The sequence below is a fragment of the Streptomyces sp. NPDC097107 genome (assembly GCF_044762405.1).
Taxonomy (GTDB): Bacteria; Actinomycetota; Actinomycetes; order Streptomycetales; family Streptomycetaceae; genus Streptomyces; species Streptomyces thinghirensis.
In genome coordinates this window covers 254,750-312,420 of record NZ_JBIWEF010000008.1, presented here as the reverse complement: position 1 = coordinate 312,420, position 57,671 = coordinate 254,750, and the positions used below count along the sequence as shown (strand labels likewise).

45 protein-coding genes and 5 pseudogenes (2 of these 50 running past the window's edge) are annotated in these 57,671 nt (G+C 70.7%); 35 read left to right on the top strand and 15 right to left on the bottom strand.

Translation table 11 applies throughout. From position 1 onward, the window contains the following. From ACIQ1J_RS21245 to ACIQ1J_RS21235, 3 genes and pseudogenes are all read left to right on the top strand, one after another. Positions 1-428, top strand: the 3' end of a protein-coding gene (locus ACIQ1J_RS21245; protein WP_403558682.1) for a serine hydrolase domain-containing protein. Its footprint begins 814 nt before the window's first position; the window shows 428 of its 1,242 coding nt (coding positions 815-1,242); its start codon lies beyond the left edge, outside the window; the stop codon is at positions 426-428. A 349-nt stretch (positions 429-777) separates the two neighbouring features. Then, positions 778-1,368 (top strand): isochorismatase family protein, encoded by a 591-nt coding sequence (locus ACIQ1J_RS21240; protein WP_403558680.1) that lies wholly within the window; start codon positions 778-780, stop codon positions 1,366-1,368. Between the two features lie 155 nt (positions 1,369-1,523). Continuing rightward, a pseudogene (locus ACIQ1J_RS21235) lies at positions 1,524-1,640 on the top strand (serine hydrolase); the annotation flags it as partial. Positions 1,641-1,690: 50 nt separating this feature from the next. Here the strand turns inward: ACIQ1J_RS21235 and ACIQ1J_RS21230 are convergent. Next, positions 1,691-1,918, bottom strand: coding sequence for a hypothetical protein (locus ACIQ1J_RS21230; protein ID WP_403558678.1), 228 nt, complete (start codon positions 1,916-1,918; stop codon positions 1,691-1,693). 31 nt (positions 1,919-1,949) lie between these two features. On the opposite strand from ACIQ1J_RS21230, the pseudogene ACIQ1J_RS21225 reads away from it, so the two are divergent. Then, a pseudogene (locus tag ACIQ1J_RS21225) lies at positions 1,950-2,189 on the top strand (carboxylesterase/lipase family protein); the annotation flags it as partial. Between the two features lie 416 nt (positions 2,190-2,605). Further along, positions 2,606-4,768 carry a SpoIIE family protein phosphatase gene (locus tag ACIQ1J_RS21220; protein ID WP_403558676.1) on the top strand — a complete coding sequence of 721 codons (2,163 nt, stop codon included), beginning with the start codon at positions 2,606-2,608 and terminating at the stop codon, positions 4,766-4,768. 21 nt (positions 4,769-4,789) lie between these two features. Here ACIQ1J_RS21220 and ACIQ1J_RS21215 read toward each other — a convergent pair whose 3' ends face one another. Together ACIQ1J_RS21215 and ACIQ1J_RS21210 are read right to left on the bottom strand one after the other, a co-directional pair. Next, positions 4,790-5,974 carry a type III polyketide synthase gene (locus ACIQ1J_RS21215; protein ID WP_403558674.1) on the bottom strand — a complete coding sequence of 395 codons (1,185 nt, stop codon included), beginning with the start codon at positions 5,972-5,974 and terminating at the stop codon, positions 4,790-4,792. Between the two features lie 293 nt (positions 5,975-6,267). Continuing rightward, positions 6,268-6,562: pseudogene (locus tag ACIQ1J_RS21210) on the bottom strand (DUF664 domain-containing protein); the annotation flags it as partial. A 311-nt stretch (positions 6,563-6,873) separates the two neighbouring features. On the opposite strand from ACIQ1J_RS21210, the gene ACIQ1J_RS21205 reads away from it, so the two are divergent. The 8 genes from ACIQ1J_RS21205 (at position 6,874) to ACIQ1J_RS21170 (ending at position 16,614) form a co-directional block, all read left to right on the top strand. Next, the gene (locus ACIQ1J_RS21205) at positions 6,874-8,457 is read left to right on the top strand and encodes a S8 family peptidase (RefSeq protein WP_403558672.1); all 1,584 of its coding nucleotides are present in this window, start codon (positions 6,874-6,876) and stop codon (positions 8,455-8,457) included. Positions 8,458-8,715: 258 nt separating this feature from the next. Further along, entirely contained in the window at positions 8,716-9,891 is a 1,176-nt protein-coding gene (locus tag ACIQ1J_RS21200; RefSeq protein WP_403558670.1) for a DUF4190 domain-containing protein, read from the top strand. A gap of 147 nt (positions 9,892-10,038) precedes the next feature. Continuing rightward, complete coding sequence (locus ACIQ1J_RS21195) at positions 10,039-10,791, top strand: GntR family transcriptional regulator (RefSeq protein ID WP_386316384.1); 753 nt, start codon at positions 10,039-10,041, stop codon at positions 10,789-10,791. Between the two features lie 374 nt (positions 10,792-11,165). Further along, positions 11,166-11,357: an SPOR domain-containing protein gene (locus ACIQ1J_RS21190; protein WP_210963720.1), complete on the top strand. Its 192-nt coding sequence runs from the start codon at positions 11,166-11,168 to the stop codon at positions 11,355-11,357. A 34-nt stretch (positions 11,358-11,391) separates the two neighbouring features. After that, positions 11,392-11,814, top strand: coding sequence for a (deoxy)nucleoside triphosphate pyrophosphohydrolase (locus ACIQ1J_RS21185; protein WP_403558667.1), 423 nt, complete (start codon positions 11,392-11,394; stop codon positions 11,812-11,814). 135 nt (positions 11,815-11,949) lie between these two features. Next, positions 11,950-12,360, top strand: coding sequence for an ATP-binding protein (locus tag ACIQ1J_RS21180; RefSeq protein WP_403558665.1), 411 nt, complete (start codon positions 11,950-11,952; stop codon positions 12,358-12,360). Between the two features lie 291 nt (positions 12,361-12,651). After that, positions 12,652-15,237, top strand: a complete 2,586-nt coding sequence (locus ACIQ1J_RS21175) for a SpoIIE family protein phosphatase (RefSeq protein WP_403558663.1) — start codon at positions 12,652-12,654, stop codon at positions 15,235-15,237. Positions 15,238-15,477: 240 nt separating this feature from the next. After that, complete coding sequence (locus ACIQ1J_RS21170; protein ID WP_403558661.1) at positions 15,478-16,614, top strand: glycoside hydrolase family 18 protein; 1,137 nt, start codon at positions 15,478-15,480, stop codon at positions 16,612-16,614. On the opposite strand, the gene ACIQ1J_RS21165 is transcribed toward ACIQ1J_RS21170, so the two are convergent. Genes ACIQ1J_RS21165 through ACIQ1J_RS21150 form a run of 4 tightly spaced genes read right to left on the bottom strand, consistent with a single transcriptional unit; the run spans position 16,611 to position 20,473 of the window. Next, complete coding sequence (locus tag ACIQ1J_RS21165) at positions 16,611-17,378, bottom strand: succinate dehydrogenase/fumarate reductase iron-sulfur subunit (protein WP_403558659.1); 768 nt, start codon at positions 17,376-17,378, stop codon at positions 16,611-16,613. The two genes, ACIQ1J_RS21170 and ACIQ1J_RS21165, sit on opposite strands and share 4 nt — an antisense overlap. Continuing rightward, entirely contained in the window at positions 17,375-19,318 is a 1,944-nt protein-coding gene (locus ACIQ1J_RS21160) for a fumarate reductase/succinate dehydrogenase flavoprotein subunit (protein ID WP_403558657.1), read from the bottom strand. Before ACIQ1J_RS21160 ends, ACIQ1J_RS21165 begins: the two co-directional genes overlap by 4 nt. Further along, on the bottom strand, positions 19,318-20,154 hold the full coding sequence (locus tag ACIQ1J_RS21155) for a hypothetical protein (RefSeq protein WP_403558655.1): 837 nt from the start codon (positions 20,152-20,154) through the stop codon (positions 19,318-19,320). Before ACIQ1J_RS21155 ends, ACIQ1J_RS21160 begins: the two co-directional genes overlap by 1 nt. Before the next feature lie 28 nt (positions 20,155-20,182). Continuing rightward, positions 20,183-20,473, bottom strand: coding sequence for a hypothetical protein (locus ACIQ1J_RS21150; RefSeq protein WP_403558653.1), 291 nt, complete (start codon positions 20,471-20,473; stop codon positions 20,183-20,185). A 348-nt stretch (positions 20,474-20,821) separates the two neighbouring features. Between ACIQ1J_RS21150 and ACIQ1J_RS21145 the strand changes: the two genes are divergently transcribed. The 7 genes from ACIQ1J_RS21145 to ACIQ1J_RS21115 all read left to right on the top strand — a co-directional run bounded on the left by ACIQ1J_RS21145 (position 20,822) and on the right by ACIQ1J_RS21115 (position 32,578). Continuing rightward, complete coding sequence (locus ACIQ1J_RS21145) at positions 20,822-23,107, top strand: ABC transporter family substrate-binding protein (RefSeq protein ID WP_403558651.1); 2,286 nt, start codon at positions 20,822-20,824, stop codon at positions 23,105-23,107. A gap of 374 nt (positions 23,108-23,481) precedes the next feature. Beyond that, positions 23,482-25,389, top strand: a complete 1,908-nt coding sequence (gene typA / locus ACIQ1J_RS21140) for a translational GTPase TypA (RefSeq protein ID WP_210963729.1) — start codon at positions 23,482-23,484, stop codon at positions 25,387-25,389. 925 nt (positions 25,390-26,314) lie between these two features. Next, complete coding sequence (locus ACIQ1J_RS21135; RefSeq protein WP_403558649.1) at positions 26,315-27,346, top strand: ABC transporter permease; 1,032 nt, start codon at positions 26,315-26,317, stop codon at positions 27,344-27,346. A gap of 112 nt (positions 27,347-27,458) precedes the next feature. Continuing rightward, positions 27,459-29,261, top strand: a complete 1,803-nt coding sequence (locus tag ACIQ1J_RS21130) for an ABC transporter substrate-binding protein (RefSeq protein ID WP_403558647.1) — start codon at positions 27,459-27,461, stop codon at positions 29,259-29,261. Between the two features lie 112 nt (positions 29,262-29,373). Continuing rightward, positions 29,374-30,351 carry an ABC transporter permease gene (locus ACIQ1J_RS21125; protein WP_210963732.1) on the top strand — a complete coding sequence of 326 codons (978 nt, stop codon included), beginning with the start codon at positions 29,374-29,376 and terminating at the stop codon, positions 30,349-30,351. A 10-nt stretch (positions 30,352-30,361) separates the two neighbouring features. Further along, entirely contained in the window at positions 30,362-31,423 is a 1,062-nt protein-coding gene (locus ACIQ1J_RS21120) for an ABC transporter ATP-binding protein (RefSeq protein ID WP_403558644.1), read from the top strand. Between the two features lie 27 nt (positions 31,424-31,450). Next, the gene (locus ACIQ1J_RS21115; RefSeq protein WP_403558642.1) at positions 31,451-32,578 is read left to right on the top strand and encodes an ABC transporter ATP-binding protein; all 1,128 of its coding nucleotides are present in this window, start codon (positions 31,451-31,453) and stop codon (positions 32,576-32,578) included. A gap of 817 nt (positions 32,579-33,395) precedes the next feature. Here the strand turns inward: ACIQ1J_RS21115 and ACIQ1J_RS21110 are convergent. Then, positions 33,396-33,839, bottom strand: a complete 444-nt coding sequence (locus ACIQ1J_RS21110; RefSeq protein WP_403558641.1) for a hypothetical protein — start codon at positions 33,837-33,839, stop codon at positions 33,396-33,398. Between the two features lie 957 nt (positions 33,840-34,796). On the opposite strand from ACIQ1J_RS21110, the pseudogene ACIQ1J_RS21105 reads away from it, so the two are divergent. The 7 genes and pseudogenes from ACIQ1J_RS21105 (at position 34,797) to ACIQ1J_RS21075 (ending at position 42,472) form a co-directional block, all read left to right on the top strand. Continuing rightward, positions 34,797-36,243 (top strand): annotated as a pseudogene (locus ACIQ1J_RS21105) (IS1380 family transposase). A gap of 178 nt (positions 36,244-36,421) precedes the next feature. After that, positions 36,422-36,619 (top strand): annotated as a pseudogene (locus ACIQ1J_RS21100) (ISAzo13 family transposase); the annotation flags it as partial. A gap of 266 nt (positions 36,620-36,885) precedes the next feature. Next, entirely contained in the window at positions 36,886-38,511 is a 1,626-nt protein-coding gene (locus ACIQ1J_RS21095; RefSeq protein ID WP_403558639.1) for an ABC transporter substrate-binding protein, read from the top strand. A 9-nt stretch (positions 38,512-38,520) separates the two neighbouring features. Continuing rightward, on the top strand, positions 38,521-39,444 hold the full coding sequence (locus tag ACIQ1J_RS21090) for an ABC transporter permease (RefSeq protein WP_403558637.1): 924 nt from the start codon (positions 38,521-38,523) through the stop codon (positions 39,442-39,444). Further along, entirely contained in the window at positions 39,437-40,420 is a 984-nt protein-coding gene (locus ACIQ1J_RS21085; protein WP_403558635.1) for an ABC transporter permease, read from the top strand. Before ACIQ1J_RS21090 ends, ACIQ1J_RS21085 begins: the two co-directional genes overlap by 8 nt. An 8-nt stretch (positions 40,421-40,428) precedes the next feature. Next, positions 40,429-41,412: an ABC transporter ATP-binding protein gene (locus tag ACIQ1J_RS21080; protein ID WP_403558633.1), complete on the top strand. Its 984-nt coding sequence runs from the start codon at positions 40,429-40,431 to the stop codon at positions 41,410-41,412. Continuing rightward, complete coding sequence (locus ACIQ1J_RS21075) at positions 41,405-42,472, top strand: ABC transporter ATP-binding protein (RefSeq protein WP_403558631.1); 1,068 nt, start codon at positions 41,405-41,407, stop codon at positions 42,470-42,472. The genes ACIQ1J_RS21080 and ACIQ1J_RS21075 overlap by 8 nt, the downstream gene beginning before the upstream one ends. A 128-nt stretch (positions 42,473-42,600) precedes the next feature. Here the strand turns inward: ACIQ1J_RS21075 and ACIQ1J_RS21070 are convergent, their stop codons facing one another. Then, positions 42,601-44,715, bottom strand: coding sequence for a prolyl oligopeptidase family serine peptidase (locus tag ACIQ1J_RS21070; RefSeq protein ID WP_403558629.1), 2,115 nt, complete (start codon positions 44,713-44,715; stop codon positions 42,601-42,603). Between the two features lie 198 nt (positions 44,716-44,913). Between ACIQ1J_RS21070 and ACIQ1J_RS21065 the strand changes: the two genes are divergently transcribed. After that, positions 44,914-45,108 carry a hypothetical protein gene (locus tag ACIQ1J_RS21065; RefSeq protein WP_121749054.1) on the top strand — a complete coding sequence of 65 codons (195 nt, stop codon included), beginning with the start codon at positions 44,914-44,916 and terminating at the stop codon, positions 45,106-45,108. A 7-nt stretch (positions 45,109-45,115) separates the two neighbouring features. Here the strand turns inward: ACIQ1J_RS21065 and ACIQ1J_RS21060 are convergent, their stop codons facing one another. Together ACIQ1J_RS21060 and ACIQ1J_RS21055 are read right to left on the bottom strand one after the other, a co-directional pair. Next, positions 45,116-45,307: a DUF397 domain-containing protein gene (locus ACIQ1J_RS21060; protein ID WP_403558627.1), complete on the bottom strand. Its 192-nt coding sequence runs from the start codon at positions 45,305-45,307 to the stop codon at positions 45,116-45,118. Further along, positions 45,304-46,191 (bottom strand): helix-turn-helix domain-containing protein, encoded by an 888-nt coding sequence (locus tag ACIQ1J_RS21055; RefSeq protein WP_403558625.1) that lies wholly within the window; start codon positions 46,189-46,191, stop codon positions 45,304-45,306. The genes ACIQ1J_RS21060 and ACIQ1J_RS21055 overlap by 4 nt, the downstream gene beginning before the upstream one ends. Positions 46,192-46,301: 110 nt before the next feature. On the opposite strand from ACIQ1J_RS21055, the gene mshB reads away from it, so the two are divergent. From mshB to ACIQ1J_RS21040, 3 genes are all read left to right on the top strand, one after another. Continuing rightward, positions 46,302-47,225, top strand: a complete 924-nt coding sequence (gene mshB, locus ACIQ1J_RS21050) for an N-acetyl-1-D-myo-inositol-2-amino-2-deoxy-alpha-D-glucopyranoside deacetylase (protein WP_403558623.1) — start codon at positions 46,302-46,304, stop codon at positions 47,223-47,225. Continuing rightward, positions 47,222-47,644 (top strand): DUF6113 family protein, encoded by a 423-nt coding sequence (locus ACIQ1J_RS21045; protein ID WP_403558621.1) that lies wholly within the window; start codon positions 47,222-47,224, stop codon positions 47,642-47,644. Before mshB ends, ACIQ1J_RS21045 begins: the two co-directional genes overlap by 4 nt. Positions 47,645-47,800: 156 nt before the next feature. Next, a complete protein-coding gene (locus tag ACIQ1J_RS21040) occupies positions 47,801-50,335 on the top strand; it encodes a hypothetical protein (protein ID WP_403558619.1) in 2,535 nt (844 codons plus the stop codon). 54 nt (positions 50,336-50,389) lie between these two features. On the opposite strand, the gene ACIQ1J_RS21035 is transcribed toward ACIQ1J_RS21040, so the two are convergent. Continuing rightward, entirely contained in the window at positions 50,390-51,262 is an 873-nt protein-coding gene (locus ACIQ1J_RS21035; protein WP_403558617.1) for a transglutaminase-like domain-containing protein, read from the bottom strand. A 30-nt stretch (positions 51,263-51,292) separates the two neighbouring features. Next, complete coding sequence (locus tag ACIQ1J_RS21030) at positions 51,293-52,306, bottom strand: GNAT family N-acetyltransferase (RefSeq protein ID WP_403558615.1); 1,014 nt, start codon at positions 52,304-52,306, stop codon at positions 51,293-51,295. A 140-nt stretch (positions 52,307-52,446) separates the two neighbouring features. On the opposite strand from ACIQ1J_RS21030, the gene fdxA reads away from it, so the two are divergent. Both fdxA and ACIQ1J_RS21020 read left to right on the top strand, forming a co-directional pair. Continuing rightward, positions 52,447-52,767, top strand: a complete 321-nt coding sequence (gene fdxA, locus ACIQ1J_RS21025) for a ferredoxin (protein ID WP_003973842.1) — start codon at positions 52,447-52,449, stop codon at positions 52,765-52,767. Positions 52,768-52,899: 132 nt separating this feature from the next. Next, the gene (locus ACIQ1J_RS21020; protein WP_403558612.1) at positions 52,900-53,997 is read left to right on the top strand and encodes a bifunctional succinyldiaminopimelate transaminase/glutamate-prephenate aminotransferase; all 1,098 of its coding nucleotides are present in this window, start codon (positions 52,900-52,902) and stop codon (positions 53,995-53,997) included. A 90-nt stretch (positions 53,998-54,087) separates the two neighbouring features. Here the strand turns inward: ACIQ1J_RS21020 and ACIQ1J_RS21015 are convergent, their stop codons facing one another. Then, the gene (locus ACIQ1J_RS21015) at positions 54,088-54,537 is read right to left on the bottom strand and encodes an ATP-binding protein (protein ID WP_403558610.1); all 450 of its coding nucleotides are present in this window, start codon (positions 54,535-54,537) and stop codon (positions 54,088-54,090) included. Positions 54,538-54,858: 321 nt separating this feature from the next. Further along, positions 54,859-55,854 (bottom strand): heavy metal transporter, encoded by a 996-nt coding sequence (locus ACIQ1J_RS21010; RefSeq protein WP_403558608.1) that lies wholly within the window; start codon positions 55,852-55,854, stop codon positions 54,859-54,861. Positions 55,855-55,938: 84 nt separating this feature from the next. Here ACIQ1J_RS21010 and dapE point away from each other — a divergent pair, with 84 nt between their 5' ends. Both dapE and ACIQ1J_RS21000 read left to right on the top strand, forming a co-directional pair. Then, a complete protein-coding gene (gene dapE, locus ACIQ1J_RS21005; RefSeq protein ID WP_403558606.1) occupies positions 55,939-57,018 on the top strand; it encodes a succinyl-diaminopimelate desuccinylase in 1,080 nt (359 codons plus the stop codon). 108 nt (positions 57,019-57,126) lie between these two features. Continuing rightward, positions 57,127-57,671 carry the 5' portion of a TIGR00730 family Rossman fold protein gene (locus ACIQ1J_RS21000; protein ID WP_210963751.1) on the top strand. It continues 214 nt past the right edge of the window, so the window shows 545 of its 759 coding nt (coding positions 1-545); it begins with the start codon at positions 57,127-57,129; its stop codon lies off the right edge, out of view.

The window sequence follows — 57,671 nt, the reverse complement described above, 5'->3', positions numbered from 1 at the left end:
GAACCGGGGCGTTCGACGGCGGCATCTGCGCCACTCTTCGTGACCTGGCCCGCTTCGGGGCGATGATCTGCAAGGGCGGTGAATCGCTCAGCGGGCAGCGCGTGGTGTCGCAGACGTGGGTGGACGACGTATTCGTCGGCGGGTCCGACTCCGAGGACGCCTTCAAGAAGAGCCCCAAATACCGTGACATGCGGATGCCCGATGGCAAGTACCGCAGCATGTTCTGGTCCCCCACGGCCAATCGTGACGTCGTGCTTTGTATCGGTGTTTACGGCCAGATGGTCTACATCAACCGGGCCACCCAGACGGTCGGAGTGAAACTCTCCGGCCGTAATCAGCCCGTGGCACTGAACGACCTGGGTGGCACCTGGGGAAATGGCTTCCCCGCATTCTTGATGTTCGACAAGATCAGCGCCCGTCTGGGATGACTCAGCCCCACAGAATGCCACCGGGGTGACCCACTCCTGAGTCGGTCACCCCGGCGATCCGATCCATGCGGCCGGTGACCATATCCCGGTACACGCAGCAGCCGCGGGCCGCACCTGAGCCACCAGCCGTGCCGCGACCGAACCGTTCCGGACGCGAGCGGGATCTCCCAGTTCGCCCGAGTGGCCCCGCTCGGCGACGCTGGAGCCGTGTATGTCGGGCACGACCATCCCATCGCAGCGGCAAGCGCCATACAAACTACGCCGGGCAGGTGAACGACGGGCGAGTGGCACGCCTGCCCTCCGACGGAGGAACAAGGATCACGGGAAACACCAGTCGAAAGGATTTGTCATGCGTCGCGCACTGATCATCGTCGATGTGCAGAAGGACTTCTGCGAGGGCGGCAGCATCCCGGTGAAGGGCGGCGCGGGCAGGGCCGCCGCCATCGCCGAGCTCGTCGCGTCCGCCGGCGGGCGGTACGCCTTCACCGTCGCCACCCGTGACCACCACATCGACCCGGGCGCCCACTTCTCCGAGAACCCCGACTTCCAGGACTCGTTCCCCGTGCACTGCGTCGCCGGCAGCGAGGGAAGCGAGTTCCATGCGGACTTCGCACCCGCCGTCGACGCCGGGCACGTCGACGAAGTCGTCTTCAAGGGGGCCCACTCCGCCTCGAAGAGTGGTTTCGAGGGCTTCACCGAGGACGGCACGACTCTGTCCGACTGGCTGAAGGCCCGCGACGTCACCGGCATCGACGTGGTCGGCATCGCGACCGATCACTGTGTCAAGGCCACCGCGCTGGACGGAGTACACGCGGGCTTCACGGTGCGGGTCCTGCTCGACTACACCGCCGGCGTCGCCGCCGACACCACCCGCACCGCACTCGATGAGCTGCGCGGCGCCGGCGTCGCTCTGAGCGGCGAGCCCGTCGTAGCCACCTGAACGGGACGAGCCGCGCACGGCGATCCGGACCCGCCCCGCAGCACCCCTGCGCTGCCAGGACCGACCGTGAGCTGGGCCTGACCGTGGGACTTCGCGGCCAGCACATTGCCATCACCGTGCCGGCCGCGAACACCCAGTCGGCTTACCGGCACCGGGTTTCCCCGGAGCAAGGCCGCTGGGCCGTCCTGGTGACGAACAAGCTGTACAACACCCTCGACTGCCAGCCCCTGACGGACGTCCATGACAGCTTCCGGGGACTCGCCTTCGCGTGACCGGACGCTTCATCCGAGTCAGGCGCTGACGCCCGTCTCGGCTGGGGGAGTCACTCCAGCCAGGGGCCCGAAGCGGGCAGCGCGGCGATCCTGCGTTGCCCCTGTGAGGTGGTCTTCTTCTTGAGCTCGAGGTTCTCGTAGTAGAGGTTCGCGGTGACCGTGGCGAGCGCGTCGAGCTTGCCCTGCAGCTCGGACGCCCTGGCGGTGGTCTCCCGCAGACGCTTGCGCGGGTCGGTGATGGTTTCGTCGCGCTGGACCTCTCCCGGCGTACGGAGCACAGGCCGGGCGACCTTGGCGTCCCACTCGGCCCCCTTCGTCTTCGATCTCGCGGACCGGCCCGAGCTCAACGGCCCGGACGCCCTGCTCGGCCCCGACCAGGCTCCCGCGGACCTCGCCACCCGCGTCCACGAGACCTGGATCCGGTTCGCCCGGACCGGCGACCCCGGCTGGGACCGGTACGACACCGACCGCCGGGCCACCATGCGCATCGACGCCGAGTGGAGCCAGGCCGACGATCCCCGCAGCCAGGAACGCCGGGCCTGGAGCTGATCCTCCTCCACCATCGGCTTCCCCAGGGGTGCCGCGGACGGGAGGTCGGAGCTGTGCGGCGACCGACCGCCGCCGGCGTCGTCGAAGTCCTCCGGAAGCCGGCCCACGACGGCAAGTGCGTGATCGTCGTGACGCACTCCAGGGAGGTCGTCCCCGCCTGCGACGAGACGACTGATCCCGCAAGCGCGGGAAGCCGACCCGGCGGGCCGAACGCGGAGATGGCGGGTGAGACGAGGGGGCCGGTGAGCACCGCAATCCCGCATTGTCGTGGTTCGCCGCGCTTTCCGCTGGTGTGGGCGAAGCGGGTCCGGGTGTTATTGAATGAGGTGTGCGGTCAGGAAGCTCGGGGTCCCGTCGCACGGCTTCTGGTACGGCCCCGGCGCTGCCGGGGTCGGTGAGCGAGCTGAGAGAGCCGCATGGACTCCACACCCTCGTCCTCGTCCTCGTCGCCGTTCGACCTGGTCAGCGGTGCCTTGGGGAAGTACATTCCGCGCGGCGGAGCGGCAGCGGCCGCCGGTCCGGCCGACTCGCAGGGCGACGGCCCCGCCCGCCCACCCGTACCCGCCGACCCGGCGGCCCGCCGTCAGGAGCAGATCCTCGGCGTGGTCAACCTGGACCGGGATCTCCGGATCACCCGCAGCAATCTGGACGCCCCCGTCTTCGCGGGGCTGGACGCCGTGCCCGGGAGCCCGGTCGTCGATCTGCTGCCACCCGGGGACGTACCGACGGTCACGCGGCGGTTGCGGCAGGTGCTCGAGACCGGTGACGCGCACGTCGCCCGGGTCCAGCGCCTGCGGCGCGGCGACGGGTCGGAGCTGGTGGTCTCGATGAGCATCCTGTCCGCCGCGCAGCCCCATGAGGGGCTGACCGTTTCCCTGATCGCCATGGCCAGGAGGCTGCACCTGTACGCCGCCGAGACCGCGATCGGCACCTCGCTGGACATCGGGGAGACCGCGCAGTCGCTGGCGGAGTCCCTGCTGGCCTGGGGAGACGTGGCCGCCATCGACCTCGACTTCGCCGTGTGGACGGGCGAGGGGGTCACCGACCAGGCGCCGGGACGCATCCGGCTGCGGCGGGCCGCCCTGGTGCCGGACCGCGCGTGGCCCGAGGGATACCTGACGCCGGGCGACGATCTTCCCCGCGACGCGAGTCGCCTGCTGTCGCAAGCGATACGGCGTGACGATGCCGCCCAGGCCATCGTCATACCCGACCGGGAGGCGATCGAGCGGGTACTCGGCAGTCCGCGGCTGGTGCGCGCCCTGGTGCCCAGTGAGCGGTCTGCGGGTGTGGCGTGCATACCGCTGGTCCTGGAGGGCACGCCGCCCGTCGTACTGGGTGTGGCGGAGGTCTGGCGGCGGGCGGACCGTCCCTTTTACGACAGCGAGCTGTTCGACCTGCAGGAACTGGTGGCCAGGACCTCCCATCACGTCGACCTGGCCCGTCAGCACCAGCGTGAGCACACGCAGGTGCTGGCGTTGCAGCGCCGCCTGCTGCCGCGGGCCGGCGGCGACACCATCGAGACCGCCAGCGTCTACCAGCCCGCCACCCCCGACAGCGCGGGCGTCGGCGGTGACTGGGTGAACAGCTTTCCGCTGCCGGACGGCCGTACCGCGCTGGTGGTCGGTGACGTCGTCGGGCACGGTCTGGGAGCCGCGGCGACCATGGGCCAGCTGAGCATGGAGGCCCGCGCTCTGCTGTCCGCGGGGCTGGCGCCCGACGAGGTGCTGGAGCACCTGGACGAGACCGTGTCGCTGTTGGACGACGCGGAGTCCGGGCTGGCGGCCGGCTACAGCGCGCTCGGGTCGACCTGCTGCATCGCCGTCTACGATCCGGTCAGCCACCACGTGGCGCTGGCCAGTGCCGGCCACCTCCCCCCGGTACTGGTACCCCCGGACGGGCACTCCGGCCCGCTCCCGGTCCGCCCCCACCCCGGCCTGGGCGCCGAGTTCGCGCTGCGGGAACCGTTCGACGTGCACACGTTCGCCGTGCCCCCGGGCTCGCTGCTCGCCCTCTACACCGACGGCCTGGTGGAGGATCCCGCCCTGTCGATCGACGAGGGCATCGGCAGGCTGGCGGACGCCGTGGCCGCGGTGCACCCCTGGGACGGCCTGCAGGCAGCCGCTCGGCACGTGGTCTCCGGGCTGGCGCCCGTACGCCGGCGTGACGACGTGACCCTGCTGCTCGCGCGCATGATCGGCTACCGCAAGGGGGACACCGCGACCTGGCGGCTGCCCGCCCGCGACGACGCGGCCGCCCGGGCCCGCACGCTGGTCTCCGCGTTGCTGCGGCAATGGCGCAGCAGGGACGACACCCGGGACGGCGTGCTGCTCCTGGTCAGCGAGCTGGTCACCAACGCGGTCCGCTTCGCCGGCGGACCCATCACGGTGCGGCTGATCAGGGCCGGTCACGACCTGCTGTGCGAAGTGGGGGACACCGGCAACGGCAGGCCGAGGCTGGGCCCGTGCGGGCTCTTCGACGACGGTGGTCGCGGCTTGCACGTGGTGCACCGGCTCACCACCGGGTGGGGGGTGCGCTGGACGGACAACGGCAAGGTCGTCTGGGCCAAAGTCGCGAGGTGACACGACCGTGGGGCCGGCGGGCTACAGCCACTCGCCTTCCAGGGCGGTGGCCGTGAGGCCCGGGGCCGCCGCGTACAGCACGGCACGGTCGCCCGGCTTCTGCCCGGCGTCGTGCGCCCTTCGCATGATGTCGAACACGGCGGCGCCTCCGCGGTTGCCGCTGGTGTAGCTGTCCCGGCTGTAGTCCAGCAGCCCCGACGGCCACGTGTCGGGCATCGTCTGCTCCATGTACTCCAGCACCCGCGTCCCGCCGGGGTGCGCGAGCAGCACGTCGGGGTGCCAGGAGTCGGGGTCGTCCTGGTAGCGCAGGCGCAGCCACTCCCACATCGCGGTCACCGTCTCCTGTACGGCGCGCGGCCCGCGCCGGTCCATCACGAAGTGGGTGCCGTCCGACCGGGTGTCCAGGCGGTGCAGGTCCTGGGTGCCCGGCAGGGTGTGGTGCCAGGTGCTGTCCAGCCGCAGCACCGACTCGGGCCTCGGGCGGCCCGTGACCACCGTGGCGACCGCGGTGTCCGCGAACAGCAGCCGGACGATCAGGGACTCCAGGGTGTCGTCCGCGGGCTGGTAGGTCGTGCTGAGCGCCTCCGCGATCACGACCAGGACCACCCGGTCGGGGTCCGCTGCCACGAGATCGGCCGCCAACGCCAGGGAGCGGGTCCCGGCCACGCAGGCCCACTGCGTGGCCGGCAGCAGCATCACGTCGTTGCGGAGCGGAAGCCTGTTGGCCAGTGCGACGTCCAGACCCGGCAGCGCCGGGGTGGTGGAGTGACTGGTTATCAGACAGTCGACGTCCGAGGCGTCCAGCCCGGCGATCTGCAGGGCCCCGCGCGCCGCGCGCTCCCCGTAGGACTGCACGGCCTCCCAGGCCGGCGCGGTGCGCTCCTGGACGGTCTGCGGCGCGGGTATCGACTCCAGGGCGGCGACCGCGCGGTCCACGTCCCGCTCGGTGAACCCGTCGCGGGCCAGCGCCTCTCGGGCCGCCCCGACGCCGCCGGCCACCAGGCCGCTCCCGTCGCCGGGTGCGACGGCGGTCTCCAGCGGCAGCATCCACCCGCGGGTCTCGATGCCCGTACTGGCCGCGATGCCGTCGACCCGGGGCGCCCACGCCGCGTGTGGATGCCGGCCGCGTACTTCCGCCACGATCTGATCGGTCTCTACGGTGTGCTCGCCGTGTATCACGGCGGGAGGGCACAGGTGAGCGGCCACGGTTCGCGCCTTTCTGCGGGGAACGGGGGAGGACGTCAGGAGTGCCTGGGGACGGGGTACTTGGCACTTCGCACCCGGGAAGATCCGGGAACGTCCGGGAGAACGCCGTTGCGCTCTGCTTCGGGCGTCGGCATCCGTTCCGAGCATGGACGCTAAAGGGACATTTCCGCTGTGATGTAGGCAACTTGGGCGGCCTTTTGGTGCGTGACACGGCACACACTCGCGGAGAGGTGGTCCCGGCGCGCTTTGAGTGACCCGCCCTGACGCGTCGTCAACCGGGGGTCCGGGCGGGTTCAGCGCCCCGTCGTGCCGTCGATCAGCTCGCGGAGGATGTCCGCGTGACCGGCGTGGCGGCCGGCCTCCTCGATCATGTGGGTGAGGGCCCGGCGGACACTGGGCGCGGGACGGCCCGGCCGCGGCCGGGGGGACCGGCTCGCCGAGGTCCGTGCACTCGTCGGGAGCGGCGTTCGCACGCTCGGCGGTCTCCCGGTAGCGGGCGACGGCGTCGGCGGCGCGGTCCTCCGGCGCGGCATGGAAGGTCGCCTGCCAGTCGGTGACCTGCTCGCCCAGGAAGATCGCGTGCTCGACGAGGGGGGCGCGCGCACGTGCGCGCCGGCTCCCCGCCGGTCGCGTAGCGCACGTGCGGGGTCCGGCCCCAGGGGCGGACGGCTGAACGACCGTTCAGGAAGCGGATCCGGATGCGAGTCGCTCAAACGGCACGGGGGTCCGCACATCCGTGCGGCACTCTTGTGTAATTCCTCTGGAAGCCTCAATCTTTCGGCTGACGCACCAAAGTCGCCCTGGATTGGCATGACCATGACCCATGGTCCTCACCGAGGGCGGCCTGCTCGGCGTGCACGAACCCCACCACGCACCACCGACTGAGGAGGACCCCTCACATGGCAGTGCTGCGTCACCACCCCCACCGCACCACCCGGCGAAGACTGGCCGCCGTCAGTGCCGCGGCCACCGCGGCCCTCGCCGCGAGCCTCGTCTCCGCGCTCCCCGCCACCGCGGCGGAGGGCCACATCCAGTACGAGAACGCGGCGAACGCGGTCGCCGGCAGCTACATCGTGACCCTGGAGGCGGACGAGGTGAAGTCCGGCTCCGCCGAGGGCCGCGCTCTGGCGAAGAAGTACGGCGCCGACATCGAGCGCACGTACACCAAGGCCCTCAACGGCTACGCGGTCGAGGCGTCCGAGACCGAGGCGAAACGTCTCGCCGCCGACCCGGCCGTCGCCTCCGTCGTCCAGAACCGGACCTTCCACGCCACCGGCACCCAGCCCAACCCGCCGTCCTGGGGCCTGGACCGCATCGACCAGCAGAACCGCCCGCTGGACAGCTCGTACACCTATCCGGACAGCGCCGGACAGGGTGTGACGGCGTACGTCATCGACACCGGCGTCCGCATCACCCACAACGACTTCGGCGGCCGCGCCTCCTACGGCTACGACGCCATCGACAACGACAACACCGCCCAGGACGGCCACGGCCACGGCACCCACGTCGCCGGCACCGTCGGCGGCGGAGCCTACGGCGTCGCCAAGCAGTCGAAGATCGTCGGCGTCAGGGTGCTGAACAACTCCGGCTCCGGCACCACCGCACAGGTCGTCGCCGGCATCGACTGGGTCGCCCGCAACGCGGTCAAGCCCGCCGTCGCCAACATGTCCCTCGGCGGCGGTGCGGACAGCGCCCTGGACACGGCCGTGCGCAACGCCATCGCCTCCGGCGTCACCTTCGCCGTCGCGGCCGGCAACGAGTCCACCAACGCCTCCACCAAGTCCCCGGCCCGGGTGACGGAGGCGATCACGGTCGGCGCCACCACATCGAGCGACGCCCGCGCGAGCTACTCCAACTACGGCTCGGTCTTGGACCTGTTCGCGCCCGGCTCGTCCATCACCTCGGCCTGGAACAGCGGCGACTCGGCCACCAACACCATCTCCGGTACGTCCATGGCGAGCCCGCACGTCGCCGGGGCGGCCGCGCTCTACCTGGCCGACAACCCCACGGCCACCCCCTCCCAGGTCGCCTCCGCGCTGACGTCCACCGCCACCAGCGGCGTCGTCTCGAACCCGGGCAGCGGCTCGCCCAACCGCCTGCTGTACGTCGGCGACGGCGACACCACGCCCCCGCCGACCGGCGACCGCTTCGAGAACACCGGTGACTACACCATCCGGGACAACGCCACCGTCGAGTCCCCGGTGACCGTCACCGGCGTCTCGGGCAACGCGCCCTCGGCGCTCTCCGTCGACGTGAACATCGTCCACAGCTACATCGGTGACCTCCAGGTCCAGCTGGTCGCCCCGGACGGCACGGCGTACACGCTGAAGTCGTACGGCACCGGCGGCAGCGCGAACGACATCAACACCACGTACACCGTGAACGCCTCCTCGGAGACCGCGAACGGCACGTGGAAGCTGCGGGTCAGCGACAACGCGTCCTGGGACACCGGGCGGATCGACGCCTGGGCCCTGCAGTTCTGACGGTCCCCACAGCCTGACGGCACCTCAGTGAAGAACCTCGCCCTCGCGGTGCGGCTCCGGGTCGACGACCCGGCCCGCCGCGAGGGCGAGACGCGTGTGCCGCAAACCCCACGTCGTCCGTGAGCACCCACCTCGGTCAGGACCGTGCCGCCGCGCGCTTACCATGCGCTGAGTGATCGGCCGGCCGTCCGTCGGGACCGGCCGCCCCCAGTCCCGCGGCGCCTTCGCGTCACCGCCCGAAACAGGAGCACGGTACACGTGTCCATACCGCCGCCGCCCGGCCCTCAAGGGCCCTACGACCAGGGGCAGTACCCGCCGGGACCCTATCCGCCGCAGCAGCCGTACCCCGGCGGCTGGGGTCACCCCTACGGGGCGTACCCCCGGCAGCCTCCCGTCAACGGTGTGGCCATCGCCGCGTTCGTGCTCGGCGTCCTGTGCTTCGTGCCGGCGGTCGGGCTCGTGCTGGGGCTGATCGCGCTGGCCCGGATCAGGCGGCGGGGCGAGCGGGGCAAGGGGTTCGCCGTGGCCGGTTCCGTGCTGTCCTCCGTGGGGCTGGCACTGTGGGTGGTGTCGCTCTCCACGGGCGCGGCCGGGGACTTCTGGGAGGGCTTCCGGGACGCCGCGCGCGGCGAGGGCACCGCCTACTCGCTCGAGAAGGGCCAGTGCTTCACCACCCCCAGCGGTTCCCTGCAGGGGGTGACGTACGACGTCGACGAGGTGCCCTGCGGCAAGGAGCACGACGGCGAGGTGTTCGCCGCCTTCGAGCTGCCGGGCGGCACCTTCCCGGGCGACGGGGAGATCACCCGGGCCGCCGACGAGCGGTGCTACGCCCTCCAGGACACGTACGCCATGGACCGGTGGGCCCTGCCGGCCGACGTCGACGTGTACTACCTGACCCCGACCTCGCAGAGCTGGCGCACCGGCGACCGCGAGGTCACCTGCCTGTTCGGGAACACGGACGAGCGGGGCACGCTGACCGGCTCGCTGCGCAGGGACGGCACCGGGCTCGACCAGGGCCAGCACACCTACCTGGTGGCGGAGGGCTTCCTCAACCGGGCCATGGACGAGATGCCGGTGGCGGAGACCGTCGAGGAGGACCTCGCCGGGTACCGGGTGTGGGCGGGGCGGATGTCGCAGGCGCTCGTCCGGGAGACCGGGATGCTGCGCGGACACGGCTGGCCCGACGACGCCGAGCGGCCGGTCGCCGACCTGGTCGAGGACCTGGAGACGGCGCGGGAGGAGTGGGAACTGGCGGCCGAGGCGGCCGAGGCGGCCGACGTCGACACGTACTACCTGCACCTCGACAAGGGCTTCGCGCTCATCGAGGCCGACTCGACGGTCACCGCCCGCAAGGTTCTGGGGCTGGATACCACGCCCCCCGTGTACGAGGAGAGCGGTGGCGGCGGGGGAGAGAGCCCCGGCAAGGAGGTGTGACGGCGGCTATAGCGGGGAGAAAGTGCCTGCGTAAAGCCCTCCGACGCTACAAGTCATCACATCGAGTGATTCTCTGGCCTTTGCTTGCCTGGCACAACCTACGGTTGCCACGCTGTTGCTGTCTGTACAACCTGATGGGAGCGGCCAGTGACATTCGGTGAGCAGCCGGCGTATCTGCGTGTCGCGGGTGATCTCCGCAAGAAGATCGCCGACGGCCTGCTGCCGCCCCACACCCGCCTCCCGTCCCAGGCGCGGATCCGCGAGGAGTACGGCGTCTCGGACACCGTCGCCCTCGAGGCGCGCAAGGTGCTGATGGCCGAGGGGCTGGTCGAGGGCCGCTCCGGCTCCGGGACGTATGTGCGCGAGCGGCCCGTGCCCCGGCGCATCGCCCGTTCCGGGTACCGGCCGGCGGGCGGTGCCACGCCCTTCCGGCAGGAGCAGGCGGACGCCGGGGCACGCGGTACCTGGGAGTCGCGCAGCGAGCAGGCCGAGGCGAGCGGCGCCGTCGCCGAACGCCTCGGCATCAAGCCCGGGGACCGGGTGATGTGCACCCGGTACGTCTTCCGGGAGGGCGGCGAGGCCATGATGCTCTCCACCTCCTGGGAGCCGCTGGACCTCATCGGCCGGACGCCGGTGATGCTGCCCGAGGAGGGCCCGCTCGGCGGCATGGGTGTCGTGGAGCGGATGGCCGCCATCGACGTGGTCGTCGACAACGTCACCGAGGAGGTCGGCGCCCGCCCCGGCCTCGCCGAGGAACTGCTCGCCCTCGGGGGGGTTCCGGGGCACGTGGTCCTGGTCGTCCAGCGCACGTTCTACGCCTCGGGCCGGGCGGTGGAGACGGCCGACGTGGTCGTTCCGGCCGACCGCTACCGGGTGGCGTACCACCTGCCCGTCAAGTAGCGGCGGCGCCGGGGGAGTTCACGCGCCTGCCGGTGGTGTGAGATGGCGCACGCCTCTCGTGCGCCTCCCGCGCCCCTTTTCTTCGCCCGCACTGGTGTCCGTACCTCACGGCGCCGTCCGCGCGGTGCCGGAATCCGGTCGTTCTCGCAGGTCGTCCGCGAGGTTCCCGGTATGCCTCCGACCGGAGGCGTCGGCGCGCGCGGGCGGCGCGTTTCGTAACGCGCGCCCCCTGCGTTCTGGCTGGTTGCGTACCTCTTTGTGTAAAGCCGTATTCGCTGCGTGAAGGTTGGGCGTAGGCTCGGGCATATGCGGATTGCGGTTTCCTTGGCGGGCGGGGCGCGGCGCGGGCCGTGGACGGGAAGTGGAGGGGTGCGATGAACGACGGCACGGTCACTCTTACCTGGCTGGTCTTCCGGCAGGACGACAACGGCAACCGCTACCGCGTGGGCAGGTACGCGACCCGGGCCGAGGCCCAGAAGATCGCGGACACCCTCGACGGTCGCGGCCACCAGCAGCTCTACTGGGTCGAGAAGCTCGGCCCGAACGGAACGGGCACGGCGGGCTGACCGCGCCGCCAGGACAGGCCGTAGGCTCCGGCGCATGACGGAACGGATCGTGGTGGGCGCCGCCCTCGTCGACGGCGGACGACTGCTCGCCGCACGCCGCAGCGCACCGGCGGAGCTGGCCGGACGGTGGGAGCTGCCCGGCGGCAAGGTCGAGGCGGGCGAGACGCCCGAGGCGGCGCTCGTGCGCGAACTGCGCGAGGAACTGGGTGTGACGGCCGAGCCCGGTGAGCGGGTCCCGGGACAGTGGCCCCTGCGAGCGCCCTTCGTCCTGCACGTGTGGACCGCACGGCTGCTCCCCGGATCCGCCTCCCCCGAACCCCTTGAGGACCACGACGCGCTGCGCTGGCTCGCCCCCGCCGAGATCTGGGACGTGCCCTGGCTCGACCAGGACGTGCCGGCCGTCGAGCGGGCACTCGCCCACCTCGGTATGGCGGCGGCGGACGCGCGGGGCGTGTGAGCGCACCGGCCTGAGCGCCCCGCGCGCCGTCGGTGCCACAGTGCGCCCTCCCGGGCGGTACCGGGGTCCGGATATCGGGTATGTGCCCATTAACCCCACGAATCCGGGCATGGGTGGGGGCCGCCGGCCAGGGAAGTGATCGGCGTGATCGACAGCGAAGGCGGCTGTGCCGAATGGGTCTTTCCCGCGGCACCGGACGCCGTGCGGACCGCCCGCTCCCTCGTCCGCCGCACCCTGCACGGCTGGGACCTCGACAGCGTCGGCGACATCGCCGCCCTGCTGGTCAGCGAGCTGGTCACCAACGCCCTGCGGCACGCCACCGGCCCCATCGGCCTCCGCCTGGTACGCCACCCCGCCGGACCGGACGGCGTGCTGCTGGTGGAGGTCTCCGACCCGCTTCCGGACCCGCCCCGCGAGCGCGTCGCCCGCCCGGGGGACGAGGACGGCCGGGGCCTGCAGTTGGTCGCCTCCTCCGCACACCGCTGGGGAACCCGGCCCGGAGAGGTGGGCAAGACGGTGTGGTTCGAACTCACGGTGCCGGATTGACCGGGTGCCGCACCGTTTGACGTCGCCCAGAACCGGGCCGAAACGCCCCCGTGCCGGGCCCGGCCCCACGGGCCAACTGGTTCAGGCCAGTGGCAGTTGTGGCACTACGTGATTCGATGCCGTGTCCGCTGGTTAGAAGACTGGAAGTGTTGTCACGGTCCGGACCGAAAAGCATCGGGACCGTGCTGTGATCGTGAACACCGTGTTGTGCGGTGCCGTAGTGCTGGATACTGCGGGCAGCCGCCCCCGGTGACCGGTGCCGGACGCGGTGAGCTGGAGGGGACGGTTCGCGTGAGCGAGATACCAGCGAGGGCCACGGGGTCCGAGGGCCCGTCGGACGGCGCGCCGTTCGGTGACGCGGTGTGGCAGAGCAGCCCGCCCGGCTCCATCTACGACTACATCAAGGTCGCGTCCTTCTCCATCGGCGCCGACGGACTCGTCGACCAGTGGAGCCTGCGCGCGGAGCAACTGCTCGGCATTCCGGCCGAGCACGCCGTGGGCTCCGACCCCATCGAGGCCTTCATCGATCCCGACCTGCGGGAACGCGGCCAGCGCAAGATGGCCGAGATCCTCGACGGGCGGGAGTGGACCGGTGTGGTCCCCTTCCGGGCGCCGGACGCCGCGGCCGGCGGCGCACAGCGTGGAGGCGGGCAGCGCGGGCTCGCCGAGGTGTACGTCATGCCGACGCGCACGGAGGACGGGGAGAAGGCCGCCGTCTGCATCGTCGTCGACGTCCGCGTTCTGCGCAGCATCGAGACCGACCTCGCCGCCTCGCAGGCCATATTCGGCCAGTCCCCGTTCGGCTTCCTGCTGATCGACCCCGACCTACGGGTACGCCGCGCCAACCAGCGGTTCGCCTCGGTCTTCGGCGGCACGCCCGACGACCACCGCGGCAAGGGCGTCCACGACTACCTGCCGCGCGCCGAGGCCGACCGGGTCTCCGCGACCCTGCGCCGGGTGCTGGAGACCGGCGACTCCATCACCGACATGCACGTCACGGGCTTCGCGCCGGGCTCCGACGAGCGCCGCCACTGGTCCGTCAACCTGTACCGCGTGCACAGCGGTTCCGGCCGCCCCATCGGCATCTCCTGGCTCGGAACCGACATCACCGCCCGCCGCGAGGCCGCCCGCGAGGCCGCCGCCGCCCGCCGCAACCTCGCCCTGCTCAACGAGGCGGGCGCCCGCATCGGCAACTCCCTCGACCTGGAGACCACCGCCCGCGAACTCCTCGACGTCGTCGTCCCCGGCTTCTGCGACCTGGCCACCGTCGACCTCTACCAGGGGCTGCTGGCCGGCGACGAGACCCCGCCCGGCCTCGCCGACGGCAGCGCGGAACTGCGCCGCGTCGCCTTCTCCAGCGCGGTCTCCGAGGCGCCGGTCCTCGGCACCGGTGAGCAGGTCGAGCTGGGCGCCGTCCACCACTACCCGTTCAACTCGCCCTGCGCCGACGCCCTGCGCACCGCCCGCCCGCGCAGCGTCCCCGCCGAGGACGGCAGCCTCGTGCAGTCCACGCTCGCCGTGCCGATGGTCGCCCACGACACGGTCGTGGGACTCGCGCGGTTCGCCCGGACGAAGGGCAGCGAGCCCTTCGGCGACCGCGACCGCGCCCTCGCCGTGGAACTGGCCGCACGGGCCGCCGTCTGCATCGACAACGCCCGCCTCTACCGGCGCGAACACGAACGCGCGCTGATACTGCAACGCTCCCTGCTCCCGCCCGGCGACCCCGAGGCGTCCGGCCTCGACATCGCCTGCCGCTACCTGCCCGGCAACGCGGCCACCGGCCGGCCCAGCGAGGTCGGCGGCGACTGGTTCGACGTGATCGAACTTCCCGGTCACCGCACCGCGTTGGTGGTCGGCGACGTCATGGGGCGCGGTCTGCGCGCCGCCGTCGCGATGGGCGAACTCCGCACGGCGGTACGGACGCTGGCGCAGCTCGACATCGAACCGGCCGAGGTGCTCTCCCAGCTGGACGAGATCGCGCGTGGCCTCGGCGCCCCGGGCGGCGTCCAGCAGGCGACCCGGGCCGCCCGCCGGCCCCGCGAGGCCGACCTCTCCGAGGTCTACCTGGCGACCTGCGTCTACGCCGTCTACGACTCGGTGACCAGGCGCTGCACCTTCGCCAACGCGGGCCACCTGCCGCCCGTCCTGGTCGAGCCCGGCGAGTCCGCGCTGATGCTGGACGTGCCGCCGGGCCTGCCGCTCGGCGTCGGGGGCGAGCCCTTCGAGGAGGTGGAGGTCGAACTGCCCGAAGGCTCCCTGCTCGCGCTCTACACGGATGGACTGGTCGAAAGCCGCGATCACCCTCTCGACGAAGGGCTCCAGGCCTTCGTGGGGGCACTCACGGACCCGGCGCGCCCCCTGGAGGACGTCTGCGACCAGGTCCTCAACACCCTCGACAGCCACCACGCCGAGGACGACATCGCCCTGCTGATGGCCCGCGTCCAGGGTTTGCCCAGCGAGTCCGTCGGCGACTGGACCCTGCCGCGCGAGCCGCGCAGCGTGGGCCGGGCCCGTGAGCTGGCCCGTGCCCAGCTGCTCGACTGGGACATGGAGCCGCTGGTCGACACGACGGAGCTGCTCGTCAGCGAGCTGGTCACCAACGCCCTCCGGTACGGCGAGGGCGAGATCAGACTCCGCCTGCTCCTCGACCGCACCCTGGTCTGCGAGGTCTGGGACTCCGGCCTGGTCCAGCCCCGCCGGCGCCGCGCCCGCGACACCGACGAGGGCGGCCGCGGCCTGCAACTGGTCGGCCTGCTCAGCGCGGCCTGGGGCTCACGCCGTACGCCACGCGGCAAGACGGTGTGGTTCGAGCTGCCCCTCCCGGGCGCCGACACCCAGCTCACGGACCCGGCGGAGGCTCTGCTGAGCCTGTTCTGACCCGGCCCGGTGTCGTACGGTTCCGGGCGCGCCGGGTGCGGCGCACGCGGCCGTATCCGGCCAGCAGCAGCGCCGCCCCGGCTGTGACCAGGGGCGGCACCAGGTCGGCGCGGATCATCGCGCCCCGCTCCCGACCGCAACCGGAACACCGGTTCGAGTCGTCCACGCTGGCAACACGTGCGGAGCGTATGCGCGTGTACCGGCCACCGCGACCGGGGACGGGCCAGGGAGGGGAACACCGTGGAGCACACGGAACCGAAAGCCGCCGGCGGCGAGGACACCCCGCAGGGACCACCCGAACCCGGCGACGAGAGCCGCACGGCTGCCGCGGTGGGGAACACGGACAGAAGAAGACGGCTCCGCCGCCTGCGCCGCATCACCCTCGCCGTCCTGCTGGTCCTGCTCGTGCCCCTCCTCACCGCCGGGGCGGCCCTCCGCGTCAACTACATGGGCGACCCCGCCGACGGCACCTACACCAGGAACCGCGACGCGATGTGGCTCGGCCACGCCTGGGTCGACGGCCGCAAGGACGACGCCGACCTCGCCGCCTTCGCCCGCCGCATCGAGAACACCGGCATCCGCGACCTGTACGTCCACACCGGCCCGCTGGAACACGACGGCACCCTGCCCAAGGCCCGCTACCCCAAGGCCCGCCGGCTGATCGACGCCGTGCGCCGCGAGCTGCCCGGCGTCCGTGTCCAGGCCTTCCTCGGCGACGTCCTGGTCACCGAGGGCACCGGGGGCATGCGGCTGGCGGAGGCCGGCACCCGCGCCGCCGTCGTCGACTCCGCCCGCCAGGTCCTGGACGCGGGCTACGACGGCGTCCACCTCGACCTGGAGCCCCTGCGCTCCGGCGACCGGAACTACCTCTCCCTCCTGGACGACCTGCGCGCCGTCACCCGTGCCCAGGACGCGCAGCTCTCGGTGGCCGCCCACCAGATCGACCCGCTCCCGGCCCTCCACTCCGTCTTCGGCGTCTTCACCGAGAACCCCAAATGGTGGTCGCAGGAGTTCTTCGGCCAGGTCGCCCGCCGCGTCGACCAGATCGCCGTGATGACCTACGACACCGCACAGCCGCTGGAGGGCACCTACGGCGGCTACGTGGCCCAGCAGACCTCCCTCGCCCTGGAAGTCACCCCGCCCACCACTCATCTGCTGATGGGCCTGCCCTTCTACTACGAGAGCAACTTCGACCACTGGGGCCACGCCGAGACCGTCGAGGCCGCCGTCCGGGGCGTCCGCCTCGGTCTGTCCCGGACGGACGCCGACCGGAAGCTCTTCGGCGTCGCCCCGTACATCGACTTCGCGGCGACGGAGACGAACTGGGACGAGTACCGGGAGGGCTGGGTCCGCCAAGGCCCGCCCGACACCCCCTAGGACCGACGCCGGATCTTCGACCCCAGCCACACCAGCGGGTCGTACTTGCGGTCCACCGCCCGTTCCTTCAGCGGGATCAGCGCGTTGTCGGTGATCTTGATGCCCTCGGGGCAGACCTCCGTGCAGCACTTGGTGATGTTGCAGTAGCCGAGGCCGTGCTCGTCCTGGGCCGCGCGCCCACGGTCCAGGCCGGTGTCGCCGGCCGAGTCCAGCGGGTGCATGTCCAGTTCGGCGACGCGCATGAGGAAACGCGGGCCCGCGAAAGCCGGCTTGTTCTCCTCGTGGTCACGGACGACGTGGCAGGTGTCCTGGCACAGGAAGCACTCGATGCACTTGCGGAACTCCTGCGAGCGGTCCACGTCCTCCTGCATCATCCGGTACTCGCCCGGCCCGAGGTCGGCGGGCGGGACGAAGGACGGGACCTCGCGGGCCTTGGTGTAGTTGAAGCCGACGTCCGTCACCAGGTCGCGGACGACCGGGAAGGCACGCAGCGGCGTGACGGTGATCGTCTCCTCGGGGGTGAAGACGGACATGCGGGTCATGCACAGCAGCCGCGGCCGCCCGTTGATCTCCGCCGAGCACGAACCGCACTTGCCCGCCTTGCAGTTCCAGCGCACGGCGAGGTCGGGGGCCTGGGTGGCCTGGAGGCGGTGGATGATGTCGAGGACCACCTCGCCCTCGTTCACCTCGACCCTGAAGTCCTCCAGGCCGCCGCCCTCGACGTCGCCCCGCCACACCTTGAAGCGGGCCTCGTAGCCGCTCATTGGGAAAGCTCCTCCTCGGCGAGGTACTTGGCCAGCTCGTCCTTCTCGAAGAGGGCGAGCAGGTCGGGTCGGACGGGCTCGGTGGTCCGCCGCTCCAGAGTGATCTGGCCGCGCTCGGGATCCGTCGCCGCCGGACCGCCGCTCGGGTCGGCCAGGGAGCACAGCAGGTTGGCCGGGCGCCACCGGCGGTCCATCGACGGATGGTCCTCGCGGGTGTGCCCGCCGCGCGACTCGGTGCGTTCCAGCGCGGCCCGCGCCACGCACTCGCTGACCAGCAGCATGTTGCGCAGGTCCAGGGCGAGGTGCCAGCCCGGGTTGAACTGGCGGTGCCCCTCGACTCCGGCCCGGCGGGCCCGTACCCGCAGCTCCGCGAGTTTCTCCAGGGCCTGCTTCATCTCCGGCTCGCGGCGGATGATGCCGACCAGGTCGTTCATCGTCTGCTGGAGCTCCTGGTGGAGGGTGTACGGGTTCTCCGGCGGGCCGTCGGACGGCTCGGGCGCCTCGGCCTCGGCGGAGAACGGCCGCAGCGCCTCCGCGGCGGCGGCGTCGACCTGGGCGTCGTCCACCCGGGGCCGCGCTCCGGACGCCCGCCCCGCCGCGTACTCGGCGGCGTGCCAGCCCGCCCGGCGCCCGAACACCAGCAGGTCGGAGAGCGAGTTGCCGCCGAGCCGGTTGGAGCCGTGCATGCCGCCGGCCACCTCACCGGCCGCGAACAGCCCCGGCACCCCGCGCGCGGCGGCGGTGTCGGAGTCGACGGCGATGCCGCCCATCACGTAGTGGCAGGTGGGCCCGACCTCCATCGGCTCCGCCGTGATGTCGACGTCGGCCAGCTCCTTGAACTGGTGGTACATCGAGGGCAGCCGCCGCTTGATCACCTCGGCGGGCATCCGCGTCGAGACGTCGAGGAAGACACCGCCGTGCGGGGAGCCCCGGCCCTCCTTCACCTCGGAGTTGATCGCGCGCGCGACCTCGTCCCGGGGGAGCAGCTCCGGAGGCCGCCGGTTGTGGTCCGGGTCGTCGTACCAGCGGTCGCCCTCCTCCTCCGTCACCGCGTACTTGTCCTTGAAGACGTCGGGGACGTAGTCGAACATGAACCGCCTGCCCTCGGAGTTCCTGAGCACCCCGCCGTCGCCGCGCACCGACTCGGTGACGAGGATGCCCTTCACCGACGGCGGCCAGACCATCCCCGTCGGGTGGAACTGCACGAACTCCATGTTCAGCAGCGGCGCCCCGGCCAGCAGCGCCAGCGCGTGGCCGTCGCCCGTGTACTCCCACGAGTTCGACGTCACTTTGAAGGACTTGCCGATGCCGCCCGTGGCGATCACCACCGAGGGCGCCTCCAGCACGAAGAAGCGGCCGGTCTCCCGCTCGTAACCGAAGACGCCCGAGGCACGGCCGCCCTCCTTGAGCACGCGGGTGACCGTGCACTCCTGGAAGACCTTCAGGCGGGACTCGTAGTCGCCGGTCTCCTTGAAGTCCTCCTGCTGGAGCGAGACGATCTTCTGCTGGAGGGTGCGGATCAGCTCCAGGCCGGTGCGGTCGCCGACGTGGGCGAGGCGCGGGTACTCGTGGCCGCCGAAGTTGCGCTGCGAGATCCGGCCGTCGTTCGTACGGTCGAACAGCGCGCCCCAGGTCTCCAGCTCCCACACCCGCTGCGGCGCCTCCTGGGCGTGCAGTTCGGCCATCCGCCACTGGTTGAGGAACTTGCCGCCGCGCATGGTGTCGCGGAAGTGGACCTGCCAGTTGTCGCCGGAGTTCGCGTTGCCCATGGCGGCGGCGATGCCGCCCTCGGCCATCACGGTGTGCGCCTTGCCGAACAGCGACTTGCAGATCACGGCCGTACGGGCGCCCCGCTCGCGGGCCTCGATGGCGGCGCGCAGCCCGGCACCGCCCGCGCCCACCACGACGACGTCCCATTCCTGCCGGTCGACCACGGACATCAGAACAACCTCGGATCGTCGAAGGCACCGGACGCGACGAGATACACGTAGAAGTCGGCGAGCGCGACGCTCACCAGTGACGCCCAGGCCAGCTGCATGTGGCGGGCGTTGAGCTTCCCGACCCACCGCCACATCCGGTAGCGCACGGGATGCCGGGAGAAGTGCTTGAGCTTGCCGCCGACGATGTGCCGGCAGGAGTGGCAGGACAGGGTGTACGCCCAGATCAGCACGATGTTGGCCAGGAACACCAGGGTGCCCAGGCCCACGTGGCCCCAGTCGTAGTGCTCGTCGCGGAAGGCGAGCACGGTGTCGTAGGTGAGGATGAGCGCGACCAGGAGCGCCGCGTAGAAGAAGTACCGGTGGATGTTCTGCAGGATGAGCGGGAAGCGGGTCTCGCCGGTGTACTTCTTGTGCGGCTCGGCCACCGCGCAGGCCGGCGGGGACGCCCAGAAGCCCCGGTAGTAGGCCTTGCGGTAGTAGTAGCAGGTGAGGCGGAAGCCGAGCGGGAAGATCAGGATGATGATCGCGGGGGAGATGCCCCACCAGCTGCCGAAGATCTCCCAGTTGGGCCCGGAGCGCATCGGCTCGCAGTTCTCCGCCAGACAGGGGGAGTAGAACGGCGAGACGTACGGGGCCGCGTAGTAGTCCGCGTTGGCGAAGGCCCGCCAGGTCGAGTAGACGACGAAGGCGAGCAGGCCCGCGGCGGTGGCGGCGGGCGCCAGCCACCAGCGGTCGGTGCGCAGGTGCGGGGCGCGGATGGCGGCGCGCGTCGGGGTGTGGACGCCGCCGCCTCGGGGACGGGGTTCGGTGGGTGGAGGTTCCGTGCCAGTGGCCACTGGGCGACTCCGGTCGGTCGGGTCGGGTTCAGGGGGCGCGGCGGTCGCGGGCGCCGAGGCCCTCGTCGTCCGAGTCCGTCCACAGCGAGCCGTCGTACGGCGTGTCGGAGATCGGGACGAGGTCCGGACGCTTGGGCGCGTCCGGCACGGCTGCCGCCGCCCGCAGCAGCGCGAGGCTCTCGCGCAGATGGTCGGCGTCGGTGCGGACGCGGCGTATCTCGAGGCCGCCGCCGCCCAGCTGCTGTTCCAGCCGGGCCACCGACCGGGACAGGTCGTCGAGACTGCGTTGGATCGCTGACAGGTCGTCGTGCACGGACATGACGTGACCTCACTTCCGTAGGACGCGGCACGGGGCCGGCCCTGGGTGGCGACGTTCATGCGCCTGCGAGTGTCGCGCGTCACACCTGCCGCTGGGAAGGGACGTGCAGTGATTGGCCGGGGCGTGTCGGTGCATCACGGGTGGTGTTGCGCCGCACGGGTGAGGTTACGCACCGCTGTCGTCGTGTCTCCCGGCGTAGCCGAACCGTTTCCTCTTCAGTGGCGGCATCCCTGCCCGGGATACAAATGATCAACGCCAATACCGCCTATAACGCATTCAACACCCACGCACAACGCGAATACCGCCACAAGTGATCACCAGGCCCGCGGTCTACCGGAGGTAGCAGAGATGTCCCACGTCGGCGTCGGACCGCGCGCGGTGACGCGCTCGGTCGCCTTCCTCACCGCGGGCGTGCTCGCGGTCCCCGCGCTGGCCGGCTGCAGCTCCGAGGACCCGTCGGGCAAGCCGCTCGCCGGACAGGACATCGCCTCGGCGAGCCGCGCCCGGATCTCCGACGGCGGCACCCTGCGCTGGGCCGTGGACTCCGTGCCGGACACGCTGAACACCTTCCAGTCGGACGCCGACGCCACCGCGGCCCGCGTCGCGCAGGCCGTGCTGCCCTCGATGTACCGGATGGACGAGACCGGCCGCCCGGTGCGCAATCCCGACTACCTGGAATCGGCCGAGGTCGTCGAGACCGAGCCCAAGCAGGTCGTCGTCTACAAGCTCAACCAGCAGGCCGTGTGGAGCGACGGCAGGGAGGTCGGCGCCGCCGACTTCGCCGCCCAGTGGCGCGCCCTGTCCGGGAAGGACAGCGCCTACTGGACCGCCCGCAACGCGGGCTACGACCGCATCGAGAAGATCCAGCGCGGCGCCGGCGACCTGGAGGTCAAGGTCACCTTCAGCCGGCCCTACGCCGACTGGAAGTCGCTGTTCACACCGCTGTACCCGAAGGACGTCATGGGCACCCCGGACGCCTTCAACGACGGCGCGCGGCGCAAGCTCAAGGTCACCGCCGGCCCCTTCGCCGTCAAGGAGGTCGACACCGAGGACGACGAGGTCGTCCTCACCGGCAACCCGCGCTGGTGGGGGGAGCCGGCCAAGCTGGACAAGCTCGTGCTGCGCGCCGTACCCCGCGACAAGCGGGTCTCCGAGCTGGTCGCGGGCAAGCTCGACCTGGCCGAGATCGACCCGGACACCGCCGAGCAGGCCGGCCTGGCCGCCGCCCCCCGGGACGCCGCCACCGGCACCCCGCTCACGGGCCCGGACGGCACCCCGGCCGCGGGCTCGGGCGGCTCGGCGCACCCCGGCCCGCAGGGCAGGGCCGCCGCTCAGGCGCTGCGCTCCTGGGCGGTCGCCAACGGCTCCGACGAGGAGGCCGCCGAGGAGGAGATCCTGGCCCGCGAGGAGCGGCGCGAGGCCCGGGCGAAGCTCGAACGCCGGCAGCGGGCCCTGAGCGGCTTCGAGGTCCGCAAGTCGCTGGAGCCCGCCTACACCCAGCTCGCCCTGAACGGCGCCGACGGCCCCCTCGCCGACGAACGCGTCCGGCGGGCCGTGGCCCGCGCCCTGGACCGCGAGAAGCTCGCCGAGGCGGTGCTGGGGCCACTGGGCCTGCCCGCCGAGCCCGTGGGCAGCCACCTCGCGCTGTCCGGCCAGGCCGCCTACGCCGACGGCAGCGGCGCCCTCGGCGACCAGAACGCCAAGGAGGCCCGGGCCCTGCTCGCGGACGCCGGGTGGGTGCCCGGCGGGCCCGTGAAGGAGTCCGAGGACGGCGAGAAGAAGGCGGCCGGCGCCAAGGGCGAGAAGGACAAGGACGGCAAGGACGAGAAGAAGTCCGAAGGCGGCGACGACGGGACGTACATCGTCGGCGAGGACGACCAGAGCACGGACGACCAGAGCACGGACGACCAGAGCACGGACGACAAGAACACGGACGACAAAGAGAAGGGGGAGAAGGAGGAGGGGGCGGACAGCAGCGGCAAGAACACCGCGCAGGGCGGCGCCCCCGGCGCCTACGCCCCCAAGGGCACCGCCGCCCCGGCGGGCTCCGCGACGGGCCCGCTCGCCAAGGACGGCAAGGCGCTCACCCTGCGCTTCGTCCTCCCCTCCGGCCCCGGTTCCGAGGCCCTGCGCACCGTGGCCGACCGCATCTCGGACATGCTGGAGAAGATCGGCGTCGGCACCGACATCACCAAAGTGCCGGACGAGAGCTACTTCAAGGACCACGTCGCCTCCGGCGAGTACGACCTGGCGCTCTACTCCTGGCCCGCGTCCGCCTTCCCCGCCACCGACGCCCGCCCCATCTACGCCAAGCCCGTCCCGGCCGCCGACGGCTCCCTGAACGTCGCGCAGAACTACACCCGGGTCGGCACCGACCAGGTCGACCAGCTCTTCGACCAGGCCATGGCGACGCTGGACCAGAAGGAGGCGCGGAACCTGCTCCGCAAGGCCGACTCGCGGATCTGGGCGGCGGCCGGCTCCCTCCCCCTCTACCAGCGCCCCCAGCTCGTGGCGGCCCGGAAGAACCTCGCCAACGTGGGCGCCTTCGGCTTCGAGACCCCGGTCTACGAGGACATGGGCTTCCTCAAGAAGGGCGCCCACGGCTCCCGGCCGTCGGCCACCCCCTCGTCCTGACCGGGCGCCCAGGGGGGCGTCGTCTGGACCCTGCCGGGGCCGCGGGGTCCGGCACGCGCTCCCTCACTGCCTGAAGGGCGTGGGAGGTGCCCCCAGCGGCGTTGTCGTCGGTTCCCAGGGCTCCGCCCTGACGCCCTCCTCCGCCTCGCAGCCGCACGCACCGGACCCCGTTCGGGTCAGCCGCAAAGCACCGTCGCCCGGAGCCGGCCCGATCCGGACGACACCCCCTGGGCCCGGCGGTACAGCACCCGGGAAGCCCCGGCCCCCGGGGCCCCGTACCATTGGGTGAGGCCGTGGCATGTATCGCCCGGCAGGCCCGCGTGACACGGACGTACGCGAGGGCCGTCCTCACACCCTCCGGGAGTACGCCTCATATGGCCACGCGCCACGACATCCGCAACGTCGCCATCGTCGCCCACGTCGACCACGGCAAGACCACCATCGTCGACGGAATGCTGAAGCAGGCCGGCGCCTTCGCCGCGCACCAGCTCGAAGGCGTCGACGACCGCATGATGGACTCGAACGACCTGGAGCGTGAGAAGGGCATCACGATCCTCGCCAAGAACACGGCGGTCAAGTACCACCCGAAGGATGGCGGCGACGTCATCACGATCAACATCATCGACACCCCCGGCCACGCCGACTTCGGCGGCGAGGTCGAGCGCGGCCTGTCGATGGTCGACGGCGTCGTCCTGCTCGTGGACGCCTCCGAGGGCCCGCTGCCGCAGACCCGCTTCGTGCTGCGCAAGGCGCTCAGCCAGCGGCTGCCGATCATCCTCTGCATCAACAAGACGGACCGCCCGGACGCCCGGATCGACGAGGTCGTCAACGAGACGTACGACCTCTTCCTCGACCTGGACGCCGACGAGGAGCAGATCGAGTTCCCGATCGTCTACGCGTGCGGCCGCGACGGCGTCGCCTCCCTCACCAAGCCCGACGACGGCACGGTCCCGTCCGACTCCACCAGCCTGGAGCCGTTCTTCTCGACGATCCTGGACTACATCCCGGCGCCGACCTACGACGCGGAGGCTCCGCTCCAGGCGCACGTGACCAACCTGGACGCGGACAACTTCCTCGGCCGTATCGCCCTGCTCCGCGTCCACCAGGGCGAGCTGAAGAAGGGCCAGACGGTCGCCTGGATGAAGCGCGACGGGTCCGTGCAGAACGTGCGGATCTCCGAGCTGATGATGACGGAGGCGCTCACCCGCAAGCCCGCCGAGAAGGCCGCGCCCGGTGACATCTGCGCCGTCGCCGGTATCCCGGACATCATGATCGGCGAGACCCTGGCCGACCAGGAGAACCCGGTACCGCTGCCGCTGATCACGGTGGACGAGCCCGCGATCTCCATGACCATCGGCACCAACACCTCGCCGCTGGTCGGCCGCGGCGCCACCGGCAAGGGCGCGGACAACAAGGCGGCCGTCAAGGACCGCAAGGTCACCGCCCGCCAGGTCAAGGACCGCCTGGACCGCGAGCTGATCGGCAACGTCTCGCTCCGTGTCCTGGACACCGAGCGCCCGGACGCCTGGGAGGTGCAGGGCCGCGGTGAGCTGGCGCTGGCCATCCTGGTCGAGCAGATGCGCCGTGAGGGCTTCGAGCTGACCATCGGCAAGCCGCAGGTCGTCACCAAGGACGTCGAGGGCAAGACGTACGAGCCCGTCGAGCGCATGACGATCGACGTGCCCGAGGAGCACATGGGCGCGGTCACGCAGCTCATGGGCGTGCGCAAGGGCCGGATGGACAACATGTCCAACCACGGCTCCGGCTGGGTCCGCATGGAGTTCGTGGTCCCCTCCCGCGGTCTGATCGGCTTCCGCACGGAGTTCCTGACCCAGACCCGCGGCACCGGCATCGCGCACTCCATCCACGAGGGCCACGAGCCCTGGTTCGGCAACCTCACGACCCGTAACAACGGCTCGCTGGTCGCCGACCGCTCCGGTGCCGTCACCGCGTTCGCGATGACGAACCTCCAGGAGCGCGGCGTGCTCTTCACGGAGCCCGGCACCGAGGTGTACGAGGGCATGATCGTCGGCGAGAACTCCCGCGCCGACGACATGGACGTGAACATCACCAAGGAGAAGAAGCTCACCAACATGCGGTCGTCCTCGGCCGACTCGTTCGAGGCGATCGTCCCGCCGCGCAAGCTCTCGCTGGAGCAGTCGCTGGAGTTCTGCCGCGACGACGAGTGTGTCGAGGTGACCCCGGAGGCCGTTCGCATCCGCAAGGTGAACCTGGACGCCCGCGAGCGCGCCCGCGCCGCGAGCCGCGCCAAGCACAACTGATTCCACTCTTCGGCGGCACCGGACACCACGTCTGACGTGGTGTCCGGTGCCGCTTCGCATGGTGCGGCGCACCGACGGCCGCCCAGAACTCGCAAGGAGGGGTAGGGAAAACCCTCGATTTCGTCGTCGGACGCCGTTGAGCAGCTCGAACCGCACTAACCTGCGCGGAACCGGAGCGCCCGACGGGCCGATTCCCGTGCCCCGCAGGCGGCGTCTTTTCGTGCCCCGCGGTCGGCGTCGCCGAGCGCGAGACAGACCTGCAAGGCAGCCTGCACCGCCGGCGCGTTACGCGCAATCACTTTTCGTCACACAAGCGTCCGTTATACGGACAGTAACCTCCGCTAGATGTGTAACAAGTCCGTTTCGCTGTGATCTCTCACCAAACCCTTTGTCCGGATTTTGAAAGATCTGGCCTCTATCTGTGATCGAACCGAGACCTCTAGAGTGTGGTTCGTTCCCCGGCGGATGGCAGATAGTTAGCCACATAAAGCTCGGATGAACGGGTCACGCCCTGACGGTGCGGGCTCGCGAGCGGCGGGGGCACTTGGCGAATCTCCGGTCACCCATGAGTGGCCGGGATGTGTCGTGTGCTCCTCTTTGCGGTGAACCAGCGGATTCATGAGGAGGAACCCATGCGAGGTGCCACAAGCGCCATATGGGTCGCATCGTCCCCGATGGCAGGTGTAGGCCCCGCGGGTGCGTTCAGTGCCGTCCCGGTGGTTGCGGCAGCGGCCAGGCGTCGCGAACTTCCTTGACGACGCGTGCCGTCGGCCGGTGGATACCGGCCGCGAGCCAGGGTTCTCCAAGGGTGTTGTCACCCCTCCGTCGTTGTTCCCCTCGCGCGCTGCGACAGACGTACGCCGTGCGAAGGCCGTCGGACGGCCGTGCAGTCCCGACGACCTCCAACCTGTGAAATGGACGAATCATGACGAGTCCAATCGAGATTGAGGGTGCTGAAGCCTCTTCCGTCTTGGACAAAGAGAGCGCGCCGCAGGGTGACGCCCCGAAGCCCAAGGAGCCGGAAGGGCGCAAGCCCGGACAGTTGATGTGGGCGCGCTTCAAGCGCGACCGGGCCGGTGTGATCTCTGCCTTCGTCGTCCTGTTCTTCTTCGCGATCGCGGCGGCGGCGCCGCTGATCTCGAAGGTCTACGGCAAGGACCCGTACACGCTGTACGGGCAGGAGAACCCCGACCTCCTGGACATGTTCACCATGCCGGCCGCGCCCTTCGGCGGTATCAGCGGCGACTTCTGGTTCGGCATCGAACCGGGCCTGGGCCGCGACGTGTTCACCCAGCTGCTGTACGGGATGCGCAACTCGATGGCCACCGCGCTGGCCGCGACCATCATCATGACGGTGCTGGGTGTCCTGATCGGCCTCGCCGGCGGTTACTTCGGCGGGCGGATCGACTACTGGCTCGGCCGGATCACCGACTTCTTCATGGCCCTGCCCAGCCAGCTCTTCTTCGTCGCCGCTATGCCCGTCATCACCACGGTGTTCGTCGCCCCGGACAAGGAGACGCCCACCTACGTGCGCGCAGCCGCCATCATCATCGTGCTGTCCTTCCTCGGCTGGATGAGCATGGCCCGCATTGTCCGGGGCGCCACGATGTCCCTGCGCGACCGGGAGTTCATCGAGGCGGCACGTATCTCAGGGGCCTCGCCCTGGCGCATCCTGCGCAAGGAGCTGCTGCCCAACATCGTCACCCCGACGCTGGTACAGGCGACGCTCACGCTGCCGAGCACCATCCTCAGCATCGCGTTCCTCTCCTTCGTGGGCGTGGGGTACGTCGAGCCCACGCCGGACTGGGGGCGGATGTTCGCCATCGGCGCCGGCATCGTCGAGCAGGACCCGTACTACATGCTCTTCCCCGGAGTGGCCATGGTGATCTTCATTGTGGCCTTCAATCTCCTCGGTGACTCGGTGCGGGACGCCTTCGATCCCAAGACGAACCGCTGAGACCCCCAGGGGGACCCCCCACATCCTCGCCCGGCCGGTTCGGCGCCGCCCAGCCCGGCCCCGGCCACGCACCAGCAGTGCTCACTACTCACAGGCAGGTGGATTCGTCCCTATGAGCATCTTCCGTAACCGCACCGCCACGGCCGCCATAGTCGCGGTCGCAGCCGGCGCCCTCACCCTCACCGCCTGCGGTGGTGGTGACAGCGACAGCTCGTCCAAGGACGCCAGCAAGAAGAAGGAGGACGCCAAGTCGCAGTCGAAGCCGGTCCAGATCGGTGACGCCAAGGCGTCCACCGGTCCGGCCCCCGAGGTTCCGGGAGCCAAGCCGGGCGGCGTCGCGACGGTCTACCAGGAGGACGACTTCTCCCACCTGGACCCGGGCCAGATCTACGTCTCGGACGGCAAGCTGCTCAGCCGCCTCATCTTCCGCGGTCTGACCCAGTACGACGAGGACGAGAACGGCAACCTGACCGTCGTGGGCGACCTCGCCACCGACGCGGGCACGCCGTCCGACGGCGGCAAGACCTGGACGTACACCCTCAAGGACAACCTCAAGGACGAGAACGGGAACCCGATCAACGCGGCGGACATCCGCAACACGGTCGAGCGCCTGTACTCCAACTACATCACCGACGGTCCGACGTACCTGCAGCAGTGGCTGTCCGGCGCCGGCACCACCTACCGTGACGCCTACGCCGGCCCGGACAAGGGCAAGCACCTGCCCGACACCGTCCTGGAGACGCCGGACGACAAGACGGTCGTCTTCCACTTCAAGGACGCGCGGCCCGACGTCCCGCAGACGCTGACCATGCCCGGTTACAGCGTCGTCCCCGAGGAGACGGACACCAAGGCGAAGTACGACTCCGCCCCGGTCGCCGTCGGTCCGTACAAGATCGCCGACTTCAAGCCGGGCAAGTCCATGAAGCTGGTGAAGAACACCCAGTGGGACCCGAAGTCCGACTCGGTGCGTCACCAGTACGTCGACGGGTTCAACATCTCGATGAACCACGACGACGAGGACCAGACCAAGACCCTCCTCGCCGACCAGGGCGAGGCCAAGAACGCCATGATGTTCACGGGCCAGGTCGCCACCACGCAGCTGCAGAAGGTGGTGGGCGACAAGGAGGCCATGAAGAACCGCACGATCCAGGGCTACGCGCCCTACGTGTGGCAGCTCAACTTCAACCTGGACCGCGTCAAGGACAAGAAGCTCCGTGACGCCATCACCCTGGCGCTGCCCTCCGACTCGGTCTTCAAGACCGACGGTGGCGCCTACGGCGGTGAGGTCGCCAACTCGCTGATGTCGCCCACGACTCCGGGCTATGACGAGAGCTTCGACCCGTTCGACCGTCACAAGAAGCCCAACGGCGACATCGAGGCCGCCAAGAAGCTGGTCAAGGAAGGCGGCTTCGAGGGCAGGAGCCTCGTCTACGCCTACGCCAACACGCCGGTCCGTCAGCAGCAGGCCGTCCTGATCACCGACGCGCTGGAGAAGATCGGCCTCGACATCCAGAAGAAGGAGATCGACCAGGCCACCTGGTACGAGCAGGTCGGCAAGGTCAAGAACGGCTACGACCTGTACATGACCGGATGGGGTCAGGACTGGCCGTCCGCCTCCACGGTCATCCCGCCGGTGTACGACGGCACGCAGATCCAGGACGGCTCGTCGAACTACTCGCACATCAACGACGAGCACGTCAACTCGGAGATCAAGCGCATCGAGAAGATCGCCGACACGGCCGAGGCCACCAAGGCGTGGGCCGAGCTGAACGAGTACATCTCCACGGAGGTCAACCCGGCCGCGCCGATCTACTACACCAAGGTCTTCCAGATCTTCGGTTCGAACATCGGCGGCATCCGCTACAGCTCCGACTCGAGCTACGTGGACGTGACCCGGATCTTCCTCAAGAAGTAACCGTCAGGCCGGGACTTCGGTGGTGGGCGCGCGGCGGAGCGCCCACCGCCGGGGCCCGGACACCTTCCAGCCTCCCCTCCGATTGCCGCCGTCCTGAGAGCAGCTGCCTGCCATGCTTCAATTCCTCATTCGCCGGACGTTCGGCGCGGCGCTGATTCTGCTGTTGATCAGTGCGTTCACGTTCTTCATGTTCTTCGCGATCCCGCAGGACCCGGCCATGCTGGCCTGTGGCAAGAACTGCACTCCGGACGCGCTGGCGATCATTCACCAGAACATGGGCCTCGACAAGCCGGTCACGGTCCAGTACTGGAACTTCCTGATCGGCATCTTCGCCGGCCGTGACTTCGCCGTCGGACACTGCCCCGCCCCGTGCTTCGGCGTCTCCTTCGCCAACGACCAGAACGTCTGGGACACGATCCTCGACCGCTTCCCGCTGACCGTCTCCCTGACCCTCGGCAGCCTGGTGGTCTTCCTCATCCTCGGCCTCGGCGCCGGCATGCTGGCCGCCAAGAACCGCGGTACCTGGGTCGACAAGGTGTTCAGCTCCGGGTCGCTCGTCGTCAGCTCCCTGCAGATCTACTTCCTCGGCCCGCTCGTGCTGCTTCTGTTCGTCTACAGCACCGGCTGGCTGGACAAGCCGAAGTACGTGCCGTTCTCCGAGGACCTCGGCGGCTGGTTCATGGGCCTGTTGATCCCATGGATCGTCATGGCGACCATCTTCACCGCCAACTACACCCGTATGAGCCGCTCGTCGATGATCGAGCAACTCCAGGAAGAGCACGTGAAGGCGGCCCGCGCCAAGGGCATGTCGGGCAACTACACCTTCTTCCGCTACGCCTGGCGGGGTTCCCTCGTCCCCATCGTCACCATCCTCGGCATCGACCTGTCCGCGCTGATGGGCGGCGGCATGGTGACCGAGATGACGTTCGGTCTGGCCGGGATCGGCCGGCTCGCGCTGGACTCCGTCACCAACAAGGACCTGCCGATGCTGATGGGCGTCATGCTCGTCAGTGCCGCGCTCATCATCGTCTTCAACCTGATCGTGGACGCCCTGTACGCCGTCATCGACCCGCGCGTGCGCCTGTCCTAGGAGAACCACCGTGACCACTCAGACCAAGCCCGAAGAGGCCCCGGCCGCCGCCGCGGGGGACGCGTTTCTCTCGGTGCGTGACCTCAAGGTCCACTTCTCCACCGAGGGCGGCGTCGTCAAGGCGGTGGACGGGCTCTCCTTCGACCTGGAGCGGGGCAAGACCCTCGGCATCGTGGGCGAATCCGGCTCCGGCAAGTCGGTGACCAACCTGGCCGTGCTCGGCCTGCACGACCGCCGGAAGACCGCCATCGACGGATCGATCACCCTGGACGGCCAGGAGCTGACCGACGCCGAGGAGAAGCAGCTGGAGAAGCTGCGCGGCAAGAAGATGGCGATGATCTTCCAGGACGCGCTGACCGCGCTGTCGCCGTACTACACGGTCGGCCGGCAGATCGCCGAGCCCTTCATCAAGCACACCGGGGCGTCCAAGAAGGACGGCCGAGAGCGCGCCATCGACCTGCTGCAGAAGGTCGGCATCCCGCATCCGCAGTCGCGGGTCGACGACTACCCGCACCAGTTCTCCGGCGGGATGCGCCAGCGCGCCATGATCGCCATGGCCCTGTCCTGCAACCCTGACCTGCTCATCGCGGACGAGCCGACCACGGCGCTCGACGTGACCGTGCAGGCGCAGATCCTCGACCTGCTCAAGGACCTCCAGCAGGAGTTCGGCTCCGCGATCATCATGATCACCCACGACCTGGGCGTGGTCGGCAACACGGCCGACGACATCCTGGTCATGTACGCGGGCCGGGCCGTCGAGCGTGGCACGGTACGCGAGGTGCTCAAGTCACCGCAGCACCCGTACACCTGGGGTCTGCTGGGATCGATGCCGAGGCTCTCCTCGGACGTCGACGAGCCGCTGCTGCCGATCCCGGGATCGCCGCCGTCGCTGCTCAACCCGCCCTCGGGTTGCGCTTTCCACCCGCGCTGCGGCTTCACCGACCAGGTCTCCGGGAGCCGATGCTCGGGTGAGCGTCCGGTGCTGCCCCAGGGACGCGCGGCCGCCTGTCACCTGACCAGGGAACAGCGGCAGCAGGTGTTCATCGAGAAGATTCAGCCCCGGCTGGGCTGAGCGGAAACCGGCGACTGGGGCATCATCATGAGCGACAACAGCAAGACGACCACGGCGGTCGCCGACACGATCCCGCAGCAGCGGGACGGCGACAGCGCGCCGCTCCTCAAGGCCAGCGGTCTGACGAAGCACTTCCCGATCAAGGGCGGCTTCCCGATCAAGCGCACCGTCGGCCACGTCAAGGCCGTGGACGGCGTCGACTTCGAGGTCTACCCGGGGGAGAGCCTCGGCCTCGTCGGCGAGTCCGGCTGCGGCAAGTCGACGACCGGACGGCTGCTGACCCGGCTGTACGAGCCGACCCGCGGCACCATCGAGTACCGGGGTCAGGACATCACCCGCGCCAACCGGCGACAGCTGGCGCCGATCAGGTCCGAGATCCAGATGATCTTCCAGGACCCGTACGCGTCGCTGAACCCACGTCAGACCGTGGGCACCATCATCGCGGGCCCGATGGAGATCAACGGGATCAACCCGCCCGGGGGCCGGGAGAAGCGCGTCCGGGAGCTTCTGGAAATCGTGGGTCTCAACCCGGAGCATTACAACCGCTTCCCGCACGAGTTCTCCGGCGGTCAGCGTCAGCGCATCGGTGTCGCGCGTGCGGTCGCCCTGCAGCCGAAGCTCATTGTCGCCGACGAGCCGGTCTCCGCCCTCGACGTGTCGATCCAGGCCCAGGTGGTGAACCTGCTGCAGGAAGTGCAGCGGGAGATGGGGATCGCGTTCGTCTTCATCGCCCACGATCTAGCGATCGTGCGGCACTTCTCGCAGCGCGTCGCGGTGATGTACCTCGGCAAGATCGTTGAGATCGCGGACCGGGACTCGATCTACAGCCGGCCCCGGCACCCGTACACGCACGCGCTGCTGTCCGCGGTGCCGGAAGCCGACGTCGACGGGGAGCAGAGGGAGCGGATCCGCCTCGAGGGTGACGTTCCCTCGCCGATCGCCCCGCCGTCCGGCTGCCGGTTCCGTACGCGGTGCTGGAAGGCGCAGGACAAGTGCGCGACGCAGGAACCGCCGCTGGTGCGGATCGAGCGGAGTAGAGCGGGCCACCTGACGGCATGTCATTTCCCCGAAGAGCCGAGTATCGAGGCTCGCGGTGAGGACGTGGTCCTGAATCCGGGACAGAAGTTTTTGGGGCAGGGCCCTTCCACGTCCTGAGTTGTAGGACCGGGGCGGAATCCCCTCTTCTCTGCCCCGGTTCCCCAATCCCATGACTGACGGCCCATCCGCCTCGCGGTCGCTTGACCTTGCGGTTCCCCTTCGTCGGCCGACGAGTTTCGCGCTCAGTCGAAAGCGGCTCCGCCTACCTGGTGGATTTCACGCCGACCGGTCGCCCGGGCCTGTGGCAGCCCCCCAGAGCCTGAGCTTCCCCGCTCTTCGAGGCCGGTTTCTCCAGGCTGTCCGTGCGAGTCCGTACTGCCGGGGCGCAGTCCTCCTGGGTCAGGCCGGATTTGCGGATCGTGTCGACCAGCAGCACGACTCCGGTCCGCGAGGCCACGGCTCGGCCGCCGACCTCGATGCGGACACGCGGATAGGACCGATGAGCCGTTGATACGCTCGATGCCGGTCATGTTCGCCGAACCTGTCAAGGTGACCGGTCGTGGTTCGGCGTCGCGAACCTGGATCGCAGGCCCGGCACAGCCACAGCCCGTCTGGTAAGCATGGGCTGGCCGCATGCATCCAGCGTGCGCTCGCACCCGGCGGCCATCTGGGGATGGCCGGCGGTGTGAGAGACGGCGAGCTCTTGAGTCCGAGGCGCGCGTACGGAGGCGAGAAGTGGAATGCTCCTTCTTCTTGGCTCGGAAACTGATTCACTTGCGGCTGCCTTACTCGACGTGGCCGGAGCGAAGGCCTCCAGCACCGACGAACAGGGGCGTGGGCCGGACAGATGCCTCAGTCCGGCCCATGGGACGTCGACAGTTTCACCGCGCCCGGGGTGCTCCAGCGTGCGGCGCAGTCGAGTTCGGTCGATGTCTCAGGCCTTCCCCTGACAGAAGGCCGTGTCGTCCCCGCCCGGTGTCCCGATACGCAGGTACACTGTGCGGCCCTCCGCAATGTCGAAGTCCATATTCTCCGACTGACCGGTGCCGAGGGTCCTGTCCCACGCCCTTTCGTGCGTCGAGCCGTTGGCAATGTCGACTCGGAAGTTCATCGAAGCCCCGGCCTTGTTGTAGAAGTACAACGTCTCGCCGTAGCCTTTGAAAGACGCGTAAGCATGCTTTGCAGCATCACTCGACCGTCGCAGGGTGGCAACCATGTCGTTGGCACCTGGATCTCCGTCAGCAGCCCATTTGTCGCAGTCACCGATCCAGTAGGAAGTGGCCGCCGCCTGTGCCGTTCCCGGTACGGCGAGGGCGAGCGCTGCAACGGCTGTGGTCGTCAGCCCGACAATGCCCGTGAGGGTGCTCTTCTTAGTCATCTTAGGTTCCCTTCTCCAGTCTCTCGCTTGCGGCGAATCGAGCAGGAACAATGGGCGCAGTGCCTCATTCGAACGCGCGCTGCGTTCCCCTAGTGCACCTAGGACTCTTGGCCGTGGAGGCTGCGACATTTGCACGGTTTACCGCCGACAGCAAGGCCGAACGTAACCTTTTGAGACAGATTGAAATCAGTGTCGACTGGGCGTGGACGAAGCTGCCTCATCCCGATCGCCGTGAAGTTCCCCCTGCTAGCTGGGCAGCTTGATACTGGGACGGACGGTCTTGAAGGAAGCAGTTACAGGTAGTGAGCGAGAAGGGTAATACGAGTAAGCGGTATAGAGCCGAGTTCATGTGGGACACGGTTGCCTTGGCCTAGTCATCGGAGAAGACGGTCATCGAGGTCGCGAGGGAGCTGGGCGGGAGCCCGGAAGGGCTGCGCGGGTGGTTCAAGCAGGAGAAGATCGACCGTGGCGACGGGCCCGCGGGGCTTTGACCACTACGGAGCGTGAGGAACCGGTCAAGCTGTGGCGGAAGGCCCACGAGCAGGAGGCGACGCTCGAGGTCCTGGGGAAAGCGACCGCCTTCTTCGCTTGGGACAAGATGAGGTAGACACCGCGGTACGGTGCCACTTCATCGATGGGGAGAAGGCGTCGGAGGGTAAACCCACAGTTCACAGCGTTTCGTTTTTGTGCCGTGTGCTGGGAGTGCCCCGCTCCACCTACTACGCGGACAGGGCACGTCAGGGCCGGCCCGGGCGGTGCGGGAGCGGGGCGAGGAGGTGCTGGTGGGCAAGATCCGGGTGCTGCATGTCAGCTCGCGCGGCGCCTACGGGGCCCCGCGGGTCCACGCCGCCCTGCGCGTCGGGCCAGGCGGGCGGTGAACTCTAAGCCTTGATCCACCGATTTGATGTCTGTGGATAACTCTTCTTGAAACGAGAAAGTGCCTTGTGACCTGCGATAATGGGAGTTCTTCAGGCTTCCAGCACGCACGATCGGCAAGGCACTTCCGAGAAGCAAGTTTACCATACTCCGGCGGCGGTCTCCGCTGTGTTCGATGACCCGAATCTGATCGCGCATGCCGGGCTGGTCCCGGTGATGCGGCTGGCCGAGCGGTGCGGGCTGTCGCGCTTGGTGGCCGAGAAGGTGAGGCTGACCGGGGCAAAGAACGGCGCGGGTGCGGCAGCGGACGCCAAGGTCACCAGCATCGTGGCCGGATGGCCGCGGGTGCGGACAGCATCGACGACCTGAACGTTCTGCGCCACGGGGCGATGCCGGCCGTGTTCGGCGGGATCCGTTCCCCGTCCACCCTGGGTACGTTTCTTCGCGCGTTCACCCACGGTCATGCCCTTCAACTCCACGCTGTCCACCGCCGGTTCCTGGCCGCGCTGGCCGCGCACACCCCCTTGTTGCCGGGCTCGGACGAGCTGGCGTTCATCGATGTTGACTCCACCCACAAGCGGGTCTACGGCCGGACGAAACAGGGCGCCGAGTACGGCCGGTTCAAGGGCATCCGCACCCTGCACCCCCTGCTCGCCACGATCTGCACCCCCACCTCCCGGCCGGTGATCGCGACTGTGCGGATGCGCCGCGGTAAAGCAGCGGACTCCCGGGGCGCCCCGAAATTCGTGAGCGAGGCCCTGGCTACCGCCCGCGAGGCAGGCTGCACCGAGACCCGTGTCCTGCGGGCCGACTCGCAGTTCTACAACGCCGGTGTGATCGCCGCGTGCCGCCGGGCCGGGGCCCACTTCTCGATCACCACCGGGATGAACCCCTCCATCAAACGGGCCGTCCTCAGCATTCCCGACGAAAAATGGCAGCAGATCAGCTACCCGACCGCAGTGCCCGATCCCGAGACCGGTGAGCTCATCTCGGACGCCGAAGTCGCCGAGATACCCGAATACACCGCGTTCGCCAGCCGCAAAAAGAGTGACCGGGCCACCGCCCGGCTGATCGTGCGCCGCGTCCGTGACCTGGCCAAACCCGCCGTCGTGGGTGAGCAGGGCGAGCTGTTCCCCGTCTGGCGCTACCACCCCTTCTTCACCGACCAGCCTGCCGCAACGCTGCAGGCCGAGCGGGAACACCGCCACCACGCCGTGGTCGAGCAGGTCATCGCGGACAGCAAAGCCGGAGCTCTGGCGCACCTGCCCTCCGGGCACTTCCACGCCAACGCCGCCTGGCTCACCCTGTGGGCGATGACCTACAACCTGCTCCGGGCCACCGGCGCACTGACCTCCGCCTTCCACGCCAAGGCCACCACCGCCACCCTCCGCACCCACCTGGTCCAGGTTCCCGCCCGGATCGCCCGCTCCGCACGACACATCACCCTGCGCCTGCCGCACAACTGGCCCTGGCAGACGCCTGGACACACCTCTTCGACACCGTCCACGGCCCACCCGCACCGGCCTGACAGCCCCTGCCCACCCCGCCCGCCAGGGCCCCACCGGAACCGAACCCGTGGAAAAGCTGGGCAGACCAGCGGCTACCACCTGCCCAGGCCCAACCGCCGACCTGAAACCGGCTCGAAACCGGCCACAAGATCACTCCCCAAACCACGTCGGTGGATCAAGGCTAAGGGCTCGCGGAGCATCAAGGTTACCGACAGCGTCATCGCCGCCCTGCCCATGCGCCGGCACCGCTTACACGGCGACTGGAACTACACCTTCCGCCCCCAAGCTTGCGACAACACCGGGGCAGACAAGAACCCGCGGTCAGCCGACCGCCCGGCCCCGCAACCCTGCTCCGGCTGTCTGCGCAACCCGGAGCTGACCGGCATGCCCGAACCGGGCGCTGGACCGCAGCCAGCTTCGCCGACACCCCGATTACGGATACGTCACCCCACTCGAGACGAGATCCCTGCTCAGGCAGACCCTCCCCCGCAGCGTAGACACCCGCTGTCCAGCCCGCGGGGGGAACTCCACCACCATGCGTCCCCCGGAAGCACGCCCCCCGGATGGTGGGCCCGGGTGTGCGGATCTCTCGCTGCCGAATGATGCTGGCCGGTGACGATCAGCGAACGAGTCGAACCAGTCAGGGCACGAGGAGGCACTCCATGCGCGGAGCCAGGCATGCCAAACGGGCCGTATGCGCGGCGGCGGTGGCCCTCGCGGTGGCCGCCTGCGGAGGCGGGGGCGGCAGCGGCGGAGACACGAGCGCGGTCCTCAGCTCCTCCTGGGGCGACCCGCAGAACCCGCTGGAGCCGGCCAACACCAATGAGGTGCAGGGCGGCAAGGTCCTCGACATGATCTTCCGGGGGCTGAAGAAGTACGACCCCGAGACCGGCGAGGCACAGGACATGCTCGCCGAGAAGATCGAGACCTCCGACTCGCAGAACTTCACGATCACGGTCAAGGACGGCTGGACCTTCAGCAACGGTGAGAAGATCACGGCCCAGTCCTTCGTGGACGCCTGGAACTACGGCGCCGGCCTGAAGAACAACCAGCGCAACGCCTACTTCTTCGCGTACATCGACGGCTACGACAAGACGCACCCGGAGAGCGGCGAGCAGAGCGCCGACACACTCTCCGGGCTGAAGGTGACCGGCCCCCGCACCTTCACCGTCAAGCTCAGCCAGAAGTTCTCGACCTTCCCCGACACCCTCGGCTACCCGGCCTTCGCGCCCCTGCCCCGCGCCTTCTTCGACGACCACGACGGCTGGGTGCAGAAGCCGGTCGGCAACGGCCCGTACATGGTGGACAACTACGCCCGCGGCTCCCAGATGTCCCTGCGCAAGTGGGAGGAGTACCCGGGCCCCGACAAGGCGCAGAACGGCGGCGTCGACCTCAAGGTCTACACCGACAACAACACGGCCTACACCGACCTGATGGCCGGCAACCTCGACCTCGTCGACGACGTCCCCGCCGCCCAGCTCAAGAACGTGAAGAACGACCTCGGCGACCGGTACATCAACACCCCGGCCGGCATCATCCAGACGCTCGCGTTCCCGTTCTACGACAACGACTGGAGCAAGCCCGGCTCCGAGAAGGTCCGCAAGGGCCTGTCCATGGCGATCGACCGCAAGCAGATCACGGACACGATCTTCCAGCAGACCCGCACCCCGGCCACCGACTGGACCTCACCCGTCCTCGGCGAGGACGGCGGCTACCAGGCCGGCCTGTGCGGCGAGGCCTGCGAGTACAAGCCCGACGAGGCCAAGAAGCTGATCAGCGAGGGCGGCGGACTGCCCGGCGGCCAGGTCAAGATCACGTACAACGCCGACACCGGCTCCCACGGACAGTGGGTCGACGCGGTCTGCAACTCCATCAACAACGCCCTGGACAACGACCGCGCCTGCGCGGGCAACCCGGTCGGCACCTTCGCCGACTTCCGCAACCAGATCACCGACCGGAAGATGAGCGGCCCCTTCCGCGCCGGCTGGCAGATGGACTACCCCCTCATCCAGAACTTCCTCCAGCCGCTCTACTACACCAACGCCTCCTCCAACGACGGAAAGTGGTCCGACCAGAAGTTCGACGACCTCGTCGACAAGGCCAACGCCGAGACCGACACCCCCAAGGCCGTCGACCTCTTCCAGCAGGCCGAGGAGGTCCTGCGGGACGAGATGGGCGCCATCCCGCTCTGGTACCAGAACGGCAGCGCGGGCTACTCGGACCGGCTGTCCAACGTGAAGCTCAACCCGTTCAGCGTCCCGGTCTACAACGAGATCAAGGTCGGCTGAGGGGGCGCCATGGGACGCTACGTCGTCCGGCGGCTGCTCCAGATGATCCCGGTCTTCATCGGGGCCACGCTGCTGATCTTCCTGATGGTCAACGTGATGGGCGACCCCGTCGCGGGCCTGTGCGGGGACCGGGAGTGCGACCCGGCGACGGCCGCGCAGCTGCGGCACGAGTTCGGTCTCGACCAGCCCGTGTGGCAGCAGTACCTGACCTACATGGGCAACGTGTTCACCGGCGACTTCGGCACCGCCTTCAACGGCCAGCCGGTCACCGAGCTGATGGGCACGGCGTTCCCGGTCACCATCCGGCTCACCCTCATCGCCATCCTCTTCGAGATCGTCGTAGGCATCGTCCTCGGCGTCGTCACGGGCCTGCGCCGCGGCCGCCCCGTCGACACCGGCGTCCTGCTGCTCACCCTCGTCGTCATCTCCGTCCCCACCTTCGTCACCGGCCTCCTCCTCCAGCTCCTGCTCGGCGTCAAGTGGGGCTGGATCGACCCGGCGGTCTCCTCCGAGGCCCCCTTCGGCGAGCTGATCGTCCCCGGCCTGGTCCTCGCCTCGGTCTCCCTGGCGTACGTCACCCGGCTGACCCGCACCTCCATCGCGGAGAACCGGAGCTCCGACTACGTCCGCACCGCCATCGCCAAGGGCCTGCCCCGCCGCCGGGTCATCACCCGGCACCTGCTGCGCAACTCCCTGATCCCCGTCGTCACCTTCATCGGCACGGACATCGGCGCCCTGATGGGCGGCGCCATCGTCACCGAGCGGATCTTCAACATCCACGGCGTCGGCTACCAGCTCTACCAGGGCATCCTCCGGCAGAACACGCAGACCGTCGTCGGCTTCGTCACCGTCCTGGTCCTCGTCTTCCTCGTCGCCAACCTCGTCGTCGACCTCCTGTACGCCGTACTCGACCCGAGGATCCGCTATGCCTGAGCAGCAGCCGTACGAGCCGGAGCGCGCGATCGCCGGCACCGGCATGGGCGGGCAGATGGACCTCGGCGCGAGCGAGGCGGTCACCCTGGAGAAGACTCCGGGGGGCCCGGAGGGCGCCGGCCCCCAGGACAAACCCCGCAGCCTCTGGTCCGACGCCTGGCACGACCTGCGCCGCAACCCGGTCTTCATCATCTCGGCCCTGGTGATCCTCTTCCTGATCGTCATCTCCATCTGGCCGTCCCTGATCGCCTCCGGCAACCCGCTCAAGTGCGACCTGGCCAGGGCCCAGGAGGGCTCCCAGCCCGGCCACCCCTTCGGCTTCAACGGCCAGGGCTGCGACGTCTACACCCGCACCGTCTACGGGGCCCGTACGTCGGTGGCGGTCGGCGTCCTCGCCACGCTGGGGGTCGCGGTCCTCGGCAGCGTGCTGGGCGGGCTCGCCGGGTTCTTCGGCGGGGCGGGGGACGCGGTCCTGTCCCGCATCACCGACGTCTTCTTCGCGATCCCGGTCGTCCTCGGCGGCCTGGTCCTGCTCTCCGTCATCACCAGCAACACCGTCTGGCCGGTCATCGGCTTCATCGTGCTGCTCGGCTGGCCGCAGATCTCCCGCATCGCCCGCGGTTCCGTCATCACCGCCAAGCAGAACGACTACGTCCAGGCCGCCCGCGCCCTGGGCGCCTCCAACTCCCGGCTCCTGCTGCGCCACATCGCGCCCAACGCGGTCGCGCCGGTCATCGTCGTGGCGACCATCGCGCTCGGCACCTACATCTCCCTGGAGGCGACCCTGTCCTTCCTCGGCGTCGGCCTCAAGCCGCCCAGCGTCTCCTGGGGCATCGACATCTCCGCCGCCGCCCCCTACGTCCGCAACGCCCCGCACGCCCTGCTGTGGCCCTCCGGAGCCCTCGCGGTCACCGTCCTCGCGTTCATCATGCTCGGCGACGCGGTGCGCGACGCCCTCGACCCGAAGCTGAGGTGAGCCGCCGCATGCTGCTGGAAGTGCGCGACCTGCACGTGGAGTTCCACACCCGGGACGGCGTCGCCAAGGCCGTCAACGGAGTCAGCTACGGCGTCGACGCGGGCGAGACCCTGGCCGTCCTCGGCGAGTCCGGCTCCGGCAAGTCCGTCACCGCCCAGACGGTCATGGGCATCCTCGACATGCCCCCGGGCCGGATCACCGCAGGCGAGGTCCTCTTCGAGGGCCGTGACCTGCTGAAGCTGAAGGAGGAGGAACGCCGGAAGGTCCGCGGCGCCGAGATGGCGATGATCTTCCAGGACGCGCTGTCGTCGCTGAACCCCGTCCTCACCGTCGGCGCCCAGCTCGCCGAGATGTTCACCGTGCACCGCGGCATGTCGCGCAAGGGCGCCCACGCCAAGGCCGTCGAGCTGATGGACCGCGTACGCATCCCGGCCGCCAAGGAGCGGGTGCGGCAGTACCCGCACCAGTTCTCCGGCGGCATGCGCCAGCGCATCATGATCGCGATGGCGATGGCCCTGGAGCCGAAGCTGATCATCGCCGACGAGCCGACCACCGCCCTCGACGTCACCGTCCAGGCCCAGGTCATGGACCTGCTCGCGGAACTCCAGCGCGAGCTGCACATGGGCCTGATCCTCATCACCCACGACCTGGGCGTGGTCGCCGACGTGGCCGACAAGATCGCCGTCATGTACGCGGGCCGGATCGTGGAGACGGCGCCGGTCCACGACATCTACAAGGCGCCCGCCCACCCCTACACCCGCGGCCTGCTCGAGTCGATCCCGCGCCTGGACCAGAAGGGCCAGGAGCTCTACGCCATCAGGGGCCTGCCGCCCAACCTCACCCGCATCCCGCCCGGCTGCGCCTTCCACCCCCGCTGCCCGATGGCCCAGGACGTCTGCCGCACCGACGTGCCGCCGCTGTACGACGTGACGGAGTCCGCCGCGGAGCGGGGCAGCGCCTGCCACTTCTGGAGGGAGTGCCTGCATGACTGAGCCGATCCTCGAAGTCCGCGGTCTCGTCAAGCACTACCCGCTCACCACCGGCATCCTCTTCAAGAAGCAGGTCGGCGCGGTCAAGGCGGTCGACGGTGTCGACTTCCACCTCGACCGCGGCGAGACCCTGGGCATCGTCGGCGAGTCCGGCTGCGGCAAGTCCACGGTCGCCAAGATGCTGGTCAACCTGGAGAGGCCGACGGCCGGCGAGATCCGCTACAAGGGCGAGGACATCACCAGGCTGTCGGGCAAGGCCCTCAAGTCCGTACGCCGCAACATCCAGATGGTCTTCCAGGACCCCTACACCTCCCTCAACCCCCGCATGACCGTGGGCGACATCATCGGGGAGGCGTACGACATCCACCCGGAGGTGGCGCCGAAGGGCGACCGGCGGGGGCGGGTGCAGCACCTGCTGGACGTCGTCGGTCTCAACCCCGAGTACATCAACCGCTACCCCCACCAGTTCTCCGGCGGCCAGCGCCAGCGCATCGGCATCGCGCGGGGACTGGCGCTGCGCCCGGAGATCATCGTCGCGGACGAGCCGGTCTCCGCCCTCGACGTGTCCGTCCAGGCGCAGGTGATCAACCTGATGGGCCGGCTCCAGGACGAGTTCGACCTGTCCTACATCTTCATCGCCCACGACCTGTCCATCGTCCGGCACATCTCGGACCGGGTCGGCGTGATGTACCTCGGCCGGATCGTGGAGACCGGCCGCGACGCCGAGATCTACGACCACCCCACGCACCCCTACACCCAGGCGCTGCTGTCCGCCGTGCCGGTGCCCGACCCGGAGGCCCGGGAGCACCGCGAGCGCATCATCCTGGCCGGCGACGTGCCGTCCCCGACCAACATCCCGTCCGGCTGCCGCTTCCGCACCCGCTGCTGGAAGGCACGGGAGCGCTGCGCCCTGGAGGTGCCGGCGCTCGCCGTCCCCGCCGAGTTCCGGCACGCCACCGGCCCCGCGGTCCACGACTCGGCCTGCCACTTCGCCGAGGAGAGGCAGGTGGTGCCCCATGAGACGGAGGGAGACGGTGGTGGGCACGGCAGCGGGCCGGGGTGACATGGCGCTCCCCGGCCCGCTTACGGCACCCGCACGGCCGTACGCTGATCAGCGTCGCGCGTCCGTATATCGGTGCCGCTTCGGCGAAGTTGCCTGCGTGTTAAAGCGGTTGGTGTCTTCGTGTGGCGCTACGCCAGTGACCGCTTGAGGAAGTCGACCTGGAGCAGCAGCAGGTTCTCGGCGACCGACTCCTGCGGGGTCATGTGCGTGACGCCGGACAGCGGGAGCACCTCGTGCGGGCGGCCCGCGGCCAGCAGGGCCGAGGACAGCCGCAGGGAGTGGGCGACCACCACGTTGTCGTCCGCGAGACCGTGGATGATCATCATGGGGCGCCGCGGCTCGGCGGCGTCGACCAGGCCCGCGTCGTCGATCACCGAGTTGCGGCGGTAGACCTCCGGTTGCTCGCCCGGGTGGCCGAGGTAGCGCTCCTCGTAGTGGGTGTCGTACAGCCGCAGGTCGGTGACCGGGGCGCCCACGACGGCGGCGTGGAAGACGTCCGGGCGGCGCAGGGCCGCCAGGGCGGCCAGATAGCCCCCGAAGGACCAGCCACGGATGGCGACGCGGTTCAGGTCGAGCGGGAAGTCCGCGGCGAGGGCCTGGAGCGCGTCCACCTGGTCCTGGAGCACGACCGCGGCCACGTCGTCCTTGATGGCCTTCTCCCAGGCGGGGGAGCGCCCCGGAGTGCCCCGCCCGTCGGCGACGACGACCGCGAAGCCCTGGTCGGCGAACCACTGCGACGTGAGGTGGGCGTTGTGCGCGGCCACCACGCGCTGACCGTGCGGGCCACCGTACGGGTCCAGGAGTACGGGGAGGGGGGTGTCACCGTGGTAGTCCCTTGGCATAAGCACGGCGCACGGGACACGGCGTGCGCCCCCTTGAGTGAGTGTCACGCGCGGGGACAAACCGGGATCTTCGGCGTAAGAGGCGACGGTCGCCATCGGCTTCCCGTCCCGCAGAACCCGCACCCGGGTCCCCGGCCGGTCGAGCGTCGCGGAGACGAGAACGGTCACGCCTCCGGCGCGCACCGCCGAGTGCACGCCGGGCTCCTGCGAGACGCGCTCCATGCCGAGTTCGTTCACCCGGTACACATGCACTTCGCCCGTCTCCGGCTCGGCCGCCTCCTCACCGGCCGACGCGGAAACCAGCACGTCGTCGTCGGAGACGTCCAGCACCGCCCGCAGGTGCAGCTGGGCGCCCGTGAGTGGTCGTTCACCGACCGCCAGCACGCGTGCGCCGCCCTCGTCGGCGATCCGCACGAGCTGCCCGGAGGGGCTCCAGCAGGGCACGCCGGGGAAGAGTTCCAGCCAAACTGGATCTTCGTCGGCGTGCACCATCCGGGTCGCCCCGGACTCGGTGTCCACGGCCAGGAACAACTGGCTGCGCTGGTCGCGCGCCTGTACGAGGAGGAGTGGCGCACCCGCCGCTGACCAGTGCACTCGCGCCAGATACGGATACCGCGCCCGGTCCCAGAGGACCTCCGTGCGCCCCCCGTCCAGCCCGATCACGAACAGCCGTACGTCCGCGTTGGCGGTGCCCGCCGCCGGGTACCGCACCTGGTGCGGATCACGCTCGGGATGGGCCGGGTCGGAGATCCACCACCGGCTGACCGGCGTGTCGTCCACGCGTGCCACCAGCAGCCGGTCCGACTCGGGCCCCCACCAGAAGCCCCGGCTGCGTCCCATCTCCTCGGCGGCGACGAACTCGGCCAGCCCGTGGGTGACGCCCTCCGTGTCCGCCACGGCAAGCGCCCTGTCCCCGTCTCCCTCGGCGCCCACGACCCGCAGGGCGCCCCGGGCGACGTAGGCGATGTGCCGGCCGTCGGGGGAGGGGCGCGGGTCGATGACCGGTCCCGGGGTGGGCAGTTCGCGCGCCGTACCGGCCCGCAGCTCGGCCGCGAAAAGCCGCCCTGACAAGGTGAAAGAGGCCAGCTCGACGGCCGCGTCGGTGGCATAGCCGACGATGCCGGCACCGCCCTCGCGGCTGCGCTCACGCCGCGCCCGCTCCTCGGGCGACAGCTGCTCCTCGGCGCCGCCCAGGAGGGCGCGCGGATCGGCGGCGACGCGCTCGCCACCCTCCTCGGTATCGAGGATCCACAGCGCATTGGCCCGGTCCGTGCCGGTGCCGGAGCGCAGGAAGGCGACCCGGGACCCGTCGGGTGCCACGGTGAACGAACGCGGCGCGCCGAGCGTGAACCGCTGGGTGCGGGCGTGCCGTTTGGGGAAGGAGTCGGACTCGGTCGTCATGCCTTGACCATATTGGCCATGCGCCCCCTTGTGCGGCCGTGCGCCGAGAGATGCGCGCGCACGGATAGTTATGATCACTGGCGCATAGTGGGTATCAACCAGGTGCCCGCTGCGTGGATTTATCTGCCCCAAGGTGGGACCGCGTCCGACCGCGTCCGACCCTCCCCATGTCCCTGGGCTTATTGGAGGTGAGCCGCCGTGGCACTCTCGATTTCGGCGGTTGTGCTGCTGGCGATCATCGTCTTCCTGCTGGTCAAGAAGTCAGGGTTGAAGGCGGGGCACGCGGTCGTGTGCATGCTCCTCGGCTTCTACCTGGCTTCCTCGACCGTCGCGCCCACGATCAGTGAGCTGACGACGAACCTCGCGGGGATGATCGGGAGCATCAACTTCTGACGGCCGGTCACCCGAACGTGCCGGACAGGAACGAGGCCCACGCCTCCGGCGCCAGAGCGAGTCGCGGTCCGGCACCGGTGTGCTTGGAGTCGCGGACGTGGACGGCGCCGGGCTCGGTGGCGATCTCGACGCAGGAGTCACCCTCGCTGCTGCTGCTGTAGCTGCTCTTGAACCACGCCAGGTCGGTTTCGCGGATCATGTCTCCCCCAGCAGTCGCTCGATGAACGCGGCCGACTCACGCGGGGTGAAGGCCTGCGCCCGGATGATGCCATACCGGAGTTCAAGGATACGTAGCTGCTTGGGCTCCGACACCGGTCGACCGTAGGCCACCACCGGCGAACGTCCCACCATCGAGCCGTCCTGGAACTTCAGCACCTCGATGCCGCCCGCCAGGCCGGCGTGCTCCTCGCGGTCCATCGGCATCACCTGCAACTCGACGGTCCTCGACTGCCCGACCTCCAGCAGATGCTCCAGCTGGCGGCGCAGGTTCGCCCTCCCGCCCAGAGGGCGCCTGAGTGTCCACTCCTCCAGGACGAAGCTGAGTTCGGGCGCCGGGTCCCGCTCGAAGACGGCCTTGCGGGCGACGCGCGCCGCGATGAACCGCTCGACCTCGTCCTTCGAGTAGGAGGGGCGCCGCATCATCAGCAGCCCGCGCGCGTACTCGGGCGTCTGCAGCAGCCCATGGACGTTCAGCGGGTCGTACAGCTGAAGCTCCACCGCCCGCGCTTCCATCTGTGCCAGATCCCGGACCTTCTTCGGGTACCGGACCTTCTTCACGTCCTCCTTCATCGCCGAGAGGAGCCCACCCGCGTCCAGCAGCCGGTCCGCCGCGTCCAGATAGTCGAGCCGGGGGATCCGCTTCCCGCCCTCGACCTTGTAGACCATGTCCTCGCCGTACCCGACCGCCGTCGCGAACTCGGCGGCCCGCATCCCCGCCGCCTCGCGCCGCAGCTTCAGCTGCCTCCCCACCGTGGCGACCACGGCGAGCGCCCAGTCGTCGTTCGGGTCCACCTCCCACCCGGGCTCGTCCGCCTGCTCCGTCCCGTCCCCGAGCCGTACCGTCGCCTCGTCGTCCACCGACATGTCGCGCCCCTCCGTACTCCCGTGCCGCACAGCCACGCCTTACCCGGGGCAACGCCGCCGACCGCCCGGACGGCACTGGACAAGCCCTGGACAGTCATAGGGTGGAGCCCATGACGGAACTCCCCGGCCGGCGTCTGCTGCTGGTGCACGCGCACCCGGACGACGAGTCGATCAACAACGGCGTCACCATGGCCAGGTATGCCGCCGAAGGCGCCCACGTGACGCTGGTGACCTGCACCCTCGGCGAGCGGGGCGAGGTCATCCCGCCCGAGCTCGGGCACCTGACCGGAGCCGCCCTGGGCGGGCACCGCAGGGGCGAGCTGGCGGCGGCGATGCGCGCGCTCGGCGTCGACGACTTCCGGCTGCTCGGCGGGCCGGGACGGTTCGCCGACTCCGGGATGATGGGGCTGCCCGACAACGACGACCCCGGCTGCCTGTGGCAGGCGGACGTCGACCGGGCCGCCGAACTCCTCGTCGAGGTGATCCGCGAGGTGCGTCCCCAGGTGCTCGTCACCTACGACCCCGACGGCGGCTACGGCCACCCCGACCACGTCCAGGCCCACCGCATCGCCATGCGCGCCGCCGAGCTGGCGGCCGAGGCGGGGTGCCCGGTCGACAAGGTCTACTGGAACCGCGTCCCCCGTACCGTCGCCGAGGACGCCTTCGCCCGCCTCCGCGGCGACCTGCCCGGCCTGCCCTTCGAGAAGGCGGCCGGCGTCGAGGACGTACCGGGCGTCGTCGACGACGAGCGGATCACCACCGAGATCCGCGGCGACGGCGGCGCGGACGCCGCCAAGACCGCGGCCATGCGCGCGCACGTCACGCAGATCACCGTCGCCGGGCGGTACTTCGTCCTCTCCAACGAACTGGCCCAGCCGGTCTTCACCACCGAGTACTACGAGCTGGTGCGCGGCGAGCGGTCCGGGGACGGCGACGGCCGCGAGAGCGACCTCTTCGCCGGGATCACCGGGATCGCCGAGAGCCCTGGGATCGCCGAGATCCCTGGGACCGCGGGGATCGAGGCGGCGTCATGAGAGGGCGTACCGAGCCGACGGCCTCCGCCCTGGCCCAGCCACTGCGCGCGCCCTCGCTCGGGCGGGCCGCCCTCTATCCGGGGCTCTTCGTGCTCGGCGCCCTGGTGGGGGTGGCGGGCGCGCTGGTGCAGCCGGGGTGGTTCCCGGGCGGGCTGCTGCTCGCGCTGGCCGCCGAGGCGGGACTCTGCGTCGGAGCGGGCCGGGCCGTGGGCCGCCGGGGCGGGGCCGTCGCGCCCGCCGCGGGCTGGGCGCTCGCCGTGGTCCTGCTCACGACCAGCCGTCCCGAGGGCGACTTCCTCTTCGCGGCCGGCAGCGGCTCGTACCTCTTCCTGCTCGGCGGGATCGCCGTCGCTGTGATGTGTGCCACCCTCGCGCCGGTGCGGCAACCGGATCGCGGCGCCGTCCGACTTGGCAAGTGACGTACTACTTCGCCGCGGTGCGGGCGTGCGAGTCCGGTGTGGGTTTCCCCGGCGGTCACGGGATACGCGCGAGAAGTGGCCAGTATGGTGGTGCGCGCCGCCGAGCCGCCCGCTTTCAGGTGTGCCGGGCGGCGGAGCCAACCGGGAGAACCTGCCTTGAGTCGTGAAACTGACAGTTCGTCCTCCGGGCCCCACGGGCGCGGCGGAGCCGCATACCCGTCGGGGACCCCGCCCTACGGGACACCCACGGCTCCCGACGCCGGTGCGGACGCGGGCCGTTCGGCCTCGCGGCCGGAGGAGCGCAAGACCGAGACGACGCTGACGACCCGAATCCGGATCAACATCCCGGGATCGCGACCCATCCCGCCGGTCGTCATGCGCACGCCCGTCGCGGACACCGGGGGCGCCGCCGGTGACACGGAGACGACGGCCGAGCGGCCCGCACCGGCACCGAGCGCCGCAGAGCCCACGGGCGCCGTCGAGGCCCCGGCCGAGCCGGGGCAGCCCGCCCGGCCGACGGAGGACAAGCCGGCCAGCGACTGGTTCGCGCCGCGCAAGTCCGGCCCGGCCAAGGGCGCTCAGGGGGCCGGCTCCACCAACGGTGCCGGTCTGCCCGGGGGTTCCGGCGCTTCCGGCGCGGCGCCCGGTACGCCGGGCGCGCCCTCCGCAGGCCCCGCGGGTGCCGCGGGACCGGGTGCCGGTGCTTCCGGTGCCGGTGCGCGACCGGGCGGCGGGAGCGGCCGTCCCGGTGGCGTCGTCGGCTCCATGAACGTGCCGGGCGGCTCCCGGCCCGGCGCCACGGGCGGCGCCGGTCTCTCCGGCGCGACGGGCGGACCCGTGGCGCCCGGTCACGGGGGCGGCACCGGCTCCTTCGACGTGACCGAGGCGCTGGCGGCCGGACCGCTGGGCAACGGCAACGGTGCCCGCCCGGGCTCCGGCAACGGCGCCCGCCCGGGCCCCGACGGCGGCGCCGAACCGCGCCGCGACGACCTGCCGTACTTCTCGGAGAACGGGCAGGGCAACCCGGGCGGCCCCCGCAGCGGGTCAAGCGGCCCGAACGGGCAGTCCCCGTACGGCGACACCCAGGGTCCCGCGGGCGCGACGAGCGGCCCGGTCACCGGGGACAGCCGGCTGACGCCGCCCCCGGTCGGCGACCTCGGCGACCTGGGCCGGCCCAGGACGCCCGGCGGCCCCGGCGCGCCCAGCGGACAGCGCGGGCCCGCACCGAACGGCCTGGACGGTCCGGGCGGTCCCGGGGGACCCGGTGGTCAGGGCGGTCCTGGCGGGGCCGGTGGCCCTGGCGGTCCCGGTAGTCCCGGTAGTCCCGGTGGCCCTGGCGGTCCCGGTAGTCCCGGTAGTCCCGGTAGTCCCGGTAGTCCCGGTAGTCCCGGTAGTCCCGGTAGTCCCGGTAGTCCTGGCGGCCCGGGTCGTCCCGTCGGCCCGGGCAGGTCGCAGGGCCCCGGCCCCGGCCCCGGCGCCGACGCCGCCCGTCTCGGCCCCGGCGGCGGGCTCAGCGACGACACCGCGATCCTCACCCCGCAGAAGCCGGCCCCCGGGCCGGGCACTTCCGGCTACGGCAACCCGGACAACGTCTCCGGAAACACCGTCACCAGCGGCATCCCCGTCGTGCCGACCGACCGGAACGCCCCCTTTCAGGGCGCGTCCGCCGACGGACCGCTGCCGCACACGCCCCCGAAGCTGCCCGAGCCGGTCTCCGCACCCCCGGCGAGCCCCGCCAAGCCGGCCAAGAAGAAGGGCCGCAGGAAGCTCCCGCTGCTCGTCGGCGGCCTGGTCTTCGTCGCCGGTGTCACCTACGGCGCCGGCCTGCTCATGAACCGTTCGGACGTGCCGAAGGGCACCACCGTGCTCGGCGTCGACATCGGCGGCACGCGCGACGACGCCGTCGAGAAGCTGGACGACGTCCTCTCCGCCCGCGCGAGCAAGCCGCTCAAGCTCACGGTCGGCGGCGAGACGGTCTCCCTCAAGCCGGACCAGGCGGGGCTCCAGCTCGACACGCAGGCCACGGCCAGCGCGGCGGCGAAGAGCGACTACAACCCGATGTCCGTGTTCGGCTCCCTCCTCGGCCGGCAGCGTGTCGTCGACCCGGTCATGCCCGTCGACGAGGAGAAGCTGCACGCGGCCCTGGAGGACGCCGCCGGCGGGGCCGGATCGGTGACCGAGGGCACCGTCGAGTTCGAGTCCGGCAAGGCCGTTCCCGTGTACGGCAAGGCCGGCAAGGGCATCGACGTCGCCAAGTCGACCGAGGCCGTGCAGGAGGCGTACCGCGCCCAGGTGGAGACGGGCACCGCCACCCCGGTGAACGTGCCGACGACCACCCAGCAGCCCACGGTCCCCAAGGCCGAGGTCGACCGGATCATGAAGGAGTTCGCCGAGCCGGCGATGTCGGCGAAGGTGACCGTGCGGACCGACGCCGCGCACTCCATCCTGATGAGCCCGGAGAAGTCGCTGTGGAAGTTCCTCCGGGTGACGGCCGTCAACGGCAAACTCGTCGACAAGCCCGACCTCAACGCCCTGAAGGAACTGTACGGCGGCACGTTCGACGGCGTGCTCATCACCCGCGCCAACGGTGAGAAGACGCCCGTCACCCCCGAGGACGTCTACGGCGCCCTGCGCCAGGCCCTGAAGAGCGAGACGGACCGCGTGGCGGTCATCGAGACCGACCCCAGCTGACGACGCCGCTCCACGAGGGGCCGCCCGGCACTCGCCGGGCGGCCCCTCGCGTCCTCAGTTGAGCATGGCCCGAGCCGCCCGCGCCTCCCCCCGGACCTGCTCCGCGACCGCCTCGTCCACCGCGCCCACAACCTTCGCGTAGGCCTCCAGCTCCCCGGCTCCCGCAGAGAACTCCCCCCGCTGCACGAGCAACCGAGCCCGCTCGTACCGCAGCCGCGCCGCGTGCGCGGGCAGCAGCAACGCCAGCTCGATCGCCCACAGCCCGACATCCGACCGTTCCGGCCGGGCCGCCGCCCACGCCCGGATGTTGTTCAGGATGCGCGACACCACCTGCAACGGCGCCGCGGGCTCCAGCATCGACGGACGCAGGGCGGCCCCCGTCACCCCCGCCACCAGCACCTCCGCGTCGTTCCCGCTGAGCACCCGGCCCCCGTCGAACGGATCGGCGAGCACCCGCCCCTCCTCCGGTCCGGACTCCGCCCCGAACCCGACCACGAAGTGCCCCGGCAACGCGACCCCGTACACCGGCGCCCCCGCCCGCCGGGCCACCTCCAGCCACACCACCGAGAGCATGATCGGCAGCCCGCGCCGGCGCCGCAGCACCTCGTGCAGCAACGACGACTCGAGCCGCTGGTAGTCCGCGGCGACCCCGTGGAACCCGTACCGCTCGCCGAGCAGGTCCCGCAGCGCCGCCGCCCAGGCCGACGGCGAACCCGGCCGGAACGGCAGCTGTCCGGCCAGTCGGTCGAGCTCCATCTGCGCGGCGTCCAGCCCCGCCTCGTCCAGCGCCCCGTCCGCCTCCGCGCCCACCAGCAGGCACAGCGTGGCCAGGTCGGGCCGCTCGGAGCGTGCCTCTTCGGCGAACCGCCGGCGCAGCTCGGCGGAGCGTTCCGGCGACGGGGGATGCGGAGAACGTGGGTGACGCATGGCTTGCTCGTGCCCTTCCACGGCGATCGGTTACCGGTCCGTCCCGGTGTTCGCGGGCTCCCGGTAGTGGTGGTACGCGTGATGCGCGGCGAAGCCCATCCCGGCGTACAGCGCCCGCGCCCCCGCGTTGTCCGTCTCGACCTGGAGCCACGCCGCCGACGCGCCCTCGTCGAGCGCCCGCCGGGCCAGCGCGGCCATCACGGCGGTCGCCAGCCCCCGGCGCCGCTGCGCGGGGTCGACCTCGACGGCCGCGAAGGAGACCCACCGCCCGTCCACGACACACCGCCCGATCGCCGCCGGGGCGGCCGCGTCCGCACCGGGCACCGTCGCGAACCACACGGACGGTCCGCCGGCCAGTACCCGCAGGGCCACCTCGCTCACGCCCTTGCGCTGGTACCGCGCCAGCCACGCCTCGTCCGCCTCCCGGGACAGGACCACGCCGGTCCCCTCCGACAGGTCGGCGACCGGCGCCGGCCCGCCGGTCCACACCTCGGCCGTCACCTCCCGCACCCAGCCCCGGCGCTCCAGCTCCGCGCACAGCGGCTCCTGCGTGCCCTCGGCCCCGGTGGCGGTCTGGACGTACGCGGGCAGACCACGTTCGGCGTACCAGCGTCGTACGGCGGTCAGCGCCTCGTCGAGCGGCAGCCCCGGGTCGCCGAGGGGGAGCACGGAGTTGGCCCGCCGCGTGAACCCGGCGGCCGCCCGCAGCTCCCACTCACCGAGCCGCTCGCTCTCCACCGGCCGCCAGGCCCGTGCGGCGACCCGCGCCAGCTCCTCGTACGACGCGGCGGGGCCGCGCCGCCGCGCCGGCGCCGACGGCACGACCTTGCCCGCGACCAGCGCGGACTCCGGGACACGGACCGACTCGCCACTCTTCCGTGTGATACACAGCACACCGTCGTCCCATGATGTGAGAACGCCCACCGTGTCGGTGAACTTCTCACCCGCGACACCCGGTTCGTTCAAGCGCCGCACGGAGACTCGTTTGCCCACGTCAGCAACGGTGATACGGACCTCGAGGCGTCCTGCGGCAGAGATTTCCACGGGTCGGTTCACCCCTCCTGTTCGGATCATGCCCAAGAACGGAGATACTAGGGGTGGGCATCGACGACGCCGCGCTCCCGCGCGCCAGGCGGCGGAGCCTGAGGAGGCCCGCCAGCGCCCAATCGAGGAGGAACGACAGCGTGACCTACGTCATCGCGCAGCCTTGTGTCGACGTGAAGGACAAGGCGTGCATCGAGGAGTGCCCGGTCGACTGCATCTACGAGGGCCAGCGGTCCTTGTACATCCACCCGGACGAATGCGTCGACTGTGGTGCCTGTGAGCCGGTCTGCCCGGTCGAGGCGATCTTCTACGAGGACGACACTCCGGAGGAGTGGAAGGACTACTACAAGGCGAACGTCGAGTTCTTCGACGAGCTCGGCTCGCCCGGCGGCGCCAGCAAGCTGGGACTGATCGAGCGCGACCACCCCTTCGTCGCCGCGCTGCCGCCGCAGAACCAGTAGGGGCGGCCCGCACCGCGCCGCCTCGGTCCCGTACGGCTGATCGCCCCCGATCGGTGCCGTACGGGACCGAGGCGTTTCGCCGCGGAACGCACAGGCAGCACCGGCCGCACCGAAGAAAGTGAGCCAGCAACCGTGTCCGCAGTCTCCGACCGCCTTCCGGCCTTTCCCTGGGACAGGCTGGAGCCGTACAAGAAGACGGCCGCCGCGCGTCCGGACGGCATTGTCGACCTCTCCGTCGGCACCCCGGTCGACCCGGTCCCCAAGCTGATCCAGAAAGCCCTGATCGACGCGGCGGACTCCCCGGGCTACCCGACCGTCTGGGGCACCCCGGCACTGCGCGACGCGATCACCGGCTGGGCCGAGCGCCGCCTCGGCGCCCGCGACGTCACCCACCGCCACGTCCTGCCCGTCGTCGGTTCCAAGGAACTCGTCGCCTGGCTCCCCACCCAGCTCGGCCTCGGCCCCGGCGACCGGGTGGCGTACCCGCGCCTGGCCTACCCGACGTACGAGGTCGGCGCGCGCCTGGCCCGCGCGGAGTACGAGGCGTACGACGATCCGACGGAGCTGGACCCGGCGGGCCTGAAGCTCCTCTGGCTCAACTCCCCGTCCAACCCCACCGGCAGGGTCCTGTCGAAGGCCGACCTGACCCGCGTCGTGGCCTGGGCCCGTGAGCACGGCGTCCTCGTCGTCTCCGACGAGTGCTACCTGGAGCTGGGCTGGGAGGCCGACCCGGTCTCCGTCCTGCACCCGGACGTCAACGGCGGCTCGTACGACGGCCTGGTGGCCGTCCACTCGCTCTCCAAGCGCTCCAATCTCGCGGGCTACCGCGCGGCCTTCCTGGCGGGCGACCCGGCCGTCCTGGGGCCCCTCCTGGAGATCCGCAAGCACGGCGGCATGATGACGTCCGCGCCGACCCAGGCGGCCGTGGTGGCGGCCCTCGGCGACGACGAGCACGTCCGCGTCCAGCGCGAGCGCTACGCGGCCCGCCGCACGGCCCTGCGCGAGGCGCTCCTCGGCCACGGCTTCCGCATCGAGCACAGCGAGGCCAGCCTCTACCTCTGGGCCACCCGCGACGAGTCCTGCTGGGACACGGTGGCCCACCTGGCCGAGCGCGGCATCCTGGTGGCTCCCGGCGACTTCTACGGCCCGGCCGGCGGAAACTTCGTCCGCGTAGCCCTCACGGCCACGGACGAGCGCGTCCGCGCGGCGGTGGAGCGCCTGACGGCCTGACGGCCTGGTATCGACGTAGGCATGCGGAACGCCGGGGCCCAGGGAGCGATCCCTGGGCCCCGGCGCCGTACGAGCGGGGTGCAGCCGCTGTCAGCCGAGCGGCAGCCCCTGGACCGGCAGCGAACCGGTGGCCGGCAGCCCGCCCTTACCCAGCGCGTCCGTGGGCAGCCCGCCTTCGGTGGCGGTCCCCGTGGTGTCACCGACGATCTCCCCGGCGGAGCCCGCCGCGTCCCCGGCGGTCTTCTGGGCCACCGGAGTGGTCTTCTTGACGACCGAGCCACCGGTCTTGCCCGCGGCCGGCACGGACTTCCTGACGGCCTTGCTGCCGGCGTCGCCCGCGGTCTCGGTGACGTTCTGGGCCGCGGCGTCCACCGTGTTGCCGACGTTCGCCCCGTCCAGGGCGGTCAGTCCCCCGAGGTTCGGGGTGGCCGGCAGTTCGGGAGCCGCGCTGGCGGAGCCGGCCGCACCGACCCCGGCAGCCGCTCCCGCAGCGACGAGCAGCGCGGCACGGGCGATCCGGCGGGTCAGGGGGAGGGACATGATGCTCCTTCGACGGAAGTCAGTGATGAGGAATCCGACCGTGCCCGGCGAGTGATCGACGGGCTCGGACGCAGTGACTACCGCTTGAAGGCCACGAAGGTTGCGGCGACACAAAGTAAAGAGTTGGTAACGTGTCGCATTATCAGGTGCACAGAAAAACGGGCAAAAGGGCGCCGGTCGGAAAGTCTGCCGAATCCTTACAGCCCTTGTTCTTCCTGGGCTCCGGAGGATCCGCGGGTGGTGACCGGAAAACCCGCGCACCGCGTCGACCCGACGCCGGTGCGGGTAACTCCCAGGAGTGACGCCCCGTACGGGCGAGCGCTACCGCGCGGAGGTGATGCGGACGGCGCCCGCGGCCCGTTCGGCGCCGCCGGTGCTGCCCGAATCCGCCGGACGCCACTTGTTGTCGGTGCTTCCCGCGGTCCACTCCCGGCCCGCGTAGGAGACCCGTTCGATGCGCAGCGAGGTGGCGTTGGCCACCGCCCAGTGCGCCAGCTGCCAGCCGCGCTGACCGAGGCGCTCCTGCGCACCCGCGCCGGTCACGGGCAGCGTCACGGTCCGACCGTCGGAGCCGCCCGTGGCGCCCGCGCCGCCCGCGCCGCCCGTGCTCGGTGCGGGCGAGGCCGTGGGCACCGCGGACGCGTCGTCCACGGCCGTTCCGGCCGACTGGAGCACGTCCTGCCCGAAGTCCCGTACGAGCGCCGCGCGGACCGCGTCCGGACCCTGGGCGCGGGCCGCGCCGGGGCGTCCCTCGCAGGTCAGCGTCGCCGCGGACCGTCCGGTCAGCGCGGCGGCGAGCAGCCTGGCATCCGTCTCGTGCTTGGCGTAGGCATCCGGGAAGCCGCTGCGCTGCACGCGCTGGGCGGCGACGGTCAGCGGGAGACGGGTGTAGCCGGGCACCTCGACCAGCCCGTCGTAGAACTTGCCCGCCGAGTAGGCCGGATCCATGATCTCCTTCGGAGTGCCCCAGCCCTGGGAGGGGCGCTGCTGGAACAGACCGAGCGAGTCGCGGTCGCCGTAGTCGATGTTGCGCAGCGCCGACTCCTGCAGCGCGGTCGCCAGCGCGATCGTCACCGCCCGTTCCGGCAGGTCGCGCGCGGTGCCCACGGCGGTGATCGTCGCCGCGTTCACCGCCTGCTCCGGCGTGAACTCGTAGGTCGTCCGGTCGTCCTCGGCCGAGACGACCTCGCAGCCCGGGGCGCCCCCGGTGACGTACTGCACCGTGAGGTACCCGGCGACCGCGAGCAGGACCACGAAGGCCGCGCCGGAACGGAGAAGGCGGCCATGGCGTTTGCGGGATGGCGACGGCTGAAGCACGCGTACAAGGTACTGGAGGGTAGGGAGTGGTGTCCGCCGGGTACGGACAGTGCCCGAAAAGGCGGGGGCGTTAGGGTCGGGGCCATGGCCGATACCCCGCTTGACCTCACGCTGGACGCCGCGGAGCTCACCGCGCGGCTCGTCGACTTCCCCTCCGAGAGCGGCACCGAGGAGCCGCTCGCGGACGCGATCGAGAGCGCCCTGCGCGCCCTGCCGCACCTGTCGGTCGAGCGGTACGGCAACAACGTGGTGGCCCGCACGGACCTGGGCCGGGCGGAGCGCGTGATCCTGGCCGGCCACATCGACACTGTCCCGATCGCCGACAACGTACCGTCCCGGCTCGACGAGGACGGCGTCCTGTGGGGCTGCGGCACCTGCGACATGAAGGCGGGCGTCGCGGTCCAGCTGCGCATCGCGGCGACCGTCCCGGCCCCCAACCGCGACCTGACCTTCGTCTTCTACGACAACGAAGAGGTCGCCGCCGAGCTGAACGGTCTCAAACACGTCGCCGAGGCCCACCCCGAGTGGCTGGAGGGCGACTTCGCGGTGCTCCTCGAACCGTCCGACGGCCAGGTGGAGGGCGGTTGCCAGGGCACGCTGCGGGTGCTGCTGAGGACGACGGGGGAGCGGGCGCACTCCGCGCGCTCCTGGATGGGGTCCAACGCCATCCACGCCGCCGCCCCGATCCTCGCGCGCCTGGCGGCCTACGAGCCCCGCCACCCGGTCATCGACGGCCTGGAGTACCGCGAGGGCCTGAACGCGGTCGGCGTCACGGGCGGGGTCGCGGGCAACGTCATCCCCGACGAGTGCGTGGTCACGGTCAACTTCCGCTACGCCCCGGACCGCAGCCCCGAGGAGGCCCTCGCCCACGTGCGGGAGGTCTTCGCGGACTGCGGGGTGACGGAGTTCGTGGTCGACGACCACAGCGGCGCGGCCCTGCCGGGGCTGTCCCACCCGGCCGCGGCGGCCTTCATCGAAGCGGTGGGCGGCACCCCGCAGCCCAAGTACGGCTGGACGGACGTGTCGCGCTTCTCGGCGCTGGGCGTCCCCGCGGTCAACTACGGCCCGGGCAACCCGCACTTGGCGCACAAGCGGGACGAGCGGGTCGAGACGGCGAAGATCCTCGCGGGGGAGGAGCGCCTGCGGTCCTGGCTGACGGCGTGATCCACGCCGGGTTTACGCCGCTGTGTGACGGACATGCTCAGGTCCCTCGTACGTAACCCGCGTAGATCTACGCTGAGGTGGAAGAACCTGCAACTGGAGGGAGCGCGCATGGCTACCGGCAACCCCGAGGGCAAGAAGCGGCCACCGGAGGAGCAGCGCCTGGGCCCTGTCCTCCGGCGGCGGGGTCAGGTCCAGAAGAGCACCACGGACCAGCGCCTGCTGGACGAGCGTGCCCCGACCGACTGGGTCCACACCGACCCCTGGCGCGTCCTGCGCATCCAGTCGGAGTTCATCGAGGGCTTCGGCACGCTCGCCGAACTGCCGCCCGCGATCAGCGTCTTCGGCTCCGCCCGTACGGCGGTGGACTCACCGGAGTACGAGGCGGGCGTGCGCCTGGGCCGCGGCCTGGTGGAGGCCGGCTTCGCGGTCATCACCGGCGGCGGGCCCGGCGCCATGGAGGCGGCCAACAAGGGCGCCCTGGAGGCGAAGGGCACGTCGGTCGGCCTCGGCATTGAGCTGCCCTTCGAGCAGGGGCTCAACCCGTACGTCGACATCGGCCTGAACTTCCGGTACTTCTTCGTCCGCAAGATGATGTTCGTGAAGTACGCGCAGGGCTTCGTGGTCCTGCCCGGCGGTCTCGGCACCCTCGACGA

Bases quoted from the DNA above. Each gene is read 5' to 3' on its own strand.
- ACIQ1J_RS21060 (WP_403558627.1), bottom strand. From the start codon at position 45,307: ATGATCCGCGAAACCGACCTGGCGTGGTTCAAGAGCAGCTACAGCAGC.
- ACIQ1J_RS21135 (WP_403558649.1), top strand. From the start codon at position 26,315: ATGACGAGTCCAATCGAGATTGAGGGTGCTGAAGCCTCTTCCGTCTTG.
- ACIQ1J_RS21095 (WP_403558639.1), top strand. From the start codon at position 36,886: ATGCGCGGAGCCAGGCATGCCAAACGGGCCGTATGCGCGGCGGCGGTG.
- ACIQ1J_RS21085 (WP_403558635.1), top strand. From the start codon at position 39,437: ATGCCTGAGCAGCAGCCGTACGAGCCGGAGCGCGCGATCGCCGGCACC.
- ACIQ1J_RS21160 (WP_403558657.1), bottom strand. From the start codon at position 19,318: ATGTCCGTGGTCGACCGGCAGGAATGGGACGTCGTCGTGGTGGGCGCG.
- ACIQ1J_RS21110 (WP_403558641.1), bottom strand. From the start codon at position 33,839: ATGACTAAGAAGAGCACCCTCACGGGCATTGTCGGGCTGACGACCACA.
- ACIQ1J_RS21190 (WP_210963720.1), top strand. From the start codon at position 11,166: ATGAACGACGGCACGGTCACTCTTACCTGGCTGGTCTTCCGGCAGGAC.
- ACIQ1J_RS21185 (WP_403558667.1), top strand. From the start codon at position 11,392: ATGACGGAACGGATCGTGGTGGGCGCCGCCCTCGTCGACGGCGGACGA.
- ACIQ1J_RS21090 (WP_403558637.1), top strand. From the start codon at position 38,521: ATGGGACGCTACGTCGTCCGGCGGCTGCTCCAGATGATCCCGGTCTTC.
- typA (WP_210963729.1), top strand. From the start codon at position 23,482: ATGGCCACGCGCCACGACATCCGCAACGTCGCCATCGTCGCCCACGTC.
- ACIQ1J_RS21125 (WP_210963732.1), top strand. From the start codon at position 29,374: ATGCTTCAATTCCTCATTCGCCGGACGTTCGGCGCGGCGCTGATTCTG.
- mshB (WP_403558623.1), top strand. From the start codon at position 46,302: ATGACGGAACTCCCCGGCCGGCGTCTGCTGCTGGTGCACGCGCACCCG.
- ACIQ1J_RS21220 (WP_403558676.1), top strand. From the start codon at position 2,606: ATGGACTCCACACCCTCGTCCTCGTCCTCGTCGCCGTTCGACCTGGTC.
- ACIQ1J_RS21115 (WP_403558642.1), top strand. From the start codon at position 31,451: ATGAGCGACAACAGCAAGACGACCACGGCGGTCGCCGACACGATCCCG.
- ACIQ1J_RS21070 (WP_403558629.1), bottom strand. From the start codon at position 44,715: ATGACGACCGAGTCCGACTCCTTCCCCAAACGGCACGCCCGCACCCAG.
- dapE (WP_403558606.1), top strand. From the start codon at position 55,939: ATGGCCGATACCCCGCTTGACCTCACGCTGGACGCCGCGGAGCTCACC.
- ACIQ1J_RS21055 (WP_403558625.1), bottom strand. From the start codon at position 46,191: ATGTCGGTGGACGACGAGGCGACGGTACGGCTCGGGGACGGGACGGAG.
- ACIQ1J_RS21075 (WP_403558631.1), top strand. From the start codon at position 41,405: ATGACTGAGCCGATCCTCGAAGTCCGCGGTCTCGTCAAGCACTACCCG.
- ACIQ1J_RS21080 (WP_403558633.1), top strand. From the start codon at position 40,429: ATGCTGCTGGAAGTGCGCGACCTGCACGTGGAGTTCCACACCCGGGAC.
- ACIQ1J_RS21045 (WP_403558621.1), top strand. From the start codon at position 47,222: ATGAGAGGGCGTACCGAGCCGACGGCCTCCGCCCTGGCCCAGCCACTG.
- ACIQ1J_RS21130 (WP_403558647.1), top strand. From the start codon at position 27,459: ATGAGCATCTTCCGTAACCGCACCGCCACGGCCGCCATAGTCGCGGTC.
- ACIQ1J_RS21150 (WP_403558653.1), bottom strand. From the start codon at position 20,473: ATGTCCGTGCACGACGACCTGTCAGCGATCCAACGCAGTCTCGACGAC.
- ACIQ1J_RS21015 (WP_403558610.1), bottom strand. From the start codon at position 54,537: ATGTCCCTCCCCCTGACCCGCCGGATCGCCCGTGCCGCGCTGCTCGTC.
- ACIQ1J_RS21205 (WP_403558672.1), top strand. From the start codon at position 6,874: ATGGCAGTGCTGCGTCACCACCCCCACCGCACCACCCGGCGAAGACTG.
- ACIQ1J_RS21240 (WP_403558680.1), top strand. From the start codon at position 778: ATGCGTCGCGCACTGATCATCGTCGATGTGCAGAAGGACTTCTGCGAG.
- ACIQ1J_RS21035 (WP_403558617.1), bottom strand. From the start codon at position 51,262: ATGCGTCACCCACGTTCTCCGCATCCCCCGTCGCCGGAACGCTCCGCC.
- ACIQ1J_RS21145 (WP_403558651.1), top strand. From the start codon at position 20,822: ATGTCCCACGTCGGCGTCGGACCGCGCGCGGTGACGCGCTCGGTCGCC.
- ACIQ1J_RS21165 (WP_403558659.1), bottom strand. From the start codon at position 17,378: ATGAGCGGCTACGAGGCCCGCTTCAAGGTGTGGCGGGGCGACGTCGAG.